The sequence below is a fragment of the Actinoplanes sp. NPDC049681 genome (assembly GCF_044465265.1).
In the GTDB taxonomy this organism is placed as follows: domain Bacteria; phylum Actinomycetota; class Actinomycetes; order Mycobacteriales; family Micromonosporaceae; genus Actinoplanes.
Genome location: NZ_JBITLP010000001.1, coordinates 110,646 through 162,648, shown reverse-complemented (window position 1 = coordinate 162,648; position 52,003 = coordinate 110,646). Strand labels below are relative to the sequence as shown.

Genomic DNA, 52,003 nt, shown 5'->3' with positions numbered 1-52,003 from the left:
ACAGGCGCCGACCGTGGCAACTGTCCCGGCGGCCAGGCGCCGACCGTGGCAACTGTCCCGGCGGCTACCAGGCGCGGACCGTGGCCGCGTCCCCGGCGCGGCAGGGCGCGGATCGCGGCGACCGTCCGGGCGCGGGCAGGGCTCAGGCCGTGGCGACGGTGACAGGGTGCGGGCAGGGCGAAGACCGTGGAGACGGTGACAAGTGCCGGCACTCGGAGATGCTGGGGCGCGCTGCGAGTAGCCGAGCGGCACGCACCGCCGAGGAGACCAGAACGCCGCGCGCGGAGATACACGAAGGACCACGCCCGCCGAGCCGACCGGAACAAGACCGCCCTGGAGCCCGGAAGAGCGATGACGTCATGGGCGCACAAGCTTCCACGTAACAGCCAGCCGGATGAAGCCACACCCCGGACCGCCTAACTGAAGCACCCCACCGAGCCGGGCCCACCCCCGCCCCCAGCTCACCCGCCACCGTCTCGAGCCACCCCTTCGAGACCGACCCCACCGAAGAGAAAGAGCGAAATGATCGAGTCGCTGCTCATCGCCAACCGGGGCGAGATCGCCCGCCGGATCATCCGCACCGCCAAGCGGCTGGGGGTTCGTTCGATCGCGGTTCACTCCGAGGCGGACGCGGGCATGCCCTTCGTCACCGAGGCCGATGAGGCGGTGTGCGTGGGACCCGCCAACCCCGCTCAGAGCTATCGCAACACCGAGGCGATCCTTGCCGCGGCCAAGGCGACCGGTGCGCAGGCCATCCACCCCGGCTACGGCTTCCTGAGCGAGAACGCCGACTTCGCCCGTACCGTCGAAGCGAACGGCCTGGTGTGGGTCGGGCCCGGCGCCGATGCGATCAGCGCGATGGGCGACAAGATCAATGCGCGGAACCTGATGGCGGCGGCCGGCGTGCCGGTCGCGCCCGGGACGCAGGACCCGGCGGCGTCCGCCGAGGCGGCGATCGAGGCGGCCGGCGAGATCGGCTACCCGGTGATGGTCAAGGCGGCTGCCGGCGGTGGTGGCATGGGGATGGCCGTCGCGAACGACGAGGCCGGGCTGCGGGCCGAGTACGACAAGGTCCGCGCCTTCGCCGAGCGGATGTTCGGTGACGGCTCGGTGCTCATCGAGCGCTATTTCCCCCGGGTCCGGCACGTCGAGGTGCAGATTCTCGGCCTGGCGGACGGCCGGGTGATCGCTCTCAGCGAGCGGGAGTGTTCGGTGCAGCGCCGCAATCAGAAGCTGGTCGAGGAGGCGCCGAGCCCGGCCGTCGGGCCGGAGCTGCGGGCTCGTTTCCTCGCCGCCGCGGTGAAGGCCGGGGAGGCGGTCGGCTACCGCAACGCCGGTACGGTCGAGTGCCTGCTCGACCCGGCCACCGGCGAGTTCTTCTTCCTCGAGATGAACACCCGGCTGCAGGTGGAGCACCCGATCACCGAGCTGATCCACGGCATCGACCTGGTCGAGCAGCAGCTGCGGATCGCTTCCGGTGAGGCGCCCACGTTCGACGTCGAGAACCTCGCAACGACCGGTCATGCCATCGAATTGCGGGTCAATGCCGAGGATCCGAAGCGGTTCCTTCCCGGGCCCGGTCAGGTCGCGACCTGGGTCGAGCCGACGGGCGAGGGGGTCCGGGTGGATTCCGGGTACGCGGCGGGCACCACGGTCACGCCGTTCTACGACTCTCTGATGGCCAAGCTGATCGTCATCGGGGCCGACCGGGCCGAGGCGATCGAGCGGGCACGGGCCGCGGTGGCCGGATTCGAGATCGCCGGGCCGAAGAACAACCTGCCCTTCTTCGCCGAGCTGCTGGAGAACGACGAGTTCCTCTCCGGCGACTACGACACCGGCATCGTCGGCCGCATGCGCGCTGGAAAGAAGTGAGGACCATGACGACGGCGGTTTCCATCCGGGAAGTGGCCCCGCGCGACGGGCTGCAGAACGAAGAGCCCATCCCCACCGACGACAAGGTGCGCCTGATCGACGCCCTCTCGCGCACCGGCGTCAAGCGCATCGAGGCCGTCTCGTTCGTCCATCCCAAGGCCATCCCGCAGATGGCCGACGCGGACGAGGTCTGGGCGCGTGCCTGGCACAACCCCGACATCCGCTACTCGGCGCTGATCCCCAACAGCCGCGGCGCGCAGCGGGCGATCGCGGCCGGCTTCGGTGAGATCGAAGTCGTCGTCTCCGCGAGCGACACGCACAACCGTAGGAACCTGAACCGGTCGACCGAGGAGTCGCTCGACGACATCGCCGCGCTGATCCCGCTGGTGCATGACGCCGGGGCCACGCTCGAGGTCATCGTCGCCACCAGCTTCGGCTGCCCGTTCGAGGGCGACATCGACCCCAAGCGGGTCGCCGGCATCGTGGACCGGGTCCGTGCCGACGGCGCCGACCGCGTCGCGTTCGGCGACACGACCGGCATGGCGACCCCGCGCCGGGTCCGGGACCTGCTTTCGGAGGTACGCCCGGAGCTGCTCCACTTCCACAACACCAGGGGTACGGGGCTGGCGAACGTCCTGACCGCCCTGGAGCTCGGCGTCACCGAGTTCGACGCGAGCGTGGGCGGGATCGGGGGGTGCCCGTACGCGCCCGGTGCTTCCGGCAACATCGCCACCGAGGAGCTCGTGCACATGCTGGAGGACATGGGCATCGACACCGGGATCGACCTCGAATCGCTGATCGAGGTCGCCGGTATGGCGGAAGGGCTGCTCGGGCGCACGCTCCCGTCGGGTGTTCTTCGGGCCGGGCCGCGCACCAGATTGGTGTGATCGCCGTTTCTCATTCCCCGGCCTGATGGGGAAAACGTCCGATCGATTTTCTCCATTCGTCCGCGTGACCCTGACTGTGTCGCTTCGTTACCAATACCGAGTGGCCGATCATTTCGGCCGCTGGTCACGAGTCGACGACGAGGGGCGGGACCAATGACGGGGTGGGGGGTCGAGCGCGAGACGCGCCCGGCACGCCGTCCGTCGGTCGTCTCGTCCACCGGCCCCGCGCTCATGCCGCCCCACAGCCAGGGGGCGGACCGGCGGCGGGGGAACCGGTCCGGGCCCCGGTGGGGTCTGCGTGCACTGGTCGTCGGCGGGATCGCCGGCGCGGCCTGGTTGCTCTCCGGAGCCGCCGCGCACGCCGCGCAGCACGAGCCGGTGACCGGCGGACTCATCGGAGCCGCCACCAAGGTCGCCACCCAGGCCGTCGGCCACGACAAAGCCGGCCACCACACGGTCGTCAACGGCAACGCTCGTCACGGCAAAGCCGGCCACGACAAGGCCGGCAGCGCTGGTCACGGCAAAGCCGGCCACGACGGGGGCAGCGCCTCCCTGCTCAACGCCGTGGTTCACGGCGTTCAGGGGGATGCGCCGGTGGTCGGCCGGGTCCTCAAGGCGGCCGTCAGGCCGTGGGAATCCGACGGGCACCACACCGGCCTCGGCACGGTGACCACGATCCCGAAGAGCCTCGTGGACACGGTTGGCGAGGTCACGCACGGTACGAAGGACGCGGCGCCCGCCCTGAGCGGCGTCGACCGCGTCATCCGGGACATCACCGCCCCAGTTCGCCTTGCCGGCGAGGCGGTGGACACCCGGCCGCTCGACCCGATGATCGTTCCGGCGACCGACCTTCCGCAGTACGCGGCAGAGCCGGAGCCGGTGCCATCGCAGCAGGACCGTCCGGAGCCGGACGCGGGCGCCACGACGCCCGGTCTGTCCGGCATGGACGTCGCCGCGGGCGAGCAGAAGTCCGCACCGGTCCTCATCCAGGACCTCGTGCGGCACCCGGTGGGAGCCGTCTCCGTGCGGGAGACGGTCCGCGAGACACCCGATGGTGACGGACCCGCGCCGCTGCGGGTTGACCTCGGGGCAGCGAACGGGTTCCCGGCCTCCGGGGCGGGAACTGCGACGGACGGTGGCCCCTCTGCGGCCGTCCTTCCGTCAGCGGTCGCCGACAGCACGACGGCCTGCCGTCGGCTGCCGATCGCGACCGATGTCGAGGTCCGGCGCCACGACGCCGAGGCACCGACCGTCTCACCTGACTAGTGACGCCCGCGCCGGGCGCATGGCGCCCGGGCGACGAGGGCCCGATTCCTGGAACCGTTTGCGAACAAGCGGCGAATCATCACCAGGCCCGGGGTCGTCACACACCGCAGCGAAAGCGCCGGTCAGCAATGAATGGGCGCACGTCGACGAGCGGGGTCAGGGCAACCGTAAAACAGCCAGGGCACCGCTGCGCCCGGAAGCACCATTCAATTGAATACGCGACTCACCATTTCTGACAATTGTGAAAGGCTTCTTCTCTCCATGAAGACTTGGGTTCGTAAGACTCTGAGCGTCGGTGTCCTGGCCGCGGGCGCCCTCCTGTTCGCCCCGGGCATGGCGCACGCCGACGTCTCGCAGAGCAGCACCGACAACGTCGGTGTCGCCAACGGCACGCAGGTGCTCACCAAGGTGGCCGTGCCGCTGAACGTGGTCGGCAACTCGATCGGCGTCGCCGGCGAGTCGAACGCCGCGGGCCAGGGCATCAACTGGGTCGAGAGCGGCAAGGGTGGCAAGTACCACCAGAAGTCGCACGGCAACGTCGGGATCCTGAACGGCACCCAGGTGCTCGTGCCGATCGACGTGCCCGTCAACGTCGTGGGCAACGCGGTCTCCGTGCTGGGTGTGGCCAACGCGGCCGGCACCGGCGCCAACAACACCGAGAGCGCGAAGACCGAGAGCGGCAAGGTCGACCAGGACTCGCACGACAACGTGGGCGCCCTCAACGGCACCCAGGTCGCGGCGCCGATCGACGTGCCGGTCAACGTCTGCGGCAACTCGCTGGCCATCCTGGGCCTGTCGAACGCCCAGGCGGCCTGCATGAACGGTGGGCACTCCACCGAGGGTGGCATCTGGCAGGGCAGCTCGGACAACGTGGGCGTCGGCAACGGCACCCAGGTCGCGCTCCCGGTGTACGCCCCGCTCAACGTGACGGGCAACGCGGCCGGCGTCCTCGGTGTCGCGAACGCGGCCGGCGCGTCGTCGAACGAGTCGGGTCACCAGGGTGGCGGCATCAAGCAGGACAGCAACGGCAACGTCGGCCTGCTGAACGGCACCCAGGTCGCGGCGCCGATCAGCATCCCGGTCAACGTGTGCGGCAACGCGCTCGCGGTCCTCGGTACGGCGGACGCGGCGGCGGCCTGCTCGAACGGCACCACCGGCAACGGCGGCGACCAGGGCGGCGACGACAACGGTGGCGACAACGGCGGCTACCCGGGTGACGACAACGGCGACGACGTCGGTGGCGACGGCGGTGCCCAGGGCGACGACACCTACGGCGACGCCCCGCGCAAGGCGCACAAGGCGCACGCCGCCAGCAACACCGAGGGCACCGCGGTGGACGGCCTCACCCAGAACCTGAGCAACGCCGGTGGCGTCAACCTGGGCGGCCTCGACGTCCAGAAGCTGCTCAAGTAAGAAACCGCCCAGAAGCTGCTCGAGTACGGCTCACGTAGCGGATCGAGCAGCCAGCAGGCCCGGGTCACACCGGTCCCGGGTGTGACCCGAGCGGCGCCGTGAGGCGTCGATGCAGGAGAAGAAACCGGTGCTCCTCCACAGCACCGGGCACCAAAAATCGGACGGGAGTCTCCGCGAGTGCGGAGGCTCCCGTTCGCGTCTGGTCCCAGACTCTGGAATGCGCTAGCCTAACGATCGTTCAGGACCGAACGAGGGGGCCACGTGGCATTCGACGAGGAAGCGCTGGCGCAGGCGCGCAAGCGGGCGGTCGCCGGCGGGGCGGAGAAGTACCACGCCGCCAACGCCGCGAAGGGCAAGCTCTTCGCGCGCGAGCGGATCGCCCTGCTCGTCGACGACGGTTCGTTCGTCGAGGACGGCCTCTACGCCAACAGTCTGGCCGAGGGGCTGCCGGCCGACGGCGTGATCACCGGAAACGCCCGGATCGACGGGCGCGAGGTGTGCATCATGGCCAACGACTCCACCGTGAAGGCGGGGTCGTGGGGTGCCCGTACCGTTGAAAAGATCATCCGGATCATCGAGCGGGCGTATGCGACCGGCGTACCGATGGTCTATCTCGTGGATTCCGCGGGCGCGCGCATCACCGACCAGGTCGACCTGTTCCCGGGCCGGCGCGGAGCCGGCAAGATCTTCCACAACCAGGTGCGCGCGTCGGGGTCGATCCCGCAGGTCTGCGCGCTGTTCGGACCGTCCGCCGCGGGCGGTGCCTACATCCCCGCGTTCTGCGACGTGGTGGCGATGGTCGAGGGCAACGCCAGCATGTACCTCGGCTCCGACCGCATGGTCGAGATGGTCACGGGGGAGAAGACGACGCTCGAGGCGATGGGCGGCGCGCGGGTGCACTGCGCGGAGTCCGGCGTCGGGCACTTTCTGTGCAAGACCGAACAGGATGCCCTCGAGGCCGTCCGCACGTACCTGTCCTATCTGCCGGCGAACTACACCCAGCAGCCGCCGGTGGCGGAGGCGGCCGAACCGGCCAATGTGGATCTTGGCGCCCTGGTGCCGGCGAGCGAGCGGCAGGCGTTCGACATGCGCCGCTACATCAAGGGGATCGTCGACCAGGGATCGTTCTTCGAGATTCAGGCGCTCTGGGCCAAGGAGCTGACGATCGGCTTCGCGCGGCTCGACGGCCAGGTCGTCGGCGTGGTCGGCAACAACTCGATGTTCAAGGGCGGCGTGCTCTTCGTCGACTCCGCCGACAAGGCGAGCCGGTTCGTGCAGCTCTGCGACGCCTTCAACGTGCCGCTGCTCTTCCTCTCCGACGTGCCGGGCTTCATGGTCGGCTCGGCCGTGGAGAAGCAGGGCATCATCCGGCACGGCGCCAAGATGATCACCGCGATCTCCGAGGCGACCGTGCCCAAGATCTGCGTCGTCGTGCGCAAGGCGTACGGCGCCGGCCTGTACGCGATGGCCGGTCCGGGCTTCGACCCCGACGCGACGATCGCCCTGCCCACCGCCAAGATCGCGGTGATGGGGGCCGAGGCGGCCGTGAACGCCGTCTACGCCAACAAGATCGCGGCGCTGCCCGAGGAGGACCGCGCCGCCTTCATCGCCGAGCGCCGCGCCGAGTACGAGCGCGACATCGACATCCTGCGTCTCGCCAGCGAGCTCGTCATCGACGCCATCGTCGAGCCCGGTGACCTGCGCGGCGAGCTGGTCCGCCGGTTCGCCGCCGCCCGCGGCAAGGACCGCAGTTTCTCCCGTCGGCGCCACGGCGTCACTCCCGTCTGAAAACCGTCCTGAGCTCACCCGCGGCGGAAAACCCAGGAAAGTTCGTTCTGAAAGGACACGCCATGGTCGACTTCCGGCTCAGCGAAGAGCAGGAGGCGCTGCGCGACAGCGTGCGGGACTTCGCCCGCGAGCAGGTCGCGCCGGTGATCGCCGAGCATTACGAGCACAAGACCTTCCCGTACGACCTCATCCGGCAGATGGGCAAGATGGGCCTGTTCGGGCTCCCCTTCGCCGAGGAGCACGGCGGCATGGGCGGCGACTACTTCGCGCTCTGCCTGGCCCTCGAGGAGCTGGCGCGGGTCGACAGCAGCGTCGCGATCACCCTGGAGGCGGCGGTCTCGCTGGGTGCCATGCCGATCTACCGCTTCGGTACGGACGAGCAGAAGGCGCGCTGGCTCCCGCAGCTGACCAGCGGCGAGGCCCTGGCCGCCTTCGGTCTCACCGAGCCGGGTACGGGCTCCGACGCCGCCGGAACCACCACGCGCGCGGTGCTCGACGAGGCCACGGGCGAGTGGGTCATCAACGGCTCCAAGGCCTTCATCACCAACTCGGGCACCGACATCACCAGCCTGGTGACGGTCATGGCGGTGACGGGCACGCGGCCGGACGGCTCGAAGGAGCTGTCCACGATCATCGTCCCGTCGGGCACCCCCGGATTCACCGTCGCGCCGGGCTACTCCAAGGTCGGCTGGTGCGCCTCGGACACCCACGAGCTGGCGTTCGACGACGTACGCGTACCGGCGGCGAACCTGCTCGGCGAGCGCGGCCGCGGCTTCGCCCAGTTCCTGCGGATCCTCGACGAGGGACGGATCGCCATCGCGGCCCTGTCCACCGGCCTGGCGCAGGGCTGCGTCGACGAGTCGGTCAAGTACGCGAAGGAGCGCCAGGCGTTCGGGCAGCCGATCGGCAACTACCAGGCCGTACAGTTCATGATCGCGGACATGGAGATGCGGGCCCGCAACGCACGGCTGGGCTACTACGAGGCGGCGGCACGGATGCTGGCCGGCGAGGACTTCAAGCACGAGGCCGCCCTCGCCAAGCTCTACGCGAGCGAGGCCGCGATGGACAACGCCCGGTGGGCGACCCAGGTGCACGGCGGCTACGGCTTCATGAACGAGTCGGCGGTCGGCCGCTTCTACCGCGACGCCAAGATCCTCGAGATCGGTGAGGGCACGTCCGAGGTGCAGCGGATGATCATCGCGCGGGGGCTCGGACTGTAGATCTTGGACGCCGAGGCAGGATCCGCGGCAAATCCGGCGGCAGATGCGTCGGTTAGTCGACAATCGGCCGTCTGAACTCGGCATCCATCATCGTGTCTGCCTAGGTTCGTCTTCATGACGTCCGATCACGGGGCGGACCACGAAGGTCCGGGATTCGACGCCGTGCTGCGCAGCTACCGGCTGCGGGCGAAGCTGACGCAGGAGGAACTCGCGGCGCGCGCCGCGGTCGGTGTGCGCACGGTGCGCGACCTCGAACGCGGCCGCGCGTCCCGGCCGCAGCGCACCACGGCGGAGCTGCTCGCCGCGGCGCTGGGACTCGCCGGCGCCGACCGGCTCGCGTTCCTGGCCGCGGCCCGGGGCCACTCACTGCTGTCGCCGCCGGCCCCGCGGTACGTACGCCTGCCGCCGCCCGGGGATCTCATCGGCCGCGACGAGGACGTGGCCCAGCTGGCTGCCCGCCTCTCGCAACGGGCGGGAGACGGCGCGCGCGGCATCACGCTGGTCGGACTCGCCGGGGTCGGCAAGACCAGCCTGGCGCTCGCCGTCTCGCACCGCGTCGCCGCCGCCTATCCCGGCGGGGTGGCCGGCATCGTCGTCACCGACGGCTCCACCACGGGCGAGGTGTTGGGCGGGGTGGCGGCGGTCTTCGGGGTGGGGCGGCCCGCCGACCTCGCACCCCGCTTCGCGGGCCGCTCGGCGCTGCTGCTGGTCGACGCGGTGGACCGCGCTCCGGAGGCGCTCGCGGAAGCGCTCGGCCGGCTGCTCGCCCAGCACCCGACGCTGCGTTTCCTGGCCACCGGCCGGCATCCCATCGGGCTGCCGTCGGAGCGGGTATGGCCGGTCGCGCCGCTGATCGCCCCGCCCGCGGAAGCCGGGACGGACCTCGCCGACGTGGCCACCTATCCCGCGGCGGCCCTCTTCCTCGACCGGCTCGCGCGGGTTCGCGGTATCCCCGTCCAGCCCGACGAGGCGGCCCCGCTGGCGGCGCTCGTCCGCCGCCTCGGCGGCCTGCCCATCGCCCTCGAGCTGGCGGCCGCCCGGGGCCGGGTGCTCACCGTCGCCGAAATTCTTGATCGGTACGGCGACCGCGTGCTGGACCTGTCCGGCCGCCCGGCCGACGGCGGCGTGGCAGGCGCCGAGACCGGAGTCGTCTCGGTACGGGAAGCCGTGGCGGCCAGCTACCGCCTGCTCTCCGCCGAGGAGCAGAAGGCGCTGCACCGGCTCGCGACGTTCCGCAACCGCTGGTCCCTGGACCTCGCCGAGCAGATCGTCGACCGCGATCCGGCGGTGGACGTGGTGCACCTGCTCGACCGGTTCCTCGAGCTCGGCCTGCTCAGCGCCCGCGGCGCCCGCGCGTTCCGCTTCCGCCTGCTCGACGTGGTGGGCGACTACGCGTGCGAGCAGGCGGCGGCCCAGGGCGACCTCCCCGCGGCCCGGCAGCGGCACGCCGAGGTGATGGCCGACCTGGCGGCGAGCATCGCCCGTGACCTCAAGGGCGCCCACCTCGCCGAGGCGGCCGCGCGGCTCGACGACGTGGCGGGCGACCTCGGCGCCGCCCTCACGTACGCGGCCAAGGAGGATCCGCACACGGCCCTGCGCCTCGCCGCGTGCCTGCCGCGGTGGTGGCGGTTCCGCGGCCGGGACGTGACCGGGCGGCAGTGGCTGCGGCGGCTGCTCGCCGATCCGCGTACGGCGGACGCCGACCCGGCGATCCGAGCCTGGGCGAAGGTCGGCCTGGCGCAGCTGGCGCTGGAGCACGGCTCGGGCGCGGAGGAGATCGGCTCGGCCGAGGCGGCCCTCACCGAGTTCACCGAACTGGAGGACGTCGCCGGCCAGCTCACCGCCCACACCCAGCTCGCCGCCCTGTGGATGACCACCCACGGCTACGACCGCGCCCGGGAGCACGGCGAGGCGGCGCTCGAGCTCGCGCGCCTCACCGGCCGCCTCCGCGACATGGCGGTGGCCGAGAACAACCTGGCGTGGCACGAGATCCGCCAGGGCGATCTGTCGGCGGCGCGGGCCCGGCTCGCCGCGGTGGACAGGCTGGCCAGCCGATGCGGTGAGCACCGGCTGCGGGCGGTCGCCGGCGGCAACCTGGCGGAGGTGGAGCGACTCGACGGCCACCCGGAGGAGGCGGCACGGCTGGGCCGGCACGCCGTCGCGGAGCTGGAGGACGTCGGGGATCCGAGTCACCGCCGCCGCGTCCTGGCCACGGTCGGCCTGGCACTCGCCGAGGCCGGACGGGAGCGGGAGGCCGAGGCGGCGCTCGCCGAGCTTCGGCCCTCGGATTCGCACGCGCCGGTCGACGGCCCGGTCGCGCTGGTGGAGGGGGCGCTGGCGCTGCTGCGAGGCGACGAGCGCCGGGCCGCCGAGAGCTTCCGGGCCGCGGTCGCGGCGTACGAGGGCGACTACGACCCCCGTGACACCGTGGAGGCGTTGGTGGGGCTGGTCCGGAGCACCCCGGAGCCGGATCAGCGCGCCAAGGTGGTGCACCGGTTGACGGAGATGTGCCGTACGGGTGGCATCACGCTGCTGCCGCGGGAGCGGATCCTGATCGGCGAGCCGCAGGACTGAGGGGGAACCGCGGCGAGGACGGCCGGCGTTTTCCGTGCCCCCCACAACGCCGACCGTCACCACGCCCCGGTCACGCGGCGAGAACGATGGCTCCCCCGTTTGCCATGCCTCACTGGCCATGCCTCGGCCTCGGCCGCGCCGCGTCCCCCTGCGGAGATCACCCTAGCGGGGTAGAGCTGCGGAAATGCGCAGTTAGGCGGGTTTCGACCCGAGGGCAGGGCGATTCTGCCGGTAGTTCTGCCGGTTACTCACCCGTCTCTTCGCGGGTGCTCACGCACCGGCGGTGACGTCGTCACTCAGCGCTGGTCGGCCGTCTCTGCGCTACCGGCGGTCGCGCACGGATTCACCGCGTCGCGGATGGTACGCAGCGACTCCATCAGCTGGTCGAGCTGCTCGGGGGAGAGCTGGCCGACGAACCACCGCTGCATGAGCTCTAGGTGGCCGGGCAGGACCTCCTCGAGCCGCTGGAGGCCGGCCGGCGTGATCACCGCGTACGAGCTGCGGCGGTCGCTCGGGCAGGCCTCGCGCCGGACCAGGCCCTCCCGGTCCATGCGGTCGACGACCCGGGTCACGCCGCTGGTCGACAGCGACGTCTGCCCGGCGAGGTCGGTCATGCGCAGCCGGTTCTGCGGCGAACGGGCCAGCCGCAGCAGCACCTCGAACTCGACGCTCGAGAGCCGGTGCTGCTCGAACTGAGCGGCGAATCGGTTGGTCAGTCCGGTGAACGCCTCGGCGAAGAGGCCGAAGGCGGTGAACCGCGGATCGTCGAAGTCGGTACCCACGACATCTACGGTACAGCACACCCTTGACAGGGGGAATATTGCTTAGCATATAGTTGCTACGTCAGACAACGACCCGCACCGCCCTCGAGAGGACACGTCATGACCGACACCGCCGCCACTGGTACCCGCGAGTTCCAGGGCCTCCAGATCCCGGCCGCCGGCACCTACGAGCTCGACGCCGCGCACAAGCGGGTCGGCTTCGTGGTGCGTCATCTCATGGTCAGCAAGGTCCGCGGCAACTTCGCCGAGGCCACCGCGACCATCACCATCGCCGAGAACCCGCTCGAGTCCTCGGTCTCCGCCAGCATCCAGACCGCGAGCGTGCACACCGGCCAGGCCGACCGCGACAACCACCTGCGCACCGGCGACTTCTTCGAGGCGGAGAAGTACCCGACCATGGAGTTCCGCAGCACCGGCATCAAGTCGTTCGAGGGCAACGAGTTCGTGCTCGACGGCGAGCTGACGATCAAGGACGTCACCCGGCCGGTCGAGCTGGTCGTCGAGTTCGAGGGCGCCACCGTCAGCCCGTACGGTCAGCAGCTCTTCGGTTTCAGCGCGACCACCGAGATCGACCGCGAGGACTGGGGCCTGACCTACAACATGGCGCTGGAGTCCGGCGGCGTCATGATCGGCAAGAAGGTCAAGATCGAGATCGAGGGCGAGGCCATCCGCCAGGCCTGACACCCGCATTTCTTCCGAGAGGCGCCACCCGAGCCGGGTGGCGCCTCTCGTATATGCGCTTTTTCCGCCCCTCTGGCGGGCAGGACGCCGGAGTGCGATGGTGGACCGAGCGCGGCCGAACGCTCACTAAGCGCTGATGTATGTCCGTTTCGTCCCTGGCCACGGTTACCGGGTCCACATAACGTGAGAGCGTCACGCGAACGTGCCAGGAGGATCGATGGGTAAGGACCTGTCCGGTGCCGTCTTCTCGAACGAGGACCGGGTCCACTACCGGCAGAAGGTTCGCCGCTGCCTCGACGTCCTGGCCTTGATGCTGGACCGTCGCGAGGAACTCGCGGACGGGCCGCCCGGTGCCGCCACGTTCGACACGGACAGCCGCATGACCGGCCTCGAGATCGAGCTCAACCTCATGGACGCCGATGCCGAACCGGCCATGCGCAACGCCGAGATCCTCGCCAACCTGGCCGACCCCCACTTCCAGACCGAGCTGGGCCAGTTCAACCTCGAGCTCAACGCCCGCCCCCGGATGATCTGCGGCGAGGGCTTCGCCGACTACGAACGTGATCTGCTCGAAAGCCTCGGCCGCGCGGAGGACCGAGCCCACAAGTCAGACGCCACTATCGTGCTCATCGGCAGCCTGCCCACCCTCAAACCGGACCACCTCGTGCTGGCCAACCTCTCCGCCAACGAGCGCTACCGAGCCCTCAACGACCAGATCGTCGGCGCCCGCGGCGAACAGTTCAGCGTGGACATCCGCGGCGTCGAGCGCCTGCAGACGGCCAACGACTCGATCGCCCCCGAGGCGGCGTGCACCAGCGTGCAGTTCCACATGCAGGTGCCACCGGACCGGTTCGCCGCGTACTGGAACGCCTCACAGGCGGTGGCGGCGATTCAGGTGGCCATCGGGGCGAACTCGCCGTACCTGCACGGGCGGCAGCTGTGGGCGGAGACCCGGATCGCCCTGTTCGAGCAGGCCACCGACACCAGGCCGGACGAGCTCAAAGCCCAGGGCGTACGGCCGCGCGTCTGGTTCGGCGAGCGCTGGATCACGTCGGTCTTCGACCTCTTCGAGGAGAACGTCCGCTACTTCCCGCCGTTGCTGCCGATCCTCGACGAGGAGGATCCGGTCGCCGTCCTCGAGGCGGGCGGCGTACCGCACCTCGGCGAACTGCGCCTGCACAACGGCACGGTCTACCGCTGGAACCGCCCGGTCTACGACGTGATGAACGGCCGTCCCCACCTCCGGGTGGAGAACAGAGTGCTGCCGGCAGGGCCCACCGTGGTGGACATGCTCGCCAACGCCGCCTTCTACTTCGGGCTGACCCGTCAGCTCGCCGAGGAGGAACGGCCGATCTGGAGCCGGCTCGCGTTCGCAGCGGCCGAGGACAACTTCCACGCGGCGGCCCGTCGAGGCATGGAAACCACAATTCATTGGCCGGGTACGGGGGAAAGCCCCGTCACCGACCTCGTCCGCAACCAGCTGCTGCCCAAGGCACACCAAGGCCTGACGAAGTTCGGCGTCGACGCGCACCACCGCGACCGCCTGCTCGGCATCATCGACGAGCGATGCCGCACCGGCCGCAACGGCGCAACCTGGCAGACCGAGGCGGTATGGCACGCCGAACACCACCGAGGCCTCGACCGCCACGCGGCGTTGCACGACATGCTGCTGAGATACAGCGCCCACCAGCGTACGAACGAGCCGGTGCACACCTGGCCGATCGACTAGGCCTGCGGCGGAGGGGTCTTCTTCGCCGGGGGCTGTTTCCTGGCGGGCGTCTTCTTCGCGGGCGAGTCCGCATTGATCTTCGCGACGGTGGGGCTCGCCGGCGGGCGAGCGACCGTCTCTCGCGGGGGACCCTGCCTGCCGGTGCTCGGGTCGGCGGGCTGCGCAGTGGCTCGTGCCGAGACCGTTCCGGTGGGCTTCGTCTCCGCCTTCGCCGGGATCGCCCCGGTGGCCTTGGCCGGCACCGCGCCGGTGGCCTTTGCCGGCACCGCGCCGGGGGAGGCCTTGGTCGGAACGGCTCCGGCGGGCTGGGCCGGACCGACATTCGGGCCCTTAGCGGGGACCGCGGCCGGCGCCTGGGGCGGGACTGCGCCCGGAGCCTTAGCCGGGACCGCGCCCGCAGCCTGGGCGGGAACTGCGCCTGGACCGCTGGCCGGGACTGTGCCCGCAGCCTGGGCGGGATCTGCGCCCTGGGCCTTGGTAGGGACCGCGCCTCGGCCCTTGGCCGGGGGCGTTCCGGGGGCGCCCTTGGCCGGGACCGCTCCTGCGCTCGGCGGTGGGGATGTGCTCTTCGCCGCCGCACCCGACCCGGTGGCCGGCGGCGTGGCCTGGCCCTTTGCCGCGACCGCCCCGGTGGACGCCGATGCCGCTGGGCCGGACCCCTGCGGTCCAGCGGGCGCGGAGGATCGAGCTGACGCCGGAGCCTGCGCTCGTCCCGTCGCGACGGATGAGCGATCCGCGCCGCGCCGCCGCAACCGCCCGAACAGCGACGGCTTGCCGTCCCGGGAACGCGGCGTGGCCTCGGTCGATGTGCCGGGTGCCGAACGCTGCGCCGGCATGAGGTCCGTGCCGGGCCCGGGCTTGGCGTGACCGCCGACTGCTGGGCGTGACGTGGGTTCCGCGCCGGGCCCCGGCATGGGCTGCCCGCCGGCCGCCGGCTTGTCCCGCCCGCCGGCCGCCGGCTTGCCCCGCCCGCCGGCCGCGGGACTCTGCTTGGCGTCCCTGCCGGACCGTGGCCCCGGCACCAACGCCGCTCGCGGCACGGTGGTCCGTGCGGTCCGGCGTACCGCGCTCTGCTGGGCCAACGCGATCGTCGCTGCGGAGCCGGCGAGCCCGGCCAGCACCGCGTACGGCGCGATCAGATATGCCGACCCCAGTGGACCGAAGGGCGGCGACAGCTGCGGGGCGATCACGAAGAAGGCGACCGCCACCAGCAGTGGACCGACCGCACCGGAGGTGGCCGCGCCGACGCCCAGGTCACCTCGCCGGGCGGCCGGCCAGGCGGCGACCACTCCGAGCACGAAGGCGGCCAGCAGGGTGAGCAGCGCACTCGGCCAGTGGATCGTCCCCTGGGTGCCGTGCGTCGAAGCGAACTGCCAGCTGGACAGGTATGTCGCCGTCGGACGGTGCCAGAAGACGTCGGCCACGATCGCCGCCGCGGCCAGGATCCAGAGCCAGGCCGCCGTCGCGATGAGGTTGGCGGCGACCGGGCGCGACAGCACCGCCCAGTACGCGATCAGCAGCCCGAGCAGGACGCCGATCACCGCGTACCCGCCGGCCACTGTCTCCGGGGAGAAGGTGTCAGGTCGTACGGCATTGCGGGCGGGAAGCGCGATCAGCGCGACCGTCAGCAGGGCACCGACCGCCGCCGAGGCCGCGAGCGCGAAGCGCCATGGTCCGCCGACCGCCCGGCCGAGCCGCCCCGCGATGACCGCGCCGAACACGGTCGCGCTCGCGGCGATCCAGGTCGCCCAGCCGAGGCTGCCCAGCCAGATGTCGTCGCCGTCCGCGGCGCCGGCGGGCCAGACCACCACGCCCAGGCCGTAGCCGAGGCCGAGCTGGGCGGCACCCGTCCCCGCGGCCACTCCGGCCGCGGCTGCCACCTGCGCTGTCCAGCCCCTCGCGGCCATGCGGGGCACTGTAGCCGGGGCGGACCATGCCTGCGAATCGATGAGCACTTCCTTCAAGATTGGTTAAGTTGGCGGTTGAGGGATTCGGCGAACGAAAGGTGCGGCGATGTCCGACGACACCGGCGAGTTCTTTCCTTTCCGCGGCGAACCCTCCGACGAGGGCCAAAAGCACCCGAATGGGGACCCCCGATCGGGGGACGCGGACCGTACGCAGCTGTTCCCGGCCGCCGATGACGCCACGCGTGTGACACCGGCCGCAGACGATGCGACGCGTGTCACGCCACCTGCCGGGGACGCGACCGCCGTCTATCCGGCCGCGCAGGGCGCCGAGAACTGGGCGGACGACGAACAGGTCTGGGCCGGTCGCGCCGGCGTCCGGGCACCGGGTCCGGGCGATGCCACCCGTACGGACTGGGCCGCCGTGCCGGCCGAGGAGCCGCGCGGCCGCTGGTGGATGCCGATCGTGGTGGGCATCGTGGCCCTGCTGCTGCTGGGCGTCCTGAGCTGGGGGGTCTACCTGATCCTGCAGTCACGAGGCGACGACGAGGAGACGCCGGCGCCGGTGGTGACGACGTCGGCCGCTCCGGCGCCCACGACCAAGGCGACCACCACCAAGCCGCCGAGCACGGCTCCCACCACGACCGCGCCGACGAGTTCCCCGCCGAGTTCCCCGACCGACGTCACCATTCCGGCGCTGCGGGGACTCTCGCTCGACGAGGCCCGGGCGGCACTGAACCGTACGGGTCTGAACTACCGGCTGCGCTACGTGGCCAGCACCGACGCGCCCCCCGACACGGTGATCGGCAGCGACCCGACGGAGGGCCAGCAGGTCCCCGGCGACACGATCGTCAACCTGATCATCGCGGCGGAACCGACCGCCACCACGCCGGCGACCTCGCCCACGGCCACCCACGAGGTGGACGCTGACTGACCGGGCCGGCTGTTTCCGTCAGCGGTTGGCGCGCATCGCCCGGGCGGGGATGGTGCCCGAGGACATGCCCGGCTGACGGGCGTTGCGGGTGCGGGGATCCGGCGCCTTGCCGACCTGGCGAAGGCCGCTGACCTGCACGAAGATGGACCGGCGTTCGACGGCGTCGCCTGACGAGTTGAGCTCGTAGCCGTCCAGCCAGATCCAGCCCTCGTACGTCGGCCAGTCATGGACGCGGATCACCCGGAAAATCATCGGCGATGAGAATTGGACGCTCGCCGCCTTCGTCACGTGTATGACATCGCCGGACCGAGGAAGCACGTCAACTCCTGTCCTGAACAGTCTCGGGCAAACACCGCTTTGCCGCACAGTGAACACAGATGCTCCAGTGTGCCCGGCTCGTACGCCTTGGCAACCTCATGAGGATGCCAATCCTCACAACAGTGCCGTAACGCCGTCTTCGGCCCCCGCCAGGACCCCGCGACTTCGTAAAGTCCACGTAGGACATTCGGTTGGAGCCGACATCCGCACCGGTCTTTCGCTGCAGTCTGTCGGGCTAGGCAACGCCGCTCGGAACACTAAGTGACGTCGGCCATACCGAAAGATTGCACCACGCACCCCATCGATGCAAGTTGCATGTCAGCCGTAAGTGACCAAGTGATCACTGTCGACGCTTGAAGGATCAAGAGATCAACAGAGAGACTGGATGCGACAAACGCCGTACGGCGGAGCATCTCGCTGTTCCCGCCGCGCCCCCGGAGGTCCGCGTGAATCCGCGCCGCAGCCCCACTATCCGTCGCCGCCGTCTCGGTGCTGAGCTGCGCAGATACCGTGACGCCGCCGGCGTCACGATCGAGGTGGTCGCCGACCGGCTCGGGTGCTCACCGTCCAAAGTGTCCAGGATCGAGACCGGTCACACCAGCGCCACGCCACGCGATGTAAAGGACATGTTGGACATTTACGGCGTGGCCGGAGCGGCTTCGGACGAATTGGTCCAAATTGCACGAGAAGCCCGGCAGAAGGGGTGGTGGCATCCGTTCAGCACGGTGCTGACCGGGGCCTATGTCGGACTCGAGGCCGCGGCCAAATCCATCCGGGCGTACGAGCAGCAGGTGGTGCCCGGACTCTTGCAGACCGACAAGTATGCAATTGCGATGATTCGGGCCGCTCGACTGGGTGACAGCGAGCAAGAAATAGAGCAGCGGGTACGCGTCCGAATGGCTCGCCAAGCGTTATTGATTCAGGACGATCCGATCGATCTTTGGGTGGTGCTCGATGAGGCGGTGCTGAGCCGGCCGGTCGGCGGCGACGAGGTCATGCGCGATCAATTGCTGCGCCTGGCCGAGATGACCGAGCTGCCGAACGTGACCCTCCAGATCCTGCCCTTCGCGGTGGGAGCCCACGCCGGTATGGACGGCACGTTCGCGATCCTCGACTTTCCCGATGCCGAGGACCCGAACGTGGTGTTCGCCGAGAACGCGACCGGCGGGCTGTTCCTGGAGAAGACCGACGAGCTCCGCAAGTACAACTCCATCTTCGACACCATCCGGGCGACGGCCCTCTCACCGGAGGAGTCCAGGAACATGATCGTAATGCTGGCAGAGGAGCCATTGTGGAAGTCGAGACCAAGGGTTTCCGGATCGATCTGAGCCGCGCTGAGTGGTTCAAGAGCACGCGCAGTGGCCCCAACTGCGACAACTGCGTCGAGGTGGCGTTCGTCGACGAGGCCATTGCCGTCCGTGATTCGAAGAACCCGGCCGGACCCGCCCTGATCTTCACCACCGACGAGTGGGACGCCTTCGTGGGCGGCGCCAAGGACGGCGAGTTCGACCTTTAGGAACACATGATCGGGGCTCTGATCCGAGCCCCGCGACCATGCCGGCGACGACGCCGGGCGGACAGGGCCCGGGCCGGGAAGCCGGGCCGACCGATCGACAACGGGCGCACGGCCGTCGCCGGCCACGGTGGCGGCCGTCGCATTTCGCCGCTTTTGTACCGTCGCCCCTCGGGGACTCCCCTCGTTGAACGCCTTAAGCGCGGGCCGGACCGTGCCGGCGTACCGCTGTTTGCCCGTACGGCTGACCGTCCCCCTCGCGTGACGGTGCGGGTAGGGCCAACTCAACGAGCGAGGCAAGGCGAGAACATGACGATTGGTTCCGACAATCTGAGCAACGGATCCCCGACCGCACAGGATCGGTTCAGCGGAGGCGTGAGCGCGTACCGCCAGAACCGGCGGGAGGCGGCGCTGGCGGCCGAGCACGGCGACGGCGAACTGGTGGCGCGGGGCAGCGGGCCGAGCCTGTCCTCCGCCGGCCTGCCGACCCGTACCCCGATCGAGCCGACGAGTGCCCTGGACCGCGCGGCGAAGCTGCCGTCGCTGGACATGCAGGGCCTGACCGAGCCGGTGTTCCCGCCCGGTGGCTGGGTCGACGCCGCACCGTCGCAGTCGATGGCGGATCACCCGCTGCTGCGGGGGCTGCTGCTGGAGCTGCCGGCGCGCGGGACGCTGCCGCCGTCGGAGTGGCTGGACCGCTGGTTCGAGGCAGCCCGCTCGATCCTCGAGCTGCTCTACGTACAGGAAGCGAAGCGCTAGGAGCATTCGCCGGCCGCGCCGAGGGTCGGCCTGGTGGGCCGCCGTGGCGGCGGCGGTTCACCAGGCCCGGGGGCTCCACCAGGCCGGGCGGGCCCACGAGGCCGGGCGGGTCCACCAGACCCGGCGGTTGAGGCGACCCGGCGGGTCAGGCCAGGAGGCTCACCTCGTGGGCGGCCGGTGCGACGGATTCCTCCGGGAGTGCGGCGTACGTCTCCGTCCGCGACTGTGCGACCGGCCGGACCCGCAGGCGACCACGGCCGAGCGGCGCGAGCACCGCAACATTGAGCCGGCTGTGCCGGACGGCGTGCCGCACCGCCAGGACCAGAACCACCACGGCGGCCACGGTGATCGCGATGCCGGCAGCCTCGGTGCCGGGCACCTCCACAAGGCCGCCGGCGATCGGTACGCCGATCACCGCGGCGAGGCCGGTCACCTGCAGCGGGGTCGCGAGCAGCGGATGCGCTGCCGCTGCGAGCAGAGCGGGCGGGGCCGGGGTCATCGGGGCGGTGGCGAACGCCCCGGCGCCGCGGCGGATCTGCGTCAGGCGGCGCGCCGTCACGGTCACCACGACCACCGCCGGTACGGCCGGGAGAAGCGCGGCCGCCGGGGCCGCTGAGTCGCCGGGAAGCAGCCCGGCCAGGACGGGAACGGCGAGGAAGACCGTGACGCCCGCACCGACCACCATGGACAGCGCCCGGGTGCGACGCCGCAGCGAGCGGGCCGTACGGGCAGCCGGAAGCGCGTCGGCGAGCAGGCCTGCGGAGAGCCAGACCGCGGCAAGAGCGCCGATGACGATGAGGTCCGTCGTGGGGTTCACATCGACAGCCTTCACCTTCGGTGCAACCGGCGAAACCGGGATATCACCGGACCGCCGACCCGTAGGGGTTCTGGAGTAACTACGCGTCTCCGGCTCACTACTGCGCGCAATCATTCCAATGGGCGAAGCGGACAATGCCCACTGTTGCGACCGTGACCGTTGTCCTAATGTCGGGTGCCAGACGCCCGGTCAGGCACCGGCCCCCGCTCCCGGAGGCCGACGTCGACCGCAGGCGACGGGCTCGGCCTGGGGAGGTCGGCCGGGATCCCAGCGGCGACGCGGCGGGGTCCCGGCACCGCCCGCTTCGACGGAACGGCCGTCAGACGGCGAAGGACGTGACCGGCTCGTTCGTGGCAGCCGGCGGATCCGCCTTCCACAGGCCGGTCTTCTGCGCGGCGAGGCGCGAGACGTACGCCGGGTTCAGCAGGACGTACCGCTTCCAGAGCCGCTTCGGCTCCAGGCCGAGGCGCCACAGCCACTCGAGGGCGTACTTCTGCATCCACGCCGGCGGGTTCTTGAGCAGGCCCGCGTGGTAGTCGAACGCCGCGCCGACGGCGAGCAGGGGCATGTCCAGCAGCGGGCGCATCGCGTAGGCCCAGATCTCCTGCCGGGGGCAGCCCAGGCCGACCAGGACGATGCGCGCGCCGGAGGACTTGATCCGATCGGCGATCTCGACGTCCTCGCCGGGCCGGTTGGCGCGGAACTTCGACGCCTCGACACCGGCGATCTTCAGCGCCGGGAACATCCGCTCCAGCGCCGGCACCAGCTTGTCGAGGGTGGGCTGGGTGGACCCGTACAGGTAGACGGGCAGTCCCTCGGCGGCCGCCTGGCGCAGCACCCGGAGGGTGAGTTCCGGACCGTAGACCCGGTCGGCAAGGCCGGCGTGGTGCACGAGGTTGAGCGCTCCGCGTACGGGCTGGCCGTCGGGCGTCACCAGGTCGAACGAATTCAGCCGCGCGTTGTGCGCCCGGTCCTGCACGCCGGTCATCACGCCGTGAACCGCGAGCGCCGTCACCGCGTAGTGCCGGCGCTCCCGGGCGGCCTCGATGATCCGGGCGGTGGCAGCGTCGTAGTCCACGGCGTCCACGAGGACACCGAGAACGTTGCGCTTGCCCTGGTCGATCATGACGCCGGGACCCACTTGTCGACGTTCGCCTCGTAGATCTCCTGAAGGATCATCGGTACGTCGTAGACCTGCTTCCACTGCGGGTAGTCGGCCTGGAAAGCGGCCATCGAGCCGATCCACCACTGGTGGTCGCCGATGCGGTTGTCGTCCACGTACTCGGTGATCATCGGCGTGCCGCTGATCTTCTCGGCCAGCGCGAACGCCTCGAGGTTCGAGCAGTTGGAATGGCGCCCGCCGCCAAGGTTGTAGACCTTCGCCGACCCCGGGTTGCGGAAGAACGCCTCGAAAGCGCTCAGCACGTCGTGGCTGTGGATCGCGTCGCGCACCTGCTTGCCCTTGTACCCGAAGATCCGGTACGTCCGGCGCTCCATGTTCGCGCGCATCACGTACCCGAGGAACCCGTGCAGCTCGGTCGCCGAGTGAGCCGGACCGGTGAGCGTGCCACCCCGGAAGATCGCCGTCTTCATGCCGAAGTAGCGCCCGTACTCCTGGGCCATCACGTCGGCCGCCACCTTCGACGCGCCGAAGATCGAGTGCAAACATGCATCGATCGACATGTCCTCGGTGATGCCCTCGTAATACGGATGCCCCGGCTCGAGCTCCCAGCGCGTCTCCTGCTCCACCAGCGGCAACCGGTTCGGGGTGTCCCCGTACACCTTGTTGGTGGAGCAGTGGATGAACGGCGCCTCGATGCAGTGCTCGCGCGTGTTCTGCAGCATCGTCAGCGTGCCGCCGGCATTGACATCGAAGTCCGTGTACGGGTCCCGCACAGCCCAGTCATGCGAGGGCTGAGCCGCGGCATGGATCACGACAGCGATGTCCTTGCCGTACCGCTGGAAGATCCGCCCCACCGCATCCCGGTCGCGGATGTCGACCCCATGGTGCTCGTACGCAGCCCCGAGATCAGCGGTCAGCCGCTGCACGTTCCAGGCAGTGGAAGCCTCGGCCCCGAAAAACTCCTGCCGCATGTCGTTGTCGATCCCGACCACGTCAAGCCCCAGGCCGGCGAAGTGCCGCACCGCCTCGGACCCGATAAGCCCACCTGACCCGGTAACCAGAGCAACCGCCACGAGCAAACTCTCCAGAGGTCTAGGGACCCAAAACCAGACGAGAGCATAACGCCCCCGCACACCCCACCCCTGTTTCACCCGAACGAGCCCGCCCCGCAAAGCCCCGAAAGACCCGAAGGCGCAAGGACCCGAAGTCGCAAGGCCCCGAAGTCGCAAGGACCCGAAGTCACCAACGAATCAAGGGCGGCACAGCCGCACGAGTCCCCACCGCGAGCGACGCACCCGGAGCGCCCACCGCACGGCGGGCCGCGTCAGCGGCAAGCGTGAACCGCGAGCGACGCACCCGGAGTGCCCACCGCACGGCGGGCCGCGTCAGCGGCAAGCGTGAACCGCGAGCGACGCACCCGGAGCGCCCACCGCACCGCGGGGCTTCCGGGGGCTCGGCCCCCGGAGCAGATATGACGAGTGGCCCCGGTCCGCGCTCTCCGCGGACAGGGGCCACCCGGTCACTCGTGGGGATGGGGGGAGTTGAACCCCCACGTCCTTTCGGACACACGGACCTGAACCGTGCGCGTCTGCCATTCCGCCACATCCCCGTGGCACTGCGTCAGCCGGAACAGATTACGCTGTCCCTCGTTACATCGCGAGCAGGTAGCTGCCCTTGACGCCAGGGAAGATTAGCACGGCGTCGGGGGCCGTCATACGAGGGTCAGGAGCGACCGGCCGCTCGTCGCAGAGATGCGCAAGCGGCGGCCGGATACCATCATGTCCTCGGAACCCGAGGAGGAGCCGGTGAGCGTGCTGCAGCGCTTTGAGAAGCGGTTGGAAGGCCTGGTCGAAGGGGCCTTCGCGAAGGTGTTCAAGGGTGTCGTGCACCCGGTGGAGATTCTGAATGCCATGCAGCGGGAGGCCGAGGCCCACAAGGCTATCCTCGCTGGTGGGCGGACTCTCGTGCCGAACCGCTACGTGATCGATCTCTCGCCGTACGACCACAGCAGGCTGGCGCCGTACGCCGCCGCACTGGCCCAGGAGCTGGCTCAGTCGCAGGCGGAGTTCATCGGCGAGCAGGCCTGGACGGTCTACGGGGACGTGATCGTCGAGATCGAGCGGGGCGACGGGCTCGACACGGGCATGTTCCGGGTGACGGCGGAGGTGTACACCGGCGGCGAGGTCGCCCCGGTGCAGCAGCCGGCGTACGACGCGCAGCCCGCGTACTCCCCGTACGACCAGCAGCCCGGTGGCTATCAGCAGCACGGGCACAACGGCCGGAACGTCGGGCTGGTGTCCGGCGACGGGCGTACGTACCCGTTGCAGATGGGCTCGACAGTGATCGGCCGGGGTGACCAGGCGAATCTGCGTCTGCCGGATGTCGGGATCTCGCGCCGGCACGCCCGGCTGGACTACGACGGCAGCCAGGTCGTGCTGACCGATCTCGGCTCGACGAACGGCACGATGGTGAACGGTCAGCGGGTGTCGGCCGTGGCGCTCAACCCGGGCGACATGATTCAGCTCGGCACGACCACGTTGACGTTCCGAGTGGACGGCTAGTCACCTTGCCCGAATTCGTCCTCACCGTCGCCCGTTTCGGGTTCCTCATCCTGCTGTGGATCTTCGTGTTCACGGTGGTCGGGGTGATCCGGAAGGATCTCTTCGCCGGCGTCCGGTCCAAGAGCATCGTCGCCACGCCCCGCGGGGTCGGCGGGGTGGTGGCTCCTGGCCGGCCGGCGAAGGCGAAGCGGGGCAAGGCGGCACGGCAGCTGGTCGTGACCGCCGGTCAGCTGGCCGGCACCCGGATCACGCTCGGTGAGGCGCAAATCACGATAGGGCGCGCCGAGGACTCGACGCTCGTCATCACCGACGACTTCGCGTCCGCCCGGCACGCCCGGCTGGTCCCGCGCGACGGGCAGTGGTTCGTCGAGGATCTCGGCTCGACGAACGGGACCTATCTCGATCGCGGTAAGGTCTCCGGACCTACTCCCGTCCCCCTTGGCGTGCCGATCCGGATCGGCCGCACTTCTCTCGAGTTACGGCCATGACCCTGACCCTGCGCTACGCCGCCCAGAGCGACCGCGGTCTGATCCGAGACGGAAACCAGGATTCCGTCTACGCCGGACCGCGGCTGCTTGCCGTCGCCGACGGCATGGGCGGCATGGCCGCCGGTGACGTCGCCAGCAACATCGTCATCGCCGCCATGGCTCCGCTGGACGAGGACGTGCCGGGCGATGCGCTCGTCGACGCCCTGCGCCACGCGGTCGGGACGGCCAATCAGCAGCTGCGCGACACCGTCGACGCCAATCCCCACTTGGAGGGGATGGGCACGACGCTCACCGCGGTGCTCTTCTCCGGCAGCAAGATCGGCATGGTGCACATCGGGGACTCCCGTGCCTATCTGCTGCGCAACGGCGAGTTCTCCCAGATCACCAAGGACGACACGTACGTCCAGATGCTGGTCGACGAGGGCCGGATCAGCCCGGAGGAGGCGAGCAGCCACCCGCAGCGCTCGCTGCTCACCCGGGCGCTCGACGGCCGGGACATCGACCCCGAGTATTCGGTGCGTCAGGTGCTCAAGGGCGACCGCTATCTGATCTGCAGCGACGGCCTGTCCGGCGTGGTGAGCGCCGAGACCATCGGCGAGAGCATGCGGGACATCCCGGATCCGCAGGCGTGCGTCGAGCGGCTCGTGCAGCTGGCACTGCGCGGCGGCGGACCGGACAACATCACCGTGGTGATCGCGGACGCTACCGACGCGGACATCGTCGAGCAGGCACCCATCGTCGGCGGCGCCGCGGCTCGTGACCGCGGCAACTCGACCGTCGCCGACAGCTCGAGCGCGGCCGCCCGGGCCGCCGCGCTGCAGGCACCGCCGCGCCCGGCGCAGCCCGAGGGCGCGGCCTACGAACGTGACGAGCCGGAGCCGCCCAAGCGGCACCCGGTGCGCACCACCCTGCTCGTCCTGCTCCTGCTCGCCGTGCTCGGCGGCGGTCTGTGGACGGGCTGGCGTTACACCCAGGACCAGTACTACGTCGGCGCCACCGAGCAGGGTCAGCTCGCGATCTTCCGCGGGGTGCCCGGCCAGATCGCCGGCCTCGACCTGTCCAGCGTCAACGAGACCAGCAACGCGCGTCTCGACGACCTGACCACGGTGGCGCAGGACCGGGTCAAGCAGGGCATCCACGCCGACGACAAGTCCGACGCCCAGCGCCGGTTGCTCGAGCTGACCAGCGAGGACGCGTCCAACCCCAACCTGAAACCGGTGTGCGCCCCGACCGCGCCGCCGTCCAGCAACCCGTCGGCGGGCCCTCCGGTCGCGCCGTCCGCCGGGAAGACCTCGGCTCCCACCCGGAACACCACCTCGTCGGTGCCCGATCTCGCGCCCGCCGCCACGCCGGACGCCCAGCCCTCGGACCCGAACCCGCCGGTCACCAGCGACCCGGTCGGGTGCCGGCCCGTCGACTGAGCGCCGCCCGACCTACGTCTGGGGACTCCCTCTTGACCGCGCCCGCCCTCCCGGCTCCCACACCCGCCTCCACGGGTGAGATGCCGCGCGTCCAGGGAACCCGGACGGGACGCAACGCGGAGCTGGGTCTCCTGCTGTTCGCCATGGTGATCGTCGCCATCTTCGGCGCCACGGTGGAGGCCAATCAGCTCGACAAGCTCGGTTCCTCGTTCTGGGTTCCGGCAGTGCTGCTGGGCGTGCTCTTCGTCGGCCTGCACTTCGTCGTGCGCTTCACCGCGCCGTACGCGGATCCCGTCCTCATCCCGACGGTGGCGCTGATCAACGGCCTGGGCGTGGGGTTCCTGCGTCGTCTCGACCTGGCCCGCGCCATCGCCCGGAAGGAGACGATTCCCGGCATCTTCGCCGGCACCAGCGGGCGCCAGCTGCAGTGGACACTGATCGCCGTGATCCTGGCGGCGGTGCTGCTCCTGGTCGTCCGCGACCACAAGGTCGTCTCGCGGTACGCGTACACGCTGGGCCTGGTCGGTATCGTCCTGGTGATGATCCCGGCGGTGCTGCCGTCGCGGTTCTCCGAGGTCAACGGGGCGCGCCTGTGGATCAAGCTGGGCGGCTTCCAGGTCCAGCCGGGTGAGTTCGCCAAGCTGGCGCTGGTCTCCTTCTTCGCCTATTACCTGGTTCGCAAGCGTGAGGTGCTGTCGCTGGCCAGCCGCCGGGTTCTCGGCATCGACTTCCCCCGCGGCCGTGACCTCGGCCCGGTCGTGACGGTCTGGCTGCTGTCGCTGCTGGTCCTGGTGTTCGAGAAGGACCTCGGTACGGCGCTGCTGTACTTCGGGCTGTTCGTCGTGACCCTCTACGTCGCCACCGAGCGCGCGAGCTGGCTGATCATCGGCCTGGTCATGTTCTTCGGCGGCGTCTACGTGGCCTACCTGCTGGGCGCGGCCATCGGCGGACCCTTCGCCAACTTCTACGACCGCGCCTCGGTGTGGCTCGACCCGTTCAACCCCGTGTTCTACAACCGGGTCGGCGGCAGCGGCCAGCTCGTCCAGGGCCTGCTGGGGCTGGGCACGGGCGGGCTGTTCGGCACCGGTCCGGGCGCGGGGTCGCCGGGGCAGGTGCCCGAGGTGCGTACCGACTTCATCTTCGCCGGCATGGGTGAGGAGATCGGCCTGTTCGGCCTCTCCGCGCTGCTCGTCTGCTACCTGCTGATCGTCGAGCGCGGGCTGCGGGCGGGTCTGGCCGTACGCGATTCCTTCGGCAAGCTGGTCGCCGGCGGCCTGGCGTTCACGCTCGGGTTGCAGGTCTTCGTCATCGTGGGTGGCATCACCGGCCTGATCCCGCTGACCGGTCAGACGACGCCGTTCCTGTCCGCCGGTGGTTCGTCGCTGATGGCCAACTGGCTGCTGGTGGCGATGCTGCTGCGGATCTCCGACGCGGGCCGCAGGCCGGCGACGGGTGGCCCGGCGGCACAACCCGGCGGTCCGAAGCAGCCACCCGCCCAGTTGCACGGCGCCATGACGGAGGTGATCAAGCCGTGAACGCACCCCTGCGCAAGGCCGGCGTGGTCATCCTCGTCCTGTTCGGCCTCCTGTTCGCCAACCTCAACTGGGTCCAGGCCTACAAGGCGGACGACTACCGCACGAGCGACTACAACGGCCGCGTGCAGATCGCCGAGTACGAGGTCCCCCGCGGGGTGATCGAGGCCGGCGGCCAGCCGCTCGCGGAGAGCAAGCCGACCGACGGCACGCTCAAGTACCTGCGGGTCTACCCGGAGAAGCAGGTGTACGCGCCGATCATCGGCTACAAGCCGGTCAACGGCGCCGAGGTCGGCATCGAGCGCAGCGAGAACGACTTCCTGTCGGGCGCCAGCGACAAGCTCTTCGCCGACCGGATCAGCGCCATGTTCACCGGCGACGAGCCCGGCGGCGGCAACGTCGTGCTGTCGCTCAAGCCCAAGGCGCAGGAGGTCGCCTGGAAGCAGCTGACCAACAACGAGCGCGGCGCGAAGAAGGGGTCCGCGGTCGCCATCGACCCGCAGACCGGCGCGATCCAGGCGATGGTCTCCATGCCGAGCTACGACCCGAACCCGCTGGTCAGCCACGACCCCAAGGTCTCCTCGGCGGCGTACAAGGAGCTCAACGCCGACAAGGACAAGCCCATGCTGAACCGGGCGACGTCGGAGAACTACCCGCCGGGCTCGACCATGAAGGTCATCATCTCGGCCGCGGCACTGAAGAACGGCTACACGCAGAGCAGCGAGATCGAGGCCGGTTCCGAGTACGTGGCCCCGGGCTCCGGAGCGCCGATCCACAACGCCGAGGCGGAGACCTGCCCCGGCGCGCGGGTGACGCTCAAGGAGGCGCTGACCGACAGCTGCAACACCGGCTTCGCGCGGCTCGGCGTCACGCTGGGCGCCGACAAGGTCAAGAAGGAAGCGCGGGACTGGGGCTTCGAGCAGGACGACCTGACCGTCGGCAGCCTCCGCGACGGCGGCTTGCCGGTGGTCGCGAGCCACACCGGCGACATGCAGAACCCGGACGGCAGCACCGACCCGGCCGCCCTCGCGCAGTCGTCGATCGGGCAGAAGGACGTCCGGATGACCACGATGCAGGGCGCGCTGATGGCCGCGACCGTCGCGAACGGCGGCCGGCAGATGCGCCCCTACCTGGTGCAGCAGGAGCTCAGCGCGGATCGCCGGCCGATCTACAACGCCAGCCCGGACGTCCTGCGGACGCCGATCAGCAGCGACGTCGCCGGCAACCTCAAGGAAATGATGGTCAGCGTCGTCGAGAACGGCACCGGCCGGCGGGCTCAGATCGACGGGTACGAGGTGGGCGGCAAGACCGGTACGGCGCAGAACGCCACGGGCGCCGACCCGCACGGCTGGTTCATCGGCTTCGCGTTCGACGACAAGGGGAAGCCGGTCTCCGCGGCGTGCGTCATGCTGGAGAACGTGGGCGGCGGCCACGCGAGCGCCGAGGCGGCGCGCATCGCCGGCCTCATCATGAAGGCCGCTGCCGGCGGGGGAGGGGACTGAGATGATCAGCCCTGGGGTGACCCTCGGTGGCCGGTACCGCCTGGACGAGCGGATCGCCGGCGGTGGCATGGGGGACGTGTGGCGCGGCACCGACGAGGTGCTCGGCCGTACGGTCGCCGTCAAGATCCTGCTGCCCGCGCTGCTGGACGAGCCCGGCTTCGCCGAGCGCTTCCGCGGCGAGGCGCGGACCATGGCGACCATCAACCACCCCGGCGTGGTCGACGTCTACGACTACGGCTCCGACCAGCAGCTGGCCTTCCTGGTGATGGAGTACGTCGAGGGCGACGCCCTGTCGCGCACTCTCAGCCGGGTCGGCCGGCTCACCCCGGCGCGCACCATGGCGCTCGTCGCCCAGGCGGCGGACGCGCTGCACGCCGCGCACGGCAACGGCATCGTGCATCGCGACGTCAAACCCGGCAACCTGCTCGTACGCCCCAACGGCACGCTGGTGCTCACCGACTTCGGCATCGCCCGATCCGCCCTGGTGGGACAGCTCACGGTGGCCGGCTCGGTGCTCGGCACCGCCTCGTACATCTCTCCCGAGCAGGCGTCCGGCGCGGTCGCCACGGCGGCCTCCGATGTGTACGCGCTCGGCGTGGTCGCGTACCAATGCCTCTCGGGGCACCGGCCGTTCGACGGCGCGACGCCGATCGAGATCGCGATGAAGCACGTGCGGGACACGCCGCGCCCGCTGCCTGCCGACATTCCGCCCGCCGTCCGTGCGATCGTCGATCGTGCGATGGCCAAGGACCCGAGCGCCCGCTGGCCCACGGCGTCCGCGATGGCCGCCGTGGCGCGGCAGGCCGCGTCCTCGCTGACGACCCAGGTGCAGCAACCCGCCGTCAACGGCTCCGCCCCGGTCGGCCGGCCGCACTCCGGCGGCCCGGTCGTGAACCGCCCGCAGTCCGGCGGACCGGCGGTCGGCAACCGGCCGCACTCCGGCGCGCCGACCTCCGGCCCGCCCGGGCACCCCCATGCGGGCCAGGCGCGTCCGCCGTATCCGCCGGTGCCCCGGCCGGTGTCGGGTGGTCAGGGCGCTCGCGGGGCTGCGTCGGTGCCGCCGGTGCAGCAGCCGTACCGGCATCCCTCGGCCCCGCCGATGCAGCACCCGGCGATGGCCCCCGGGAAGCAGGCGGACAACTCGGGCAGCCGGCAGGTGCTGATCGTGCTGGCCGTCGTGCTGGCCCTGCTCGTCCTGCTCTGCGCGGGCGTGATCTCGTTCCTCGTCAACGAGGGAAACAACGCCCTGGGCGCGGTCGATCCCTATCCGGCAGCGTCGTCGTACCGTCTTACGAACCCGGCTGGCGCACCGCACAGCCCGAATCCCGCGACCGAAGGACGACAGACGCTATGACGGCGCAGGCCCGCCTGCTGGGTGGCAGGTATCAGGTCGGCGAGCTGCTCGGGTACGGCGGCATGGCCGAGGTCCACCGCGGCCGCGACCTCCGGCTCGGCCGGGATGTGGCGATCAAGATGCTGCGCTCGGACCTGGCCCGCGACGCCACGTTCCAGGAGCGGTTCCGGCGCGAGGCGCAGAACTCGGCGGCTCTCAACCACCCGGCGATCGTCGCCGTCTACGACACCGGCGAGGAGACCTCGTCCACGGGTGAACGGCAGCCGTTCATCGTCATGGAGTTCGTCAACGGGCGGACCCTCAAGGAGGTGCTGGCGGCCGAGCAGCGCATCCAGCCGCGCCGCGCCCTCGAGATCATCGCCGACATCTGCGCCGCCCTGGAGTTCAGCCACCGGCACGGCATCATCCACCGCGACATCAAGCCCGGCAACGTGATGATCACGCAGAACGGGCAGGTCAAGGTGATGGACTTCGGCATCGCCCGGGCCCTGGCCAGCGGTGCGACCACCATGACGCAGACCAGCGCCGTCATCGGCACGGCCCAGTATCTCTCGCCGGAACAGGCTCGCGGTGAGTCGGTCGACGCGCGCTCCGATGTGTACGCGGCCGGCTGCGTACTCTTCGAGCTCCTGGTCGGACACCCGCCCTTCGTCGGCGACAGCCCGGTCAGCGTGGCGTACCAGCACGTCCGCGAGGACCCGAAGGCGCCCAGCGACATCAACCGCGAGGTGCCCCCGGACGTCGACGCCATCGTGCTCAAGGCGCTGGCCAAGAACCCGCTGAACCGCTACCAGAGCGCGCAGGAGATGCGCGCCGATGCCCTCCGCGCGGCTTCCGGCCGTCCCGTGATGGCGACGCCGGTGATGTCCGAGGCCGAGACCATGGCCATGACCGGCCCGATGGGCCAGGCCCCGACCGCGATGACCCGGCCCGTCCCGGCCGGCGTCGCGGGGCCGCGCGGGCCGCAGCCGCCGGAGCGCAAGACGTCGTCGTGGGTGATGGCGGTGCTGGCGGCCCTCGGTGTGCTCGCCGTGGTCGCCCTCGGCATCGGCCTCGCACTGTCCGGCAACAACAAGGACAAGGCCGACGAGGCCAAGGTGGTGCCGGTGCCCAGCGTCGTCGGTCTGTCGAAGGATGCGGCCGAGAAGAAGCTCGGCGACTCCGGCTTCACCAAGATCGAGTACGGGACGCCCAAGGTCAAGAACGACTGCCAGGACAAGGTCGAGAGCCAGACCCCGCTGCCGCAGCAGACGGCCAAGACCGATCAGACCGTCACCCTGGTGATGTGCCAGACCCCGCAGCAAGTGCGCGTGCCGACTGGCCTCAGGGGTGGCACCGAGGATGCGGCCCGGCAGGCGCTGACCGAGAAGGGCCTGGTGCCGGTCATCAACCGGGTCGACAACGACGCCCGTGAGGGCGAGGTGCTCAAGGTCGAGTCCGAGGGCGAGAACGTCGACCCCGGCACCAAGATCACGGTGACGGTGTCGCGCGGCAACCTGGTCGAGATCCCGGACGTCAAGGGTCAGAACGTCGACGTGGCCAAGGCCCGGCTGCAGGACCGCGGCTTCACCAACATCCAGGTCGAGGAGTCCAACCAGGACGGCACGCCCGGCACGGTCGTCGAGCAGACGCCGAACGCCAAGGAGAAGCGGTCCAAGTCGACGCAGATCACGCTGACGGTGATCGCGGAGAACGAGCCGGACCCCGGCGACTCCGGTACGCCGGACCCGGACGGCTCCGAGCCGCCGGGTGGCGGTGACGGCGGCGGTGACGGCACCGGCGTCGGCGACCTCTTCGGCTGACGCGAAAGCCCGGAACGCTGAGTGAGCGTTCCGGGCTTTTCAGTCGAATCAGGCCGCGGCTGCCCACCTCGGCTTCGAGCGGTCAGGCCGCGGCTGCCCACCTCGGCTTCGAGCGGTCAGGCCGCGGCGAATGCGGCCCGGCGGCGGGTCTCCACCTCGGCGGCGAGCTCCGGCGCCCGCTTCAGCGCCTCCGGCAGGCCGCACGCCGCGAGCCAGTTGGCCAGCATGGTGTGGCCGCCTTCGGTCAGCACCGACTCCGGATGGAACTGGACACCCTCGATCGGCAGCGTACGGTGGCGCATCGCCATCACCACGCCCGACTCGGTCCAGCCCGTCACCTCGATCTCGCCGGGCAGGGTGTCCTCCACGACGGCGAGCGAGTGGTAGCGGGTCGCCGTGAACGGGTCCGGCAGACCGGCCAGCACGCCCTCGCCCTTGTGCTGCACCGACGACGTCTTGCCGTGCAGCAGCTCCGGAGCGCGGGTCACGGTGGCGCCGAATGCGGCGCCGATCGCCTGGTGGCCGAGGCAGACGCCGAACATCGGAAGCTTGCCCGCGTACTCGCGGATCACGTCCATCGTGATGCCGGCGCGTTCGGGCGTACCCGGCCCGGGGGAGAGCAGGACCCCCGCGGCGCCGAAGCCGGCGACGTCGGCGACCGAGATCTCGTCGTTGCGCCGCACCTCGCACTCGGCACCGAGCTGGCCGAGGTACTGCACCAGGTTGAAGACGAACGAGTCGTAGTTGTCGATCACGAGGATGCGCACGGCTATCACCTGGGGCTTGCGGAGGGGTCGGGGGCGTTCGTGTGCTGGTCGTACGGGATGTCGTCGGGCCCGACATCCGCACCGTCGCCGGGCACGACCAGGTTCGGGTCCTGCTGCTCGGTGCCCGTGCCGACCTGTACGTCATCGAACGGCAGTAGCGGAGTCGCCCACGGGAACACCACGTACCAGAGCAGGACGCCGACCGTCGCGATCAGCACGAGCGAGCCGGTGACCTTGCCCCACAGGCCGAAGGGCAGTTTGCGCCAGATCCAGGCGTACACGGGCCCTCCCTACGCCTTCTTGAAGTCGGCGGGCTTGCCGGCGTCGGGCAGTGCGGGGTCACGCTTCACGGTGTCCGCCAGCTCCGCGTGCACGATCAGCCGCTGATAGTTGTTGAACTTCGGGTTGCACGTCGTCAGCGTGAGCAGCGCCTTCGTGGGCTTCTTGCCGGGCTGGCCGGGCACCGGCGCCACGACCTCCACCTGCGTCGGCTTCACGACCTCGCTGTAGATGACCTTGTAGACGTACCAGTTGCTCCGCGTCTCCACGCCAATGACGTCACCCTCGTGAAGCTCGTCCAACCGCCAGAAGATCTTGCGAATCCGGTGGCCGGCAACGGAGAAGTTGCCCACCTTGCCAGGCGAGGCGGAGTCGGGATAGTGGCCCGGCGCGTACCGGATGTCCTGCGGCCGCACGCCGTTGACGACGACCCAGTGCATCCCCAGCTTGGGAATGTAGAGCCGCCCCACCAGATCCTTGCCGGGCGCGGCAGGAGCGGCCTTGGTCGGCCCCGTGCTCGGCGTGACCGTCGGATCGTTCCACTCATCGTCGAGCTGGTTGGCCAGGGAGTCCTGCTCGTCCTGCACCTTGGCGGAGTTGCCGAACACCTCGTACCCGGCGAAAAGCAGCACGATCAGCCCGAACGTGATCATCAGCTCGCCGGACACCCGGACGCCGGCCCGGATCCGCGAACCCAGCGACGGGCGGGTCAACTCGGAATACACGCTCTTGTAGCCCTCGCCGGTCTGCTCAGGACGAAGCTTGACGACCTTCTCGCCGCGCTTCGGCTTCGTCTCCTCCACCGGCTCGTCGCCGCCCTCCCGCGCGGCCGCGGTCGCCGCAGCCACGGAAGCCGCCCCGACCACATCCCCCAGGTCCTTCACCGCGTCGTTCTTTTTCCGTACGGCGGGAAGCAGCCCGGTAGGCACGTCAGAAGTCCGAATCACCGCAGTAGCAGCCGGATCCCCCCGCCCATCCACCGGCGCGATGCGGCTCGACCCGGAACTGCGAATCCGATCCGGCCGCCGATCGCCCCACGTACCGGTGTCCCCGCCCCCGGCCCCGTTCCCGGCGCCGCTTCCAGCAACGGCCGCCGTCCCGGCGCCGTTCCCGGCGCCGCTTCCAGCAACGGCCGCCGTCCCGGCGCCGTTCCCGGCGCCGCTTCCAGCAACGGCCCCTGTCCCGGCGCCGTTCCCGATGCCGCTTCCAGCAACGGCCCCTGTCCCGGCGCCGTTCCCGATGCCGCTTCCAGCAACGGCCCTGGCCCCGTTCCGCGCCCGGCCTCCGGCCTCGGCCTCGTTCCCGATGCCGTCACCAGCAACGGCGCCGGTTATCGCCCCGGTCCCGGCCCTGGTTCCAGCCCGAGCCGCGGCTCCAGCCGCGGTCCCGGCGTCCCCAGCTGGGGCACGACTTCCGCCGCGGTCGCTCGGTGTTTCCTGCCAGGCATCCCCGCGATCCATTCCTCGGCGAGGCCGGCCGGAGGCAGGGGCGGCGTCCGCTCCGGACCATGCGCGGGACTCGGCGCCGGCAGGCGGCTGCCACGTGTCCGTCTCGGCGCCGCCGGCTTGCTGCCACGCCCCGTTCTCGGCCCCGGCGTGGGGCCGGACCGGCCAACCGGTGGACGAGGTATCGGGCATCGCGCCGTCGCCGCGACCCGGCTGCTGCGCAATGCTCGAAACGTCTGGTTCGGGCGCGCGTCGCCGTCCACCGCGCCGACCGCCCACACCAGGCGGAGTGCCGAACCCCGGCTCCTGAGGCGCAGGTTCCCGCAGCACGGGCACGCCGGCGGTCGGATCATTGACGCCCGCGGACACACCCCTTCGGCCCCTAGGCAGGGCACCATGCGGCGCTACCTCCGGCGCCGGGCCCGACGGATCAACCTCCTGCGGCATCGCGCTGCGGGGCGGCGGCAGAGCGCCCGGCGGGAGGGTGGTGCTGCTCATGCCGGGCGGCATGGTGGTTGCGCTTACGCCCGGCGGCACGGTGGTGCTGCTCATGCCCGGCGGGATGGCGGCTCCGCTTACGCCCGGGGGCATGGCGGCTCCGCTTACGCCCGGGGGCATGGCGGCTCCGCTTACGCCCGGGGGCATGGCGGCTCCGCTTACGCCCGGCGGGATGGCGGCTCCGCTTACGCCCGGCGGCACCGCGGTGCCGCTAATACCGGGCGGGACGGGGGCGCTGCTCATCCCCGGTGGCACAGCAGCTCCGCTCAGACCGGCGCTACTCGTGGGCCAAGCCTCGCCGCTCGTCGGGCGCGCCGATCCCCCGCCGGGACCGCTCGCCGGGCGAGTAGATCCGGCTGGTCCGGCGAAGCCGACGCCGGCCCCGCTCGCCGGCCCCGCAGACCCGGCAGCCCCGCTGACCTCAGGCGCAGATCCCGCCGCACCGGAAACCCCGGTGGCACTGGCGTCTTCCGCGGCCGCGAAGAAGTCGAACTCCCGCGGTGCCGGAGCGGGAGCGCTTCGACGTACCGGAGGATTGTGGGTCGCGGCCCGCGCCGCCGCAGCAGCGCGCGCGACGATGGGGTCGACGCCGTTTCCCGTCGGCCCCGAGGACTTTGTCGGATTCGCGACCGGGTGAACCGGGGCATCCGTTTCCGGGGATCCCGGCCAGGGCGGAGCGGTTGCACCGGCTTGCGGGTCCAGCGGCCCGCCGGGCACGCCGTCGGTCGACACGTCCGTGATGCGGGGGATGAATGCCGTCTGCGCGTCACCGTCCGGCGCGCGGTGCCGACCCGAGTTCGCCGCGCCCTCCGGGGCGTCCGACGGCACCATCACTCGGTGACCTCGGCGGATCGGAGGTCACTCGACCCGTCGTACGCCCGCACAGTCACGTTCCTCTCGACGGTTTCCGTGTAGCCGAGGCCGTAGTCGGCGACCGCATCACGGAATTGCTGGACTCCCTCTGCGGACTCCAACGCCCGATGCATCGCGGTGGGTTCGCCGATCGCCGTGATCTTGAACGGCGGCGAGAAGACCTGGCCGTGTAGTAACAGTGTGTTGCCGACACAGCGTACCGCGCTCGTCGAGATGACGCGGACATCCATGATCGACATTGCCTCGGCCCCACCAGCCCAGAGGGCGTTCACGACGGCCTGGACGTCACCCTGGTGGACGACGAGATCGTCGTTCTGAGGGGCGTCCGGGCCGCCCTCGGTGCCGCGCCGGGAGGAGTCGTTGAGCGTCACGGTGACGCCCGGCCCGCGCAGCGCGGTGAAGCCGGCCGGTTCGCGCATGGCGTCGGCGCGCTGCCGTGCCTCCTTGACCGGTTCGTCCACGTCCGCGAGGCGGGCGGCGTCCTGGTCGACGCTCTTGCGCAGGGCGGCGGCGCGGTGCTCGCGCTCCTCGAGGCGGGCTCGCTTGTCGGTGATCAGCTGCGCCAACTGGGGGCGGCGGTCGTCGCGCAGGGTCGTGCCGTCGGCGGTGGTGGCCGATGTGGTGAAGAGCAGTCCGGCCGCCAGGGCGATCAGCGGTACGCCCACCGACCAGCCACGTTGCCGCTGCCCCGGCCGCCGAGGCCGGAGCCCGCCGACGGCCCGGCGCAGGACTAGTCGCCACGAGGGCGTCCCCGTGGTGTACTCCACGTCGGTCTTCCTCCCCGTGCTGGTCCGAGAAAACCCACCGGCGGGTGCCTGTGCGCGCGCCGCCTTGACTACGCTAGCTATCGAACAGTATTCGCCACGGGCAGCATTCGGGATCCCCGGAGCCGCTCAGCGGTGGGTTGTTCACCACTTGTTGCCCTCAGGAGAGCGCCGTGCCGAAGTCACAGGTCCGCAAGAAGAAGGTCTACACGCCGCCGACGGACATCCGCCCGGCCGCTGCTGCCGCGTCCAAGAAGCCGAGCCCGGCCTGGGTGCCGATCACGGCGGTCGTCCTGATCGTCTTCGGCATCGCCTGGCTGGTCGTCTACTACCTCTCGGAGCAGCACTACCCGGTCGAGGCGTGGCGCTACTGGAACCTGCTGGTCGGCTTCGGTGCCATGGTCACCTCTCTGGGAATCCTCTCTCGCTGGCGGTAAGCGCCGTAAAGTTCGATTTGCCCGACCGCGCACCTCGGGGCCTCGGCCCGCGGGGTGCGTTTTCGGCTGAGCAAGGCCGAGCCAGGGCAGGCCAGGCTGAGCAAGGCCGAGTGAGCGGGTGAGACGAACTCAACCGGCACTCCCGCACGCAATCTGATTACCCGTGGGTAACATAGGTCGGCACCCCCGACCGAGGAGGCACAAGGCAGATGGGCATCGCGCAGATCGTCGCCACCGTCCTGGCGGGCGCCGTCACTCTCGTGGCGGTCGTCCTCGCGGTGCGCGCGGTCATCTCCATGACCGCGGTGATCCGTCAGGGCAAGCCTGATCCGACGCGTTTCGCGGACAAGGGCACCCGGACGAAGACCATGCTCGCCGAGACCCTCGGTCACACCCGGATGCTCAAGTGGACCGCGGTCGGTGCGGCGCACTGGTTCGTGATGGTCTCCTTCATGATCCTGTTCCTGCTCGTGGTCGAGGCGTACTTCGAGGTCGTCGACCCCGAGGGCGGGCTGCCGATCGTCGGCCACTGGACGGCCTACGGCCTGGTCACCGAGTGGATCGGCATCCTGGGCATGCTCGGGATCCTCTACCTGATCTACCGCCGCCAGCGGGAGAAGCCGGGCCGCGCGAAGCGGAGCCGCTTCACCGGCTCCACGATGTGGCAGGGCTACTTCGTCGAGGCGATCATCGTCGGCGTTCTGATCTGCGGCTTCCTGATCCGCGGTTTCAAGGTCGCCAACGACACCTTCGAGTTCCCGGCCTGGGCCACCCCGGTCAGCCACGGCGTCGGCTCGCTGCTGCCGGCCGCGGCGGACGGCCCCACCTGGGTCGCGCTGGTCAAGCTGTTCATCTCGATGGGCTGGCTTATCACCATCTCGCTCAACGTGACGATGGGCGTCGCCTGGCACCGCTTCCTGGCCTTCTTCAACATCTTCTTCAAGCGCAGCCCGGAGAAGCCCGCGGGCTCGGGCCTGGGCGCGCTCAAGCCGATGATGAGCGACGGCAAGCCGCTGGACTTCGAGGAGGCGGACCCCGAGAAGGACCAGTTCGGTGTCGCCCAGGTCGAGCAGTTCACCTGGAAGGGCCTGCTGGACTTCTCCACCTGTACGGAGTGCGGCCGCTGCCAGTCGCAGTGCCCCGCCTGGAACACGGCCAAGCCCCTGTCGCCGAAGCTGCTGGTGCTGTCGCTGCGCGACCACGCGTACGCGAAAGCCCCGTATCTTCTCGCCGGTGGTGGCAAGGACCTGACGGGCGAGGAGAAGGCGACCGAGGACCAGCTCAAGGGCGTCGACGTGCTGGCCCTCGCCGAGGCGGACCGCCCCCTGATCGGTGGCGCCGAGGAGCAGGGCGTCATCGACCCGGACGTGCTGTGGAGCTGCACCACGTGCGGTGCCTGCGTGGAGCAGTGCCCGGTGGACATCGAGCACGTCGACCACATCGTCGACATGCGCCGCTACCAGGTGCTCATCGAGTCCAACTTCCCGTCCGAGGCCGGCGTCATGCTGCGCAACCTCGAGAACAAGGGCAACCCGTGGGGCGCGCCGCAGAACACCCGTGAGGACTGGACCAAGGGCCTCGACTTCGAGATCAAGCGGGTTGGCGAGGCCGACTTCGAGTACCTGTTCTGGGTCGGATGCGCCGGTGCGTTCGAGGACCGGGCCAAGAAGACCACCCGCGCGGTCGCGACGCTGCTGCACGAGGCGGGCGTCGACTTCGCGATCCTGGGCGAGGGCGAGACCTGCTCCGGCGACCCGGCGCGGCGCATCGGCAACGAGTTCATCTTCCAGATGCTCGCGCAGCAGAACGTGGAGACCCTGCAGGAAGCGAACGTCAAGAAGATCGTCGCCACCTGCCCGCACTGCTTCAACACCCTGGGCAACGAGTACGAGCAGCTGGGCCTCAAGGTCGAGGTCGTGCACCACACCCAGCTGCTCTCCCACCTCGTGCAGCAGGGCAAGCTGACCCCGGTCCAGCCGATCGAGGGCGACGTGACGTACCACGACCCGTGCTACCTGGGCCGGCACAACCGAGTCTTCGAAGCGCCTCGCGAGGTGCTGGGCGCGGCGGCCAATGTCGTGGAGATGCCCCGTAACCAGGAACGCTCCTTCTGCTGCGGCGCCGGCGGCGCGCGCATGTGGATGGAGGAGAAGATCGGCAAGCGGATCAACGTCGAGCGCACCGAGGAGGCCCTGGCCACGGGCGCCAAGACGATCGCGGTCGGCTGCCCGTTCTGCTACACGATGATCGGCGACGGGGTCACCGGCAAGGGTGAGCAGGAGAACGTCGAGGTGGTGGACGTGGCCAGCGTGCTGCTGCGCAGCATCAAGGGCGACGACAAGGCGCCGGCCTAGACCGCTTCAGGTGATCACCGAGGCCGAGGCCGCCACCGCCCCGGCGATGACGGCGGCGTGGATCGCTTCGATCGTCTTTCGGACGGCCGTGGCGGCCCACGCTCCCTCGGAGACCTCCCTGAGCCGCTTCTTGACCTGCTTGCGGTCCAGCTCGTGGAAGACCTTGCGGTCCAGGCCGGTCGCTCCCACCAGAGCACAGAGCGCAGCTGTACGCGGTGCGACCGGCCCGGTTCCCGCCATGGCCGCGATCAGCCGCTGCCGCGCCTCGGTCTCGGGCACCGGCTCGACACCGTGGGGCGCGCGATAACGGGTGCGGTCGAAGACGAACAGCACCTTGTCCTTCTCGCGGCTCAGCACTCCGGCGTCGACCAGCCGGGCCAGCGTCCGCGGACGGGTGTCCTTCGCGAACGTCGACACCCAGTAGCCCGGTCTGCGCCGCTTGGCGTCCGCGGCGATACGCACCAGCGACTCGTTCACGAGCGGGTCGCCGAGCGGAGCCGGATCGCCGACGACGACCTTGCCGTCCGCCACCGCCACCCGCTCCGCCAGGGCGAGCTCCAGCAGCAGCGCCCCGCCCAGTCCGTGGTCGAGGCGCGTGCCGTCGATCTCCAGGGATCCGTCGTCGCGGTAGGCGAGAAGCACGAATTCCTCGGCGAGGTTCATGTCTTCACGCTAACCGGATGGCGCATACGGGCACCGCGGTCACCCTCGGGGCGCCCGGTTCCGGCACAATGAGGGCCGAGGTGAACCGATCATGGACGGCCTGTTCCTGACCGCGGTGCTTCCGCTGGCGGCCTTCGCGCTGCTGACCGCGGGCAACGCCTTCTTCGTGGCCGCCGAGTTCGGGCTGGTCACCGTCGACCGGGCGGAGATCGACAAACGCGCCGACGAGGGTGACCGCCGGGCGCGGACCGTCCGGCACGCCCTGCAGGAGCTGTCCTTCCAGCTTTCCGGCACGCAGCTCGGGATCACGATGACCGCCCTGCTGACCGGTTACCTGGCCGAGCCGGCCCTTTCCCGGCTCTTCACGCCGCTGATCGAGCCGATCGCCGGCCGGTACACCGAGACGTCCACCCACTTCCTCGCTCTCGCCCTGGCCACCCTCGTGTCGATGCTCTTCGGTGAGCTCGTACCGAAGAACGCCGCCCTGGCCCGGCCGATGCGGGTCGCCCTGCTGACCGCGGCGCCGCTGCGGACCTTCTCGAGACTCTTCAAGTGGCTGATCGGCGCGCTGAACGGCTCGGCCAACTGGCTCGTCCGGCGCCTGGGCATCGAGCCGCAGGAGGAGCTCGCCAGCGCCCGCTCACCCGAGGAGCTGGGCCTGCTCGCCGCGATCAGCGCCCGTGCGGGCGCGCTTCCGGCGGAGACGGCGACGCTGCTGCGCCGCACCATCCGCTTCGGGGAGAAACGAGCGGCCAAGGCGATGACCCCGCGCGTCGACGTGGTCGGGCTCAAGACCACGGCGAGCGTCGCGGATTTGATCACCGTCGCCCGGGACACCGGACACACCCGCTTCCCCGTGTACGAGTCGACGCTCGACCTCGTGGTGGGCGTGGTCGGCGTGCCGGACGCCCTCGGAGTTCCGCCCGACCGGCGCGCGGTGACACGCGTGTCCGCCGTGGCCCGCGAACCCGTCTACGTCCCCGAGAGCCTGGGCCTGGACAAGGTTCTCGCCGCGCTCCGGGCCGCCGACGCCGACCTCGCGATCGTCGTCGACGAGTACGGCGGCACCGACGGCGTGGTCACGGTCGAGGACCTGATCGAGGAGCTGGTCGGTGAGATCGCCGACGAGTACGACGTGGACGTCGCCGACGCGGGCAGCGAGATGCTGACCGCGCCGGACGGTGGCCGTACCTTCCTGGTCGACGGGCTGCTGCGCGAGGACGAGGTAGCGGAACAGACCGGCTTCCGGCTGCCCGAGGGGCCGTACGAGACCCTCGCGGGTTTCCTGCTCGCCCGCCTCGGCCACATCCCGGTCGCCGGCGAGTCGCTGGAGGAGGAGGGCTGGGAGTTCACCGTGATGGAGGTGGACCGGCACCGCATCGAACAGGTCCGGGTCGTGGCGCCGCCGGAGCCCGCCGATGACTGAGCTGCTGGTGACGGTGGTCCTGCTGCTGGGCAACGCGCTGTTCGTCGGCGGGGAATTCGCGCTCATCGCGTCGCGGCGTACGGCGCTCGAACCGCTCGCCGAGACGTCCCGCCCGGCCCGCTGGGCGCTGTCGGCGATGAACCAGATCCCGCTGATGATCGCCGGCGCCCAGCTCGGCATCACGATCTGCTCGCTGGGCCTCGGTGCCATCGCCGAGCCGGCGCTCGCCCATCTGCTGGAAGGTCCGTTCGCGGCGGCCGGCCTGCCGGAGAACGCGGTCCATCCGGTTGCCTTCGTCCTGGCGCTGGGCGTCGTGGTCTTCCTGCACACGGTGGTCGGCGAGATGGTGCCGAAGAACATCACGCTGGCCGGCCCGGAACGCTCGGCCTTGATCCTGGGCCCCTTCATGCTGGCTTTCTGTACGGCGACCAGGCCCCTTCTGACCGCCATGCGGTGGGCGTCGCGCACGGTGCTGCGCCTGTGGAAGGTCGAGGCGACGGACGCGGTGAAGACCGTGTTCACGGCCGAGGAGCTCGCGGGCATGGTCACCCAGGCAAGGTCGGAAGGCCTGCTGGGCACGGAACAGTACGAGCGCATCCACGCCGCCCTGGGCCTCAGCGAGCGAACGGCCGCGGACACCCTGCGCCCCTGGTCCGGCGTGACGACGGTGGCGGACGACGCATCCCCGGCCACGATCGAGGCCCTCGCGACACGCAGCGGGCGGTCCCGGTTCCCCGTCGTGCAGCGTGACTCGCGGCGCGTGCTGGGCTTCGTACACGTGAAGGACGTTCTGGGTTATGAAGGCGCGCAGCGCCGCCTCCCCATCCCGGCGGAGATCATCCGGCCGCTCGCCGTCGTGCCGCCCGACCGCAACCTGGCCGACCTGCTGCTCGCCATGCGCCGCGACCGCCGGCACATCGTGCTGGTCAGCGACGGCCGGCGCCCGCTCGGCGTCATCGCCTTGGACGACGTCCTGCACGCGGTGATCGGGGAGCCGGCGGCCCGCCCGGCGACGTAAACCGTTCGGGCGACCGCCTTTGGGTGCTTTACGCCACTTTTACGCTGACGCGGAGTTTGTGCTTAACAGTTGTGCCGGACTTCCGGACAATAACCGCATGCTCGACACCCGCCGGTCCTGGTTCAGCCCGCTCGGCGCGCTCGCGGCCACCGCCGTCCTCGGCGCCGGCCTGCTGGCCGTGGCCCACTTCGCCCAGCGCAGCGACGCCGCCCCCCGGCTCACCCCGCTGGTCCTGCCCCGGCCCTCCGGCGGCGTGCTGACCAACAGCGACCTCGGCTTCGGAGCCGCCGACCGCGCCGGCGCCGTCGGCCTGGCCTCCGCCCCCATCACGGTCCGCTACACCTTCGACGGCGGCGTGACCGAACCGATCACCGACGTCGCAGGCGGCCACGAACTGCGCGCCCTCGGCCAGAACGGCGGCACCCTCAGCCTCGTACCCCAGGGCGACGGCCTGGCCGTCCGATACCCGGACCGCTGCACCCTGATCCGCGAACGCGAATGCCCCCGCGCGATCCTCGAGGGCCTCCGCGACGACGACCTCAACCCGGGCACCCGCCCGATGCGGTACGGAGCGTCCATCCTGATGACGCACAGCGACCTCGCCGACGGCGCCAACGTCTTCCAGAAGGGCTACTCGGTCGGCGGTGTCAGCCAGTTCAAGCTCCAGGTCGACCACCGCCAGGGCCATCCGAGCTGCGTGATCGCCAGCCGAGTACGCATCTACCGCGCCGAACCTCCGGTCGATGTCGCCGACGGCGTGTGGCACGACCTGGCCTGCACCCGTACGGGAAACCGCCTGGTCATGACGGTGGACGGCGTGGATCGGGCGTCGGTGATGGTGCCGGCCGGCCTGTCGATCGCCAACGCCGAACCGCTGAGGGTCGGCGGCAAGGGCGCCAACAAGGGCAACGACCAGTACGCGGGCCAGATCGACAACGTCTTCCTGGCGATCAGCTGACCGTGCCGCCAGGCCCGGCCTTACCGGCGGACTGTCACCGACGCGCTTGTGGCCTTCCCGTCCGCGTGACCCGTCCGGCGCGCGATCACCGTGACGGTCAGCTTCTTGTCGCGCATGCCGGAGGTGAGCTTGAGCGACGAGCCCGTCGCCCCCTGGACCACTGTGCCGTTGAGCCGCCACTGGTAGCGGTACGAGTCAGCCTTCGGCGACCACGTCCCCGGGGCGGCCTTGACCGTCTTGCCGACCTTCGCCGTACCCGTGATCTTCGGTTTGACCGAGGCGGCCGGCGCCTTGCCCTTGGCGACGGCTGAGGTCGCCGCGGACGTGGCGGAACCGGACGGATACCCGGAGCGCGAGGCCGTCACGGTGACCGTCAGCCGCTTGCCCAGCAGCGACGCGGAGATCGGCAACGACGCCCCGGTCGCTCCCGAGATCGTCACGCCGTCCGCCGACCACCGGTAGGCGTACGAGGTCGCCGCGGGGGTCCACACGCCCGGTGCGGCCTTGACCGTGGCACCCACCGCGACGGTGCCGCTGACGGAAGGGGCTGTCGTGGCCCGTACCGGTGACCGGGTGATCTTCAGGGCGTCGCTCAGCACGACCGGTTCGGCGTCGGTGTCATAGGCCCGGACGGTCACCGTGGTCGTACCGGTGGCCGCCGAGGTCAGATCGACCTCCGCGGTCAGAGTCCGGCGATCGCGCGAGACCGTCTTCACCGAGGCCGTGAGGGCGGCGCCGCCCGCCGGGGTGACCTGCACGGTGTCCCGCAGGTGCAGCGACGTGCCCTTGAGCGTGATCGTCCGCTTGCCCCCGTTGACGAGCGAGGCCGGACTCACCGAGGTCACGCCGAAGGTGTTGCCGCCGCACAGGGGGTTCTCGCAGATCGCCTCCACCCGGTACGGATGCGGCTCGAGCCGCTGGCCGTTGGTCAGCAGGTAGACCGTCGTCTGCGTGCGCTCCTGTCCCCGGTACCCGCAGTGGAACCCGCCCTCCCCGATCGCGCAGGACTCCATGCCCTGACCGGTGACCGAGTAGATCCCGGAATCCCAGTAGTAGCCGTCGTCGGGGTGGACCGGGTTGGTGACGTCCACCGGCATGTCGTCGGACATGCCGCGCGTGGTGGTGAAGCAGGCCGCTGGCTTCGAGGTGGTCAGCGTCCCGGTGTACGGGCCGAAGCCGTACGCGACGGACGGCACGACCGTGCACTCCGCGGGCGGCTTGCCGGCCTTCCAGACGTTCCACGTGTCGAGCTCGTAGGCGGTGCTGCCGGCGGCGAAGCTCAGCACCAGCACCTGGTAGGCGGTCTTCCCGCCGACCGAGCATCCGCTGACCAGCCCGGCGCAGCCCTGGTCGGCGCCGACGGCGTCGAGCACGATCGCCCGGGTCTGCTTCGCGGGGTCGCGCGAGTCGATCGCCAACCGGTCGCCCTCCGGCGCGGTCACCTTGTAGCAGTGCATGTCGCCCGCCGAGGCGAGGGTGGCCGGGATCGCCGGTGCGCCGACCTTGGTGTCGGTGATGGTCCGGCAACCGGCCGCGGTGCCGGTGACGTCATGCCGGGTGAACGCGTACGTGCCGGAGGCGGCGGTTCCCTCGATCAGGAGGGTGGCCGCTCCGGCGCCGGGCCGGCAGATCATCGCTGCCGCGTCCACCTTCGAGCGGTTGCACACGCGCTTGCCGTCGGCACCGAACATCGCGACCCGGGCGAGGCCGGTGCCGCCGGTGCGCCGGAACGCGTACCCCTCAGCGGCTTTGTGACCGGCGGGCACGCTGAAGCACCCCACGAATGCCGTGCCGCCGAGCGACACCGGCGTGGTCGCGCTGCTGCCGAACGCGCTCGCCGGCAGCACCGGGCAGGCCGGCGTGCCATCGGTACGGGCGAAGCCGAGGCGGTACGGCCCGGCGACCTGGTCGGTGTCCGAGTCGAGGTGCAGCACGGCGCGGAACGGTGCGGTCCCGTCGAGCACACAGTTGTAATCCCGGAGCTCGTCGATGCCGCACTGATAGGCGCCCTTGGCGTCGTAGACCGCCATCTCCGGGTATCCGGTGCCGGTCGAGTCCTGCGGACGTACCAGCGCGATCCCGGCGCCGTGCGGAGTGGGCAGCTGCAGGCAGTCGTACTCGCCGGCGACCTTGAACTCGCCGGCGACCGGTGCCTTCAGCGGCTCGTCGGACGCGGTGACGCAGCCCTCGGACGTGGCACCCAGGAACACCGTGGCGTACGTACCCGCCTCGGGCGCCACCAGCGTGTACGCGCCGGCCTTGGGGAAGTCGCACGAGCCCGAGCAAACCAGCAGGCCCGTGCTGTCGTACACCTGCCCGTACGCGTGGTAGTTGTCCTCCCCGACCAGCGCGACGTGGTAGGTCCCAGCCGTCGGAACTGTCAGCACCCGGCAGCGGTTCGTGGAGAGCGGGCCGGCGGGCGCGGCGTCGTACCGCCCCGGGGAAACCGCCTCGCAGCCCTCCCGGCCGTTGAGACGCACCACCGAGACGGCGTACTCAAAGGGCTCGGAGCCGTCGCTCCAGTAGCCGGCGGACACGACCCGGTAGGGTCCGGCGCCCGGCAGGCTGCAGCTGTCCTGCTCCTCGCCGTCGACGGGCTTGCAGAGCCGCGTCCCCGACGCGTCGGTGATCCAGCCGTTCGGGGCATCGACCCGCACCCGGTCACCGGGCTCGGCTTCGAACAGGTGGCAGTCCACCTGGAGGGCAGAGGTCATCCGAACCCGGGTGGGCGCCGTGTTCCAGGACGTGCCGATCGGCCCGGCGCAGCCCTTCGTGGACATGAGCGGATACACGGCCGTGTCGACGGTCCGAGGTTCGGAGTAATTGTTGTTGGTGATCACGGCATAGGTGCCGTCGGCGGGCACCTCGCACTCGGCGGTCGGCCGGTCGGAACCGCCGCACACCTGCTTGCCGGTGTGATCGTGCATCCGGAATTCGAAGGACCGTGCGCCGAACGTCAGCAGGTGTGGCCCGGCCGTCGTGGTGACTGTCTGGCAGCCGATGCTGTTGCCCTCGACCGTCAGCGAGCTCGCCGCGTCTCCGGGCCCACCGAACGCCGCCGGCGACATCGCCGCGCAACCCTCGGGATCGGACAGACGCACCGCCCAGAAACGGTACGGGCCTTCCTCGTACCACTGCGACGCGAACACGATCCGGTACGGAGCGGTGCCCGTGAGCCGGCATTCCGTGTCGTAGTCCAGCCCGCAGACAGTCGTACCTTCGGCGTCGACGACCTGGCCGCGCAGGCTGCTGTCCGTGGAGACCGCCAGCCGCAGGAGGGACCCGGTGGGCTGGCCGAAGCCGAAGCACAGGCCCGCGGAGGCCGCGGGGAGGGTGCCTTCGCGAACCTTGAGCGGGAAGGTGAACGCGCCGTCCTGGAGAGCGGTGCAGTTCTGCGGGTTGCTGAACGACTGCACGCCTAGCCGGTACTTCACCGGCCCGGGCTCCGAGGAAGAGTCCCGCCGGACAGTGACGCTGTACGTCCCGGCCTCGGGCGCGGTGCACTCGTCCTCATCGCCGCCGGAACAGATATCGGCGCCGTCGGCGGAGGTGACGCGAACGTACGTGTCGCCGCCCCATCCGCTCGGGGTCTCGACCGACAGCCGGACGCGGAGGTCTTCGTGGTCGGTCGTGGTGGTGAGCTTGAAGACGTGCTGCTGACCGGGGTCGATCGCAGGACAGCTCACGACGGTGCCGAGGGCGATCACGCCGCCGCAGCTGTCGGCGTCCGCCCGTTGCAGAACCGGCTTCCTGGTATGCATCCTCGGGACCGCGTGCTTCCCGGCGGTGCTCCTGGTCGGCGCCGCAGCAGAAGACTTGGGCGAACGTGACGCCGGCGCGCTCGGTGCACCAGATCCGGCGCCGGCGGTCGGGACCGGCTTGGGGTCCGGCGTGGCGGCGACGGCAGGAGAACCCCACAGGACCGTGGCCGCCATGGTGAGACCCAAGATGACGTGTGCGTACCGCCTCGATCTGCGTCCTGCCATGCGTCGTTCCCCCGTGATGAAAGCCGTCGGCTCGAAACCCGGGCGGAATCTTGCCATGTATCGATCGGCGCTGTTGTCCCTCATCCACAGGGAGCGTCAGGTCCTCCCGGCCGGCCCTGGGCCGGACCTCCCGGCGTCGCGTCGTGGCATGCTCGTGGGATGAACCGGGACGACCTCGTCCGCCTGCGCCGGGTCCGCGACCGGATGGACCGCGACTTCGCGCAGCCGCTGGACGTGCCCGCCCTCGCCCGCGAGGCCCTGATGTCTGCGGGCCACTTCTCCCGCAGCTTCCGGGCGGCGTTCGGCGAGACCCCCTACAGCCACCTCATGACCAGGCGGATCGAACGCGCCAAGGCCCTCCTGCGCCGCGGCGACCTCACCGTCACCGAGGTCTGCTTCGCCGTCGGCTGTACGTCCCTCGGCTCCTTCAGCTCCCGCTTCACCGAACTGGTCGGCGAAACCCCGAGCGCCTACCGCGCCCGCAACCACGAGGCGGCCGCCGCCATCCCCGCCTGCTACGCCAAGATGCTCACCAGGCCGGTCAGGAACGGAGAAGCCCGCGCGGCCTCGCCAAACGTATCGTGAGCTGCATGGACATCAAGGTTTCGCACTGCTTCATCCTGGTCGACGACCACGACAAGGCCCTCGGCTTCTACCGCGACGTACTGGGCCTGGAGGTCCGCACCGACGTCCGCTTCGAGGGCATGCGCTGGGTGACCGTGTCGCCGCCGAACCAGCCCGAGCTCGAGATCACCATCGAGACGGTCGACTCGAACCCGGCGGCCTCGGCCGAGGACAAGCAGAAGCAGGCTGAGCTGCTCGCCAAGGGCATGCTCCGCGGCCTCATCTTCGTCACGGACGACGTTGACGCCACCTTCGACCACATCCGCGCCTCGGGCGCCGAGGTCCTCCAGGAGCCGATGGACCAGGCGTACGGGGTGCGCGACTGCGCCTTCCGCGACCCGGCCGGCAACATGATCCGCTTCAACCAGCCCCGCAAGAAATAGCCGGCCTCCCACCGAGCGCCCTGGTCCGCCACATCCGCGACCAGGGCGCCCTCGTGCGGCGGACCCCTCATGGCCGTGAGGGTTTTTTGCCGAGCAGTTCGGCTTCGCTCAAGCGGGGATCACGTGCTACGGTGACAACGTTGCAGTTTTGATTTCCGTAGACGTTTTCCGGCGCCTGATGGGGTATCTAAAACCCTCCAGGCGCTTTTCGTTTTTCGTGTCGTTTCGACGCGGGTGATCAACGCGGCGGCGTAAGGGTCCGCACAGTGCGGTCTCTAACAGCCTGCGAAGGAGCAGACATGACTACAGGTACCGTGAAGTGGTTCAACGCCGACAAGGGCTTCGGCTTCATCACCCCGGACGACGGCGGCGCCGACGTCTTCGCCCACTTCTCCGCCATCTCGACGAGCGGCTACCGCAGCCTCGACGAGAACCAGAAGGTGGAGTTTGACATCACCCAGGGTCAGAAGGGCCCGCAGGCGGAGAACATCCGTCCGCTCTGATCCACGCTCTGCGAACGGCGGCCCGACTGATTCAGCGGGCCGCCGTTCGGCGTTTCCCGCCCGAGCCTCGCCATCGTGCGCTCGCCGAGCCATCGCGCGGATGTGATGGGCGGAAAGAAAAGCGCCATCCCTTGGATATGGCCTCGACTTACTATCACTCAGGCGTCCTCGCCTATGGGTCATACGGTCGCGGTCCAGGGCAAGCACGGCAGTCAAGTGGTCCCACGCGGTGGCTGCTGTCGGCGCGCCCGGCCTGTGCTTCCACGACCTGCGGCAAACCGGCAACGACTTGGCCGCTCGCACGCCCGGCGCGAGCCTGCGGCACATCATGGTGCGAATGGCCGCGACAGCCCGGGCGGGTGTTGACCTACCCGCACGCCAACCGGGAGGCCGACCGAGGGATTACGAGTGGATGGACCAAGCGGTCGCCGATGCCCTGCCGAACGGCAAAAACGGCTCGCCGTTAGTCGATCAAGACGCAAGCGAGGTTGGCTTGGGCGAACCTAAGGTCACCCCCGCTGAGGGAGGCAGTTCGAGGCCGATCCCCGTGCTGATCGGAAGCTGATCCTGGTAGCGCGATGACACCGGTTACAAGTTGACCGCCGGCGAGCACCATGCTCACCACTGGGACCTAAAGGGACAGAGCGGTCATGCGGCCCGTGGACATCCGCTGTACCGCATGCGACCGGCCGGCCGACCGTCAGTCGCGTGCTTGCGACGGTTCTGGCGAGCTCGAGTCCGGTTACGCGACATGGCTTCAGCATAGGAACGGCGCGCTGCTAAATGGCACGTCAATGGCACGCGCCGTGGTTCAGCCCCTTGATGTGACGGAAGCCCTGGGGGACCGAACGGTCCTGACCAGGGCTTCCGTGCATGGAGCGGGTGACGGGAATCGAACCCGCACTGTCAGCTTGGGAAGCTGATGTTCTGCCATTGAACTACACCCGCGAGCGGCCCCACTGTACCCGATGGATCGGCCTCATGGCGGAGCCGCCCCGTGTAGACGCCGGCCGGACGGTGGCGCGGCCCAGCCCCCTCCAGGCCTGGCAGCGCCTGCGAACGCAGATCGCGGTGTCCGGCCGGCGCCTACGCCCTGGTGGTGGCGGGGGTCAGGTCGTGGAGGCGGACGGGGGTGGCGCGGAGGGGGCGGGTTGTCGGTTTCTCGGCAGATGGTGGTGCGGTGGCGGGGGATTGACGGGTTGCAGCCGGCGATGAGCCGGGCGGGGTGTCCGTTCGGGGACTTGCTGTGGCTCCTGCCGGGCGGAGGGTCGCGGCGAGCGGGGGGCTGGACCGAGGCGTCGCCGGCGAGTTCAAGGCTGCTGCGGCCGGGCGGGGGCTCGTGGGGGAGTCGCTTCGGTCGGGGGTGGCGGGGTGCGGGCTGCCTCGGTCGAGCGTCGGGGTTGCCAGCGTGACGGTGGCGGTGGACTGGACCTGGCGGGCCTGGCGGCTGGGCGGGGTGGCTGACCTGGTGGCGTATTCGTGCCACTTGAGGGTGATTGGCGGGTAGCGCAGGCTCATCGCCAGGGGGAGGGCGCCTGCGGGACCGTGGCGGCGGAGCATGGCTGTCTCGATCGAGAATTCGAAGAGGCGCCAGTCGACTTCGGGGGAGGCGTGGAGCGCGTCGGCCAGGCTGCTCACCACGGCCGGGTCGGTGACGAGGTGGGCGCGGCCGGTGACGTATGCCTCGTCGTCGCTCTCTTCCGGTGGATATGAGTGCAGCGCGTAGCGGCCGTCGCGTTCCAGGTCGCGGCGTTTCGCCGAGTCCACGATGAAGCAGAAGAGGCCCTCGTCGGTGATCACCGGGGAGACCGGGTGCACGCGGGGGCCACCGTCGGCGCGCACGGTGGCGAGGTAGCCCATGCCTGGGCCGTACTGCTGGAGCAGCGCTCGGATGGCCGCGGCGAGGTCGGGCTCGGCGGCGGCGAATTCGGACCAGGAAGCCATGGCAACATCATATCGAACATATGTACGAGACGACCACTCGACACGGCACAAAGTGCAGGTCGGTATGGTGTGCCGATGCTGCTCTCCGACCGTGACCTGGTGTCCGAGATCAAGTCGGCGAACCTCGCGCTGGAGCCGTTCGAGCCGGAGCTCATGCAGCCGTCCAGCATCGACGTGCGGCTGGACCGGTTCTTCCGGGTGTTCAACAACCACCTCTACACCCACATCGACCCCGCCGAGCAGCAGGACGATCTGACGGCCCAGGTGGAGGTGCACGACGGCGAGCCGTTCGTGCTGCACCCGGGCGAGTTCGTGCTCGCCTCGACGCTCGAGGTCATCACGCTCGGCGATCAGCTCGCGGGGCGGCTGGAGGGCAAGAGCAGCCTCGGCCGGCTGGGGCTGCTGACCCACTCGACCGCCGGGTTCATCGATCCGGGCTTCTCGGGCCACGTCACGCTCGAGCTGTCCAACGTGGCCAATCTGCCGATCAAGCTGTGGCCCGGGATGAAGATCGGGCAGCTGTGCATCTTCCGGCTCTCGAGCCCGGCAGAGCACCCGTACGGCTCGGCGGTCTACGGCTCGCGCTACCAGGGCCAGCGGGGCCCGACGCCCAGCCGCAGCCACCACAACTTCCGCACCTGGCCGACCAGCTAGGGCGAGGCCGGCCCGGCCGGGAAATGCGCGGGCCAGGAGACGCACCCGACTCGGGATGGGCGGGCCAGGAGGCGGGTCCGACTCGGGATGCGCGGGCCAGGAGGCGGGTCCGACTCGGGATGCGCGGGCCAGGAGGCGGGTCCGACTCGGGATGCGCGGGCCAGGAGGCGGGTCCGACTCGGGATGC

At 70.4% G+C, this 52,003-nt stretch carries 42 protein-coding genes, 2 tRNA genes and 1 pseudogene; 29 read left to right on the top strand and 16 right to left on the bottom strand.

Annotated elements, in window-relative coordinates; translation table 11 throughout:
• Window positions 1–212 (bottom strand): hypothetical protein (locus tag ACIBO8_RS00775; protein ID WP_396113001.1); only part of this gene is annotated, 212 nt, incomplete at its 3' end.
• Between the two features lie 310 nt (window positions 213–522).
• Between ACIBO8_RS00775 and ACIBO8_RS00770 the strand changes: the two genes are divergently transcribed.
• The 7 genes from ACIBO8_RS00770 to ACIBO8_RS00740 all read left to right on the top strand — a co-directional run bounded on the left by ACIBO8_RS00770 (window position 523) and on the right by ACIBO8_RS00740 (window position 11,020).
• Window positions 523–1,872: an acetyl/propionyl/methylcrotonyl-CoA carboxylase subunit alpha gene (locus ACIBO8_RS00770; protein ID WP_396113000.1), complete on the top strand. Its 1,350-nt coding sequence runs from the start codon at window positions 523–525 to the stop codon at window positions 1,870–1,872.
• Window positions 1,873–1,877: 5 nt separating this feature from the next.
• Window positions 1,878–2,759: a hydroxymethylglutaryl-CoA lyase gene (locus tag ACIBO8_RS00765; RefSeq protein ID WP_396112999.1), complete on the top strand. Its 882-nt coding sequence runs from the start codon at window positions 1,878–1,880 to the stop codon at window positions 2,757–2,759.
• Between the two features lie 153 nt (window positions 2,760–2,912).
• Window positions 2,913–4,025: a hypothetical protein gene (locus ACIBO8_RS00760; protein WP_396112998.1), complete on the top strand. Its 1,113-nt coding sequence runs from the start codon at window positions 2,913–2,915 to the stop codon at window positions 4,023–4,025.
• A gap of 261 nt (window positions 4,026–4,286) precedes the next feature.
• Window positions 4,287–5,438 (top strand): chaplin family protein, encoded by a 1,152-nt coding sequence (locus ACIBO8_RS00755; protein WP_396112997.1) that lies wholly within the window; start codon window positions 4,287–4,289, stop codon window positions 5,436–5,438.
• A gap of 261 nt (window positions 5,439–5,699) precedes the next feature.
• Entirely contained in the window at window positions 5,700–7,226 is a 1,527-nt protein-coding gene (locus ACIBO8_RS00750; protein WP_396112996.1) for an acyl-CoA carboxylase subunit beta, read from the top strand.
• Window positions 7,227–7,288: 62 nt separating this feature from the next.
• On the top strand, window positions 7,289–8,446 hold the full coding sequence (locus ACIBO8_RS00745) for an acyl-CoA dehydrogenase family protein (protein ID WP_396112995.1): 1,158 nt from the start codon (window positions 7,289–7,291) through the stop codon (window positions 8,444–8,446).
• Window positions 8,447–8,560: 114 nt separating this feature from the next.
• Window positions 8,561–11,020 (top strand): ATP-binding protein, encoded by a 2,460-nt coding sequence (locus ACIBO8_RS00740; protein ID WP_396112994.1) that lies wholly within the window; start codon window positions 8,561–8,563, stop codon window positions 11,018–11,020.
• Window positions 11,021–11,316: 296 nt separating this feature from the next.
• Here ACIBO8_RS00740 and ACIBO8_RS00735 read toward each other — a convergent pair whose 3' ends face one another.
• The gene (locus ACIBO8_RS00735) at window positions 11,317–11,802 is read right to left on the bottom strand and encodes a MarR family winged helix-turn-helix transcriptional regulator (RefSeq protein WP_396112993.1); all 486 of its coding nucleotides are present in this window, start codon (window positions 11,800–11,802) and stop codon (window positions 11,317–11,319) included.
• A gap of 99 nt (window positions 11,803–11,901) precedes the next feature.
• On the opposite strand from ACIBO8_RS00735, the gene ACIBO8_RS00730 reads away from it, so the two are divergent.
• Both ACIBO8_RS00730 and ACIBO8_RS00725 read left to right on the top strand, forming a co-directional pair.
• Window positions 11,902–12,483: a YceI family protein gene (locus ACIBO8_RS00730; protein WP_396112992.1), complete on the top strand. Its 582-nt coding sequence runs from the start codon at window positions 11,902–11,904 to the stop codon at window positions 12,481–12,483.
• Window positions 12,484–12,700: 217 nt separating this feature from the next.
• Window positions 12,701–14,212, top strand: coding sequence for a glutamate-cysteine ligase family protein (locus ACIBO8_RS00725; RefSeq protein ID WP_396112991.1), 1,512 nt, complete (start codon window positions 12,701–12,703; stop codon window positions 14,210–14,212).
• Here the strand turns inward: ACIBO8_RS00725 and ACIBO8_RS00720 are convergent.
• Window positions 14,209–16,119, bottom strand: coding sequence for a Hansenula MRAKII killer toxin-resistant protein 1 (locus ACIBO8_RS00720; RefSeq protein WP_396112990.1), 1,911 nt, complete (start codon window positions 16,117–16,119; stop codon window positions 14,209–14,211). The two genes, ACIBO8_RS00725 and ACIBO8_RS00720, sit on opposite strands and share 4 nt — an antisense overlap.
• Window positions 16,120–16,225: 106 nt before the next feature.
• Here ACIBO8_RS00720 and ACIBO8_RS00715 point away from each other — a divergent pair, with 106 nt between their 5' ends.
• Complete coding sequence (locus ACIBO8_RS00715; RefSeq protein ID WP_396112989.1) at window positions 16,226–17,050, top strand: PASTA domain-containing protein; 825 nt, start codon at window positions 16,226–16,228, stop codon at window positions 17,048–17,050.
• An 18-nt stretch (window positions 17,051–17,068) separates the two neighbouring features.
• Here ACIBO8_RS00715 and ACIBO8_RS00710 read toward each other — a convergent pair whose 3' ends face one another.
• The gene (locus ACIBO8_RS00710) at window positions 17,069–17,368 is read right to left on the bottom strand and encodes a hypothetical protein (RefSeq protein ID WP_396112988.1); all 300 of its coding nucleotides are present in this window, start codon (window positions 17,366–17,368) and stop codon (window positions 17,069–17,071) included.
• A gap of 446 nt (window positions 17,369–17,814) precedes the next feature.
• On the opposite strand from ACIBO8_RS00710, the gene ACIBO8_RS00705 reads away from it, so the two are divergent.
• The 3 genes from ACIBO8_RS00705 to ACIBO8_RS00695 all read left to right on the top strand — a co-directional run bounded on the left by ACIBO8_RS00705 (window position 17,815) and on the right by ACIBO8_RS00695 (window position 19,640).
• Window positions 17,815–18,696 carry a helix-turn-helix domain-containing protein gene (locus tag ACIBO8_RS00705; protein WP_396113844.1) on the top strand — a complete coding sequence of 294 codons (882 nt, stop codon included), beginning with the start codon at window positions 17,815–17,817 and terminating at the stop codon, window positions 18,694–18,696.
• A complete protein-coding gene (locus ACIBO8_RS00700; protein WP_396112987.1) occupies window positions 18,660–18,884 on the top strand; it encodes a DUF397 domain-containing protein in 225 nt (74 codons plus the stop codon). The genes ACIBO8_RS00705 and ACIBO8_RS00700 overlap by 37 nt, the downstream gene beginning before the upstream one ends.
• Window positions 18,885–19,190: 306 nt before the next feature.
• Window positions 19,191–19,640, top strand: a complete 450-nt coding sequence (locus tag ACIBO8_RS00695) for a hypothetical protein (RefSeq protein WP_396112986.1) — start codon at window positions 19,191–19,193, stop codon at window positions 19,638–19,640.
• 145 nt (window positions 19,641–19,785) lie between these two features.
• Here the strand turns inward: ACIBO8_RS00695 and ACIBO8_RS00690 are convergent, their stop codons facing one another.
• From ACIBO8_RS00690 to ACIBO8_RS00675, 4 genes are all read right to left on the bottom strand, one after another.
• Window positions 19,786–20,457 (bottom strand): hypothetical protein, encoded by a 672-nt coding sequence (locus ACIBO8_RS00690; protein WP_396112985.1) that lies wholly within the window; start codon window positions 20,455–20,457, stop codon window positions 19,786–19,788.
• Window positions 20,458–20,776: 319 nt separating this feature from the next.
• Window positions 20,777–21,583, bottom strand: a complete 807-nt coding sequence (locus ACIBO8_RS00685; RefSeq protein ID WP_396113843.1) for a WecB/TagA/CpsF family glycosyltransferase — start codon at window positions 21,581–21,583, stop codon at window positions 20,777–20,779.
• Window positions 21,580–22,653, bottom strand: coding sequence for an NAD-dependent epimerase/dehydratase family protein (locus ACIBO8_RS00680; RefSeq protein ID WP_396112984.1), 1,074 nt, complete (start codon window positions 22,651–22,653; stop codon window positions 21,580–21,582). Before ACIBO8_RS00680 ends, ACIBO8_RS00685 begins: the two co-directional genes overlap by 4 nt.
• Before the next feature lie 453 nt (window positions 22,654–23,106).
• Window positions 23,107–23,189: transfer RNA gene (locus ACIBO8_RS00675), tRNA-Leu, on the bottom strand.
• Between the two features lie 169 nt (window positions 23,190–23,358).
• Between ACIBO8_RS00675 and ACIBO8_RS00670 the strand changes: the two genes are divergently transcribed.
• The 7 genes from ACIBO8_RS00670 (at window position 23,359) to pknB (ending at window position 32,240) form a co-directional block, all read left to right on the top strand.
• Window positions 23,359–24,141 carry a DUF3662 and FHA domain-containing protein gene (locus tag ACIBO8_RS00670; protein ID WP_106128832.1) on the top strand — a complete coding sequence of 261 codons (783 nt, stop codon included), beginning with the start codon at window positions 23,359–23,361 and terminating at the stop codon, window positions 24,139–24,141.
• Between the two features lie 5 nt (window positions 24,142–24,146).
• A complete protein-coding gene (locus ACIBO8_RS00665; RefSeq protein ID WP_396112983.1) occupies window positions 24,147–24,629 on the top strand; it encodes an FHA domain-containing protein in 483 nt (160 codons plus the stop codon).
• Window positions 24,626–26,050: a protein phosphatase 2C domain-containing protein gene (locus ACIBO8_RS00660; protein WP_396112982.1), complete on the top strand. Its 1,425-nt coding sequence runs from the start codon at window positions 24,626–24,628 to the stop codon at window positions 26,048–26,050. Before ACIBO8_RS00665 ends, ACIBO8_RS00660 begins: the two co-directional genes overlap by 4 nt.
• An 80-nt stretch (window positions 26,051–26,130) precedes the next feature.
• Window positions 26,131–27,585: an FtsW/RodA/SpoVE family cell cycle protein gene (locus ACIBO8_RS00655; protein WP_396113842.1), complete on the top strand. Its 1,455-nt coding sequence runs from the start codon at window positions 26,131–26,133 to the stop codon at window positions 27,583–27,585.
• Entirely contained in the window at window positions 27,582–29,084 is a 1,503-nt protein-coding gene (locus tag ACIBO8_RS00650) for a peptidoglycan D,D-transpeptidase FtsI family protein (protein WP_396112981.1), read from the top strand. The genes ACIBO8_RS00655 and ACIBO8_RS00650 overlap by 4 nt, the downstream gene beginning before the upstream one ends.
• A gap of 1 nt (window position 29,085) precedes the next feature.
• Window positions 29,086–30,438, top strand: a complete 1,353-nt coding sequence (locus ACIBO8_RS00645; RefSeq protein WP_396112980.1) for a protein kinase — start codon at window positions 29,086–29,088, stop codon at window positions 30,436–30,438.
• Complete coding sequence (gene pknB / locus ACIBO8_RS00640; protein ID WP_396112979.1) at window positions 30,435–32,240, top strand: Stk1 family PASTA domain-containing Ser/Thr kinase; 1,806 nt, start codon at window positions 30,435–30,437, stop codon at window positions 32,238–32,240. Before ACIBO8_RS00645 ends, pknB begins: the two co-directional genes overlap by 4 nt.
• 116 nt (window positions 32,241–32,356) lie before the next feature.
• Here pknB and ACIBO8_RS00635 read toward each other — a convergent pair whose 3' ends face one another.
• The 4 genes from ACIBO8_RS00635 to ACIBO8_RS00620 all read right to left on the bottom strand — a co-directional run bounded on the left by ACIBO8_RS00635 (window position 32,357) and on the right by ACIBO8_RS00620 (window position 36,869).
• Entirely contained in the window at window positions 32,357–33,007 is a 651-nt protein-coding gene (locus tag ACIBO8_RS00635) for an aminodeoxychorismate/anthranilate synthase component II (RefSeq protein WP_396112978.1), read from the bottom strand.
• 5 nt (window positions 33,008–33,012) lie between these two features.
• Window positions 33,013–33,288: a hypothetical protein gene (locus ACIBO8_RS00630; RefSeq protein ID WP_396112977.1), complete on the bottom strand. Its 276-nt coding sequence runs from the start codon at window positions 33,286–33,288 to the stop codon at window positions 33,013–33,015.
• Window positions 33,289–33,297: 9 nt separating this feature from the next.
• Window positions 33,298–34,215: a class E sortase gene (locus tag ACIBO8_RS00625; RefSeq protein WP_396112976.1), complete on the bottom strand. Its 918-nt coding sequence runs from the start codon at window positions 34,213–34,215 to the stop codon at window positions 33,298–33,300.
• A 1,844-nt stretch (window positions 34,216–36,059) separates the two neighbouring features.
• Window positions 36,060–36,869, bottom strand: coding sequence for a DUF881 domain-containing protein (locus tag ACIBO8_RS00620; protein WP_396112975.1), 810 nt, complete (start codon window positions 36,867–36,869; stop codon window positions 36,060–36,062).
• A 170-nt stretch (window positions 36,870–37,039) separates the two neighbouring features.
• On the opposite strand from ACIBO8_RS00620, the gene ACIBO8_RS00615 reads away from it, so the two are divergent.
• Both ACIBO8_RS00615 and ACIBO8_RS00610 read left to right on the top strand, forming a co-directional pair.
• Window positions 37,040–37,303, top strand: coding sequence for a cell division protein CrgA (locus ACIBO8_RS00615; protein ID WP_396112974.1), 264 nt, complete (start codon window positions 37,040–37,042; stop codon window positions 37,301–37,303).
• 209 nt (window positions 37,304–37,512) lie between these two features.
• On the top strand, window positions 37,513–39,657 hold the full coding sequence (locus tag ACIBO8_RS00610) for a (Fe-S)-binding protein (RefSeq protein WP_396112973.1): 2,145 nt from the start codon (window positions 37,513–37,515) through the stop codon (window positions 39,655–39,657).
• 6 nt (window positions 39,658–39,663) lie between these two features.
• On the opposite strand, the gene ACIBO8_RS00605 is transcribed toward ACIBO8_RS00610, so the two are convergent.
• Entirely contained in the window at window positions 39,664–40,320 is a 657-nt protein-coding gene (locus tag ACIBO8_RS00605) for a GPP34 family phosphoprotein (protein ID WP_396112972.1), read from the bottom strand.
• Window positions 40,321–40,411: 91 nt separating this feature from the next.
• Between ACIBO8_RS00605 and ACIBO8_RS00600 the strand changes: the two genes are divergently transcribed.
• The 3 genes from ACIBO8_RS00600 to ACIBO8_RS00590 all read left to right on the top strand — a co-directional run bounded on the left by ACIBO8_RS00600 (window position 40,412) and on the right by ACIBO8_RS00590 (window position 43,722).
• Window positions 40,412–41,746, top strand: a complete 1,335-nt coding sequence (locus ACIBO8_RS00600) for a hemolysin family protein (RefSeq protein WP_396112971.1) — start codon at window positions 40,412–40,414, stop codon at window positions 41,744–41,746.
• The gene (locus tag ACIBO8_RS00595; protein WP_396112970.1) at window positions 41,739–42,764 is read left to right on the top strand and encodes a hemolysin family protein; all 1,026 of its coding nucleotides are present in this window, start codon (window positions 41,739–41,741) and stop codon (window positions 42,762–42,764) included. Before ACIBO8_RS00600 ends, ACIBO8_RS00595 begins: the two co-directional genes overlap by 8 nt.
• A 97-nt stretch (window positions 42,765–42,861) precedes the next feature.
• Window positions 42,862–43,722: a LamG domain-containing protein gene (locus ACIBO8_RS00590; RefSeq protein ID WP_396112969.1), complete on the top strand. Its 861-nt coding sequence runs from the start codon at window positions 42,862–42,864 to the stop codon at window positions 43,720–43,722.
• Between the two features lie 20 nt (window positions 43,723–43,742).
• Here the strand turns inward: ACIBO8_RS00590 and ACIBO8_RS00585 are convergent, their stop codons facing one another.
• Window positions 43,743–47,483: a hypothetical protein gene (locus ACIBO8_RS00585; protein ID WP_396112968.1), complete on the bottom strand. Its 3,741-nt coding sequence runs from the start codon at window positions 47,481–47,483 to the stop codon at window positions 43,743–43,745.
• Between the two features lie 384 nt (window positions 47,484–47,867).
• Here ACIBO8_RS00585 and ACIBO8_RS00580 point away from each other — a divergent pair, with 384 nt between their 5' ends.
• From ACIBO8_RS00580 to ACIBO8_RS00570, 3 genes are all read left to right on the top strand, one after another.
• Window positions 47,868–48,293, top strand: a complete 426-nt coding sequence (locus ACIBO8_RS00580) for a helix-turn-helix transcriptional regulator (RefSeq protein WP_396112967.1) — start codon at window positions 47,868–47,870, stop codon at window positions 48,291–48,293.
• A gap of 5 nt (window positions 48,294–48,298) precedes the next feature.
• On the top strand, window positions 48,299–48,715 hold the full coding sequence (locus tag ACIBO8_RS00575; RefSeq protein ID WP_396112966.1) for a VOC family protein: 417 nt from the start codon (window positions 48,299–48,301) through the stop codon (window positions 48,713–48,715).
• A 299-nt stretch (window positions 48,716–49,014) separates the two neighbouring features.
• Entirely contained in the window at window positions 49,015–49,218 is a 204-nt protein-coding gene (locus ACIBO8_RS00570; protein ID WP_203809918.1) for a cold-shock protein, read from the top strand.
• A gap of 874 nt (window positions 49,219–50,092) precedes the next feature.
• Here the strand turns inward: ACIBO8_RS00570 and ACIBO8_RS00565 are convergent.
• A tRNA-Gly gene (locus ACIBO8_RS00565) sits at window positions 50,093–50,166 on the bottom strand.
• Window positions 50,167–50,595: 429 nt separating this feature from the next.
• A pseudogene (locus tag ACIBO8_RS00560) lies at window positions 50,596–51,162 on the bottom strand (pyridoxamine 5'-phosphate oxidase family protein); the annotation flags it as partial.
• Window positions 51,163–51,237: 75 nt separating this feature from the next.
• On the opposite strand from ACIBO8_RS00560, the gene dcd reads away from it, so the two are divergent.
• On the top strand, window positions 51,238–51,816 hold the full coding sequence (gene dcd / locus ACIBO8_RS00555) for a dCTP deaminase (RefSeq protein ID WP_396112965.1): 579 nt from the start codon (window positions 51,238–51,240) through the stop codon (window positions 51,814–51,816).
• The last annotated feature ends 187 nt before the right edge of the window (window positions 51,817–52,003 follow it).

Coding starts and splice junctions, on each gene's coding strand:
- ACIBO8_RS00590 (WP_396112969.1), top strand. CDS start 42,862: ATGCTCGACACCCGCCGGTCCTGGTTCAGCCCGCTCGGCGCGCTCGCG.
- ACIBO8_RS00600 (WP_396112971.1), top strand. CDS start 40,412: ATGGACGGCCTGTTCCTGACCGCGGTGCTTCCGCTGGCGGCCTTCGCG.
- ACIBO8_RS00730 (WP_396112992.1), top strand. CDS start 11,902: ATGACCGACACCGCCGCCACTGGTACCCGCGAGTTCCAGGGCCTCCAG.
- ACIBO8_RS00740 (WP_396112994.1), top strand. CDS start 8,561: ATGACGTCCGATCACGGGGCGGACCACGAAGGTCCGGGATTCGACGCC.
- ACIBO8_RS00585 (WP_396112968.1), bottom strand. CDS start 47,483: ATGCATACCAGGAAGCCGGTTCTGCAACGGGCGGACGCCGACAGCTGC.
- ACIBO8_RS00575 (WP_396112966.1), top strand. CDS start 48,299: ATGGACATCAAGGTTTCGCACTGCTTCATCCTGGTCGACGACCACGAC.
- ACIBO8_RS00755 (WP_396112997.1), top strand. CDS start 4,287: ATGAAGACTTGGGTTCGTAAGACTCTGAGCGTCGGTGTCCTGGCCGCG.
- ACIBO8_RS00725 (WP_396112991.1), top strand. CDS start 12,701: ATGGGTAAGGACCTGTCCGGTGCCGTCTTCTCGAACGAGGACCGGGTC.
- ACIBO8_RS00610 (WP_396112973.1), top strand. CDS start 37,513: ATGGGCATCGCGCAGATCGTCGCCACCGTCCTGGCGGGCGCCGTCACT.
- ACIBO8_RS00645 (WP_396112980.1), top strand. CDS start 29,086: ATGATCAGCCCTGGGGTGACCCTCGGTGGCCGGTACCGCCTGGACGAG.
- ACIBO8_RS00685 (WP_396113843.1), bottom strand. CDS start 21,583: ATGATCGACCAGGGCAAGCGCAACGTTCTCGGTGTCCTCGTGGACGCC.
- ACIBO8_RS00580 (WP_396112967.1), top strand. CDS start 47,868: ATGAACCGGGACGACCTCGTCCGCCTGCGCCGGGTCCGCGACCGGATG.
- ACIBO8_RS00745 (WP_396112995.1), top strand. CDS start 7,289: ATGGTCGACTTCCGGCTCAGCGAAGAGCAGGAGGCGCTGCGCGACAGC.
- ACIBO8_RS00720 (WP_396112990.1), bottom strand. CDS start 16,119: ATGGCCGCGAGGGGCTGGACAGCGCAGGTGGCAGCCGCGGCCGGAGTG.
- pknB (WP_396112979.1), top strand. CDS start 30,435: ATGACGGCGCAGGCCCGCCTGCTGGGTGGCAGGTATCAGGTCGGCGAG.
- ACIBO8_RS00765 (WP_396112999.1), top strand. CDS start 1,878: ATGACGACGGCGGTTTCCATCCGGGAAGTGGCCCCGCGCGACGGGCTG.
- ACIBO8_RS00570 (WP_203809918.1), top strand. CDS start 49,015: ATGACTACAGGTACCGTGAAGTGGTTCAACGCCGACAAGGGCTTCGGC.
- ACIBO8_RS00770 (WP_396113000.1), top strand. CDS start 523: ATGATCGAGTCGCTGCTCATCGCCAACCGGGGCGAGATCGCCCGCCGG.
- ACIBO8_RS00595 (WP_396112970.1), top strand. CDS start 41,739: ATGACTGAGCTGCTGGTGACGGTGGTCCTGCTGCTGGGCAACGCGCTG.
- ACIBO8_RS00760 (WP_396112998.1), top strand. CDS start 2,913: ATGACGGGGTGGGGGGTCGAGCGCGAGACGCGCCCGGCACGCCGTCCG.
- ACIBO8_RS00670 (WP_106128832.1), top strand. CDS start 23,359: ATGTCCTCGGAACCCGAGGAGGAGCCGGTGAGCGTGCTGCAGCGCTTT.
- dcd (WP_396112965.1), top strand. CDS start 51,238: ATGCTGCTCTCCGACCGTGACCTGGTGTCCGAGATCAAGTCGGCGAAC.
- ACIBO8_RS00695 (WP_396112986.1), top strand. CDS start 19,191: ATGACGATTGGTTCCGACAATCTGAGCAACGGATCCCCGACCGCACAG.
- ACIBO8_RS00655 (WP_396113842.1), top strand. CDS start 26,131: ATGCCGCGCGTCCAGGGAACCCGGACGGGACGCAACGCGGAGCTGGGT.
- ACIBO8_RS00605 (WP_396112972.1), bottom strand. CDS start 40,320: ATGAACCTCGCCGAGGAATTCGTGCTTCTCGCCTACCGCGACGACGGA.
- ACIBO8_RS00660 (WP_396112982.1), top strand. CDS start 24,626: ATGACCCTGACCCTGCGCTACGCCGCCCAGAGCGACCGCGGTCTGATC.
- ACIBO8_RS00715 (WP_396112989.1), top strand. CDS start 16,226: ATGTCCGACGACACCGGCGAGTTCTTTCCTTTCCGCGGCGAACCCTCC.